Origin of the sequence: Streptomyces sp. NBC_01257, assembly GCF_035917255.1 — a bacterium.
Lineage (GTDB): Bacteria > Actinomycetota > Actinomycetes > Streptomycetales > Streptomycetaceae > Streptomyces.
The window spans coordinates 2052189-2109288 of the sequence record NZ_CP108472.1; the positions used below are offsets into that span (position 1 = coordinate 2052189).

Genomic DNA, 57100 nt, shown 5'->3' on the forward strand with positions numbered 1-57100 from the left:
TTGGCCACCTCGGGGTGGGGCAGAACGAGGAAGCGGTCCTCGGCCATCGCGTCGAAGAGGGCGTCGGCCACGGCCTCGGGCTCGATCGCGCCGGGGGCGAGGACGAGCTTCCCGGCCGATCCGGCGCCGGTGAGCATGTCCGTACGCACGCCCTGCGGGCAGATCGCGTGGACCTTGATGCCGCGGTGGCGGTAGGTGAGGGAGAGCCATTCGGCGAAGGCGACCGCGCCGTGCTTGGTGACGCTGTAGGGCGCCGCGCCGATCATCGTGAGGAGTCCGGCGGCGGAGGCCGTGGAGACGAACCTGCCGCTGCCGCGCTCCAGCCAGTCCGGGAGGAGCGCCCTGGCCGCACGGACGTGGGCCATCACGTTGACGTCCCAGGCGGCTGCCCAGACGTCCTCGTCGGCGAAGGCGTCACCGGGCGAGGCGAGGCCGGCGTTGGCGCAGTAGACGTCCACGGTGCCGTCCAGCGCGTCGCGGGCGGCGTCGACGATCTGTGAGGCGTCCCCGGCGACCGCGGTGCCGCCGATCTCCTCGGCGAGCGCCTTGATCCGGCTCTCGTCGAGGTCGTTGACCACGACCCGCGCGCCCTCGGCGGCGAATCTGCGGGCCAGCGCGGCGCCGATGCCGCCTCCGGCCCCCGTGACCACTACGCCAGCGCCCTGCACCGTACTCATCGTCCCGCCTCTCTCAGCCGACTGCACCGGCAGACTAACCGGTCGGTATGTCGCCGGGGAAGGGGTCGGGCCGTCTCATCCGCCACTCCGGGCACAGCCGCCCCGTCCAGCTCGTTCCCTGCGGCCCGTACCCGCGCTAGCGTGCGTGACCATGACAGACGTCGCGATCATGGAGGTAGCCGAATGAGCCTGTCCAGGCGTGGATTGCTGGCCGCCGGCGGTGCGGTCGGAGCCCTCGCGGCGACCGCCGCATCGGCAGGACCCGCGGCCGCCCTCCCCTCGCACGGCAAGGGGCACGGCGGCGGACACGGCCGGGTCCGCACCGGCTTCGACCGGCTGGCGGCGGACGGTTACGCCCTGCTGAAGGGGCAGCGGGTCGGTGTGGTCACGAACCCGACCGGGATCACGTCCGGCGTGGAGCACATCGTCGATGTGATGCACCCCGACGGCCGGGTGAACCTGACCGCCGTCTTCGGCCCCGAGCACGGCTTCCGCGGCACCGCGCAGGCGGGCGGCTCCGAGGGGCGCTACGACGACCCGGCGACCGGACTGCCGGTCTACGACACGTACCTCAAGAACGGGCAGGCCCTCGCCGACGTGTTCACGGCGTCCGGCGTGGACACGGTCGTCTTCGACATCCAGGACGCGGGCGCCCGTTTCTACACGTACATCTGGACGCTGTACGACTGCATGGAGGCGGCGGCCCTCGCGGGGAAGAGGTTCGTGGTGCTGGACCGGCCGAACCCGGTGACCGGGCGGGCCGCGCTCGGCCCGGTGCTCGATCCCGCGTTCGGCACCTTCGTGGGGCGCCGGGAGATCTCGCAGGCGCACGGCATGACCGTCACCGAACTGGCACTGCTGTTCAACGGGGAGTTCCTCGCGGACCGTCCGGCCGACCTGGAGATTGTGAAGATGTCGGGGTGGTCGCGCTCGGACTTCTTCGACGCGACCGGGCTGCCGTGGGTGCCGCCGAGCCCCAACATGCCGACGCCGGACACCGCGCTCGTCTACTCGGGCACCTGCCTCTTCGAGGGCACCAACCTCTCCGAGGGGCGCGGCACCACCCGCCCGTTCGAACTGCTCGGCGCCGAGGGGATCGACCACACCTGGGCGGCCGCGGCGAACGCGCTCGGCCTGCCCGGAGTGGCGTTCCGCGAGGCGTACTTCGCGCCGACGTTCTCCAAGTTCCAGGGCAAGACGGTGGGCGGCGTCCAGCTGCACGTCCAGGACCGCGAGGTCTTCGACCCGGTCCGCACCGGGATCGCGCTGCTGGTGACGGCGAAGCAGACCTGGAGCGGGTTCGCCTGGCGCTCCGACAACTGGATCGACAAGCTCACCGGCAACACCCGGGTCCGCACGATGATCGACGCGGGGGCGGACACCGATGAGGTGGTGGGGGCGTGGGCGGATGACCTCGCCGCGTTCCGGGCGGTGCGGAAGCGGTACCTGCAGTACCGGTGAGCCCGTGTCGCCGGGCGGGCCGTCGTGTGCGGGCCCGCCCGGCGAACCGGTTCCGTCCTCGGTCGCCGGACGGGCCTGATGTGCCCGGCGCGCCGGTTCAGCGGTGTGCCGGGAACTCCACCACCTGCTGGTAGGTCGGGCGGTTCTGCCAGTGGATCGCCTTCTGCGCGATCCCGCCGAGCGCCCGGTGGATGATCGAGTCGGTGCACCACTGCTCGCCGGCCTTGCAGTTGTCGTCGGCCGGGTACACCTCCGCCGCCGGGACCGCCGCCGCCTGCTTCAGCGAGGACAGCAGCGCCGCGCGGCAGCTGCTCAGATCGCCGTTGCCGCAGTAGGACCTGGCCAGCGGGCCCTTGACCTGCTGTCCGAGCACCTGGCGCAGGTCCTTGTCGGCGAAGCCCCACCAGCCGTACTGGAACGCCGAACCGCTGTGCGCGCCGCTCGGCCCGTGGCTGGCGGCCGGGGACTCGTCGGTGGCGAGGTTCGCGGTCAGCGCCCCGTACAGATCGTCACCGAGCCCGGGCTTGAACTCGGCCTCGACCAGCTTCGGCCACCACGCGTCCATGATCCGTACCGCGTCGGCGTGGGTGTACGTGTGCGAGCCGGGGCTGCTCTCCTTGCGCTGGGCACCGGCCGCCCGCCAGGAGTCCAGTTGCTGGACCACCGCGTTGAGTTCCGGGTCGGTGACCGGCTGGGAGCGGATCACCTTCAGCAGCTCGGGCAGCAGTTGCTCACCGCGCAGATCGGTGAGCGCGGCGTCCGCCATCGCGCGGGTGAGGGAGGCGCGGGTGACGCCGCCCTCCTCGACCAGCTTCGCGACCCGGTCGTCGAGCAGATCGGCCCGGTGCACGGCACTGAGGCCGAAGCCGGCGGAGGCGTACCCCTCGGCCTGCTTGTTGTTCCAGGAGACGTAGTAGTCCTGGCCGCTGGAGTGCGGGTGCTCGGCGAAGGGGGTGTGCTCCGCGGTGTTGGCCGCCGGGTCGTAGCCCTTCCACTCGTACGCCTTCTCTGCCTTGACCGGCAGCGCCGGGTCGACGCCCGGGGCGCGCACCGGGTTCATGCCGCTGTTGTAGTAGGCGGCGGTGCGGGAGTCGGCGTAGAACCAGTTGAAGGCGTAGTCGATGTTGCTCGCCGCCTGCTGGAAGGAGGCGGCGTCGGTGACGTACGACGGGTCGTTGAGCATCTGGAAGCCGATGATCGAGTCGGCCTCGTGGCGGTAGGTGGTGCGCAGCGAGGTGTACGCGACCGGCTTGCCGCCCACCGTGGCGCGGTGGGTGACGATGCCGTAGCCGGTGCGCCACACCTGCATCCGGTAGGAGCCCTTGGCCGTGGAGTCGGCGACGGTCGGCTTCCAGGAGTTGGACTTCTCCAGCTTCTCCATGGCGGTGCAGTCGCCGCGGTAGAGGTAGTGCGTGGAGTCCTTGGTGGGGGCGGAGCCGTCGGGCTCGCACAGGTCGACGGCGTAGGTGTCGGTGATGTCCTGGCCCGCCGATGTGGCGCTCCAGGCGTAGTCCTGGCCGCGGCCCATCTGGATGTACATGCCGACGCCGGCGAAGGAGACGCCGCGGGCGCTGATGCCGGGGCCCTGGAGCTCCTGGAGCATCATCAGCTGGGGGGCGAAGTAGCCGGTCTGCGGGCCGAAGACCGCGATCGGGTTTCCGCTCGCGGTGTTCTTGCCGGAGACCAGCAGGGCATTGGACATGCCGCGCTTCTGGGCGCCGGAGCCCGAACCGGGCAGCGAGCCCTCGGGGATGACTCCGTCGTCGTAGATGCCCTGGGCCTTCTTGAGCGCGGCCGGGGCCTTGACGGGGGCCTTGGCGTCCGTGCCCGCGGAGCCGGTGCGGTCGTGGATCAGCGGCTCGGCGGTGACGGAGCCGGGGTCGGGAAGAGCCGTTCCGACGGCGTTGCCGGGCTTGTTCGCGTACGGGAACGAGGTGCCGTCGTGGACGGTCAGCACGGCCTCGGGGTCGTTGCGCTGCCGGAACGACTCCCAGACCTTCGTGCCCTCGGCGACCCCGTACTTCTGCTGGGCGGAGAGCAGGGACAGCGCCGCCTGCACCTCGCCGCCGCCACCGCCGCCGAACTGGCCGCCGACGACCGAGGCGATCGAGATCAGGTCGGTCAGCTGGAACGGCTGGATCTCGCCGATGTTGGTGATCGCGTCGATCTTGCCGGTGAGGACGTACTCGCCGGGGAAGTAACGGCCCTTCTTCGACTTCTCGCGGTAGGAGTTGATGCCGTCGACGTACGCCTGCGCGTCGGCCATGGCCTGTTCGCCGCGGGGGCCCTCATGGGTCCTGATGTACTCGACCTGCGCCTGCAGGTCGGCCTCGGTGTACGGGGCCTGCGGCCAGAACTGCTGCTCCAGGCCCTGGTTGGCCAGTGCGCCGCCGGCGAACGAGGTCAGTTCCCCGCGGCCGATGTGGCGGAAGAGGTCCATCAGCCAGAGCCGGTCCTGCCCGGCCGCGAATCCGGCGCCGAACTCGGTCCCGTAGCGGGTGGTGCCCTTGATGTGCGGGACGCCGGAGACCTTGTCACGGGTGATGGTGACGTCGTCGCGCGGCGAGGTGACGGACTCGACCTGGTCCTTCGCGACGCCGAAGGAGGCGTCGTTGAAGAAGTCGGTCAGCTTCTGGTCGGTGAGGCCGGTGTGCCCGGCCACGAGTCCGTCGTAGCGGTCGAGCTGGTCGTCGCTGTGCGCGGGGTGGGTGCCGAACGCCTTGTTGCCGAGGATCTCGACGAGCGTGGCGTTGCCGTTCTCACCGGGCGGCAGGATGTCGTCGCACTGCCCCTGGCAGTAGTCGACGACGGGTACGGGGTCCGCCTCGCTGGCGCCCGCATGAGGTGCGGAGGCCAGCAGGGACGTGCCGAGGGCGAGAACGGCCGCTACGGTGGCGGCTCTTGTCCTGCCGGTGCGTACGGACATGCGGGTGCGTGGGGGCATGCGTGCTCCTCGAAGAGGCCGATGCGCCGGACGTTACCGACGGTATGACCCGCCGGTAAGGTGAACATCGGTCACCTTTTCCGAATCGACACATCCCGTCACATGACGAGCCGTCATCTCACTGAGTGGACGGAACCACCCTTGGATGGAGCCGATCGGGGCAGTCGTACGTCCACTCACTGACGCCGAAGTGCGGGCGACGGAGTACGAGCGACGGAGGTGGCGGCGCAATGGCCGGTTTCCGGAGTCTTGCGAGACAGGTCCGCGATCCGCGGAGCGATCTGGCGCTGCGGCGGTACTCGCTGCGCAAATGCCTGGAGCGCTTCGCACCGTACGGCCACCGGGCGACCTGGGATCACCTGTGTGCCCGGCACGGGATAGGGCCCGAGGACCGGGCACCCGACCCGGCGCGGCTGATGCGCGCGCTGGAGGAACTGGAGACGGCGCGGGCGGTCTGGCTCGGGTACGAGGCCGGGTTCGCCGAGCGCCGCAGGCGCGAGAAGCACGACGGGCTGCGCCGTCCCGGCGCGTTCGACGACTGGCACCGGTGCACCTGGGGCGGGAACGGGGTCGCGCGGTGCGAGGACCCGGCGGTCCACCCGGCGGCACCGCTCGCGGACGTCCTGCTCCGGCTGATCTCGGCGCTGGAGTCGGAACCGGGCACCGGCTGCCCGGTGTGCGCACAGGCCCGCATCGTCTGGCGGCAGGACCTGGACAGCGAGCCGTGGTCCGGTCCGGTGTGCACCGGGTGCGGCATCGTGGTGCCGCAGCCCGTCCTCACCCCCGATGCCCTGGAGAAGGCCCGGCGCACCCGGTTCGGCGACCTGGCGACGATCGCGTAGGACGTCCCTCCCCGATCAGGGCCGGGCGGGCCTGCCCTCCGGCATCAGACGCGAACCGCTGATCCGGTCACCGGAGATGTCGTCCGGGTTGGAGAGCACGCATGTCTCCAGCGACAGGCAGCCGCAGCCGATGCAGTCGGTCAGGTGGTCGCGCAGCCGCGCCAGCTGCCGGATCCGCTCGTCCAGCTCGGAGCGCCAGGTCTCGGAGAGCCGGGCCCAGTCGTCGCGGTTCGGCGTGCGCTCCTCCGGGAGTTCGGCCAGGGCGTCGCGGATGGTGGCCAGCGGGATGCCGACCCGCTGCGCGGCACGGACGAAGGCGACCCGGCGCAGCGCGTCCCTGCTGTAGCGGCGCTGGTTGCCGCTGGTGCGACGGCTGCTGATCAGGCCCTTGGTCTCGTAGAAGTGCAGGGCCGACACCGCGGCGCCGCTGCGCGCGGAGAGCTGGCCGACCGTGAGCTCATGGAGTGTCTGTGGAATCTGGGGCACTCATCGAACCCTACGTGCCGCGTTCCCGGCCGGTCCGTCGTTGACAGGAACGCACCCGCCAACCATGCTGAGCAAGCGCTTAGACAGGCGATGGATGACGGTCGAGAGCGGGAAGGCAGGGACCAGGGACATGGCAGAGCCGAGGATCTTCACGTCCGCGCAGGAGCTGCGTGACGGCGTGGGCGAGCAGCTGGGGCACAGCGACTGGCTGGAGGTGGAGCAGAAGCGGATCGACCTGTTCGCCGAGGCCACCGGGGACCACCAGTGGATCCACGTGGACCCGGAGCGCGCCGCGGCCGGGCCGTTCGGCACGACGATCGCGCACGGCTACCTCACGCTGTCCCTGCTGCCGGCCCTCGTACCGCAGGTCATGCAGGTCGAGGGCGCGAAGATGGGCATCAACTACGGGACCAACAAGGTCCGTTTCCCCTCCCCCGTGCCGGTGGGCTCCAGGCTGCGGGCGACCGCCGCCCTGAAGAGCGTCGAGGAGGCGGGCGGCGGCGTGCAGGTCACCGCGGTCGTCACCATCGAGCGCGAGGGCGGCGACAAGCCGGCGTGCGTCGCGGAGTCGGTGTCGCGGTACTACTTCTGAGCCGCTCGGCGGTGTGGGGCCGGTCCCGGCGGGACCGGCCCCACACCGCCGCGACGGTCAGTGCTTGGCCGCGACCATCCGCAGCACGAGGCCGGCGTACAGCTCGCCCACCTCGTCCGGCGTCCGGCTGCCCTGGGCGTTGAACCACCGCGCCACGTCGATGCAGAGCGAGAGCACCGCGAGCGTGGTGCCCGGCACGTCGGGGACGTCGAACTCGCCGGCCGCCACGCCCTCGCCGATGATCCGGCGCACCACCGCGTCGCTCCTGCGGCGCAGTTCGACGATCTCGGTGCGGTGCTCCTCGCCGAGCGCGTCCAGTTCGTACTGGACCACGCGCGCGGTGGTGTGGCGCTGGGCGTGCCAGCGGACGAAGGAGCGGACCGCGGCGGCGAGCCGCTCGGCGGCCGTGCCCTCGCGGCCGGCCGCCGCCTCCAGGAGCGTCAGGGCCCGGTCGTGACCGATCCTGCTGATCCGGTGGAGCAGCTCTTCCTTCGTCTTGTAGTGGATGTAGAGCGCCGCGGGGCTCATTCCGGCACGGCCGGCGATGTCCCGGGTGGTCGTCGCGTGGTACCCGCGCTCGGCGAAGGCGTCGACGGCCGCGACGAGAAGCCGCCGGGCGGCCTCGGGGGTCACTTCCTCCCACGGCGTCTCGCCGTCGGTCTCCTCCGCCGTGCTCATCGTCGGTCGCCCCTCTCAGTCACCAGGACGCACACCATACCCCGATCCTGAGCAAGCGCTTAGGGCCTTGCGCCGGGCGGGATCGTCAGAGCTTCTGGAAGGGGTCGTGCTCCGCGAGGATCTTCTCCAGCCTGGCCTGGTCGACCCGGCTGATGATCTGGCCCGCCTCCTGCCTGTCCCTGATCACCTTGGCCAGGGTGAAGGCGGAGGTGACGAGGTAGAGCACGCCGATGGCGAGGAAGCCGCGGACCCAGGCGTCGGCGTCCAGGAAGTAGATCCCGAGCGCCACCGCCCCCATCGCGATCCCGAAGGACGCCACGGCCTGTCCGTAGAAGGCGGCGGTGCTCTGCTGCTTGACCGATGTCGTCTCACTCATGACGCACAGCATCCGGCGATGTGGCACACACCACATCCGCGTTCGTACTCAGACAGGTACTCAGACGCCCGTTCGACGCGCGAGGCGCGGACGGGGTCAGAACGCCGATACGCCCGTCAGCGCGCGGCCGATGATCAGCTTCTGGATCTGGCTGGTGCCCTCGTAGAGCGTCATCACCCGGGCGTCGCGCAGCAGCTTGCCGACCGGGTACTCGTCGATGTAGCCGTAGCCGCCGAAGACCTGGAGCGCGTTGTTCGCGGCGCGGACGGCGGCCTCGGAGGCGAAGAGCTTCGCCTGGGAGGCGGCGGTGGCGAAGGCCTCGCCCCGGTCGATCAGGTCGGCCACCCGCCAGGTCAGCAGTCTGGCCGCGTCGACGTCCACGGCGATGTCGCTGATCAGCTCCTGGACGAGCTGGTAGCTCGCGATGGACTTGCCGAACTGCTCGCGCTCGGCGGCGTAGCCCACGGCCGCGTCCAGGGCGGCCTGGGCGATGCCGACGCAGCCGGCGGCGACCGACATGCGCCCCTTCGCCAGCGCGGACATCGCGATGGAGAAGCCCTTGCCCTCGGGTCCCATGAGGGCCGCGGCGGGGACGCGGACGTCCTCCAGCACCAGTTCGGCGGTCGCCTGGCCGCGCAGGCCGAGCTTGCCGTGGATGGTGCGGCGGGTGAGGCCGGGGGTGTCGGCGGGCACCAGGAAGGCCGAGACGCCCTTGTGGCCGGGGGTGTCGTTGGTGCGGGCGAACAGGAGCACCACATCGGCCCAGGTGCCGTTGGTGATGAACATCTTGCTGCCGTTGATGACGTAGTCGTCGCCGTCCCGCACGGCCCTCGTCGTCAGGCTGCCCGCGTCGGACCCCGTGCCGGGCTCGGTGAGACCGAAACAGCCGACCGCGTCCCCGGCGGTCAGCCGCGGCAACCACTGCCGCTTCTGGTCCTCGTCGCCCCAGGCGGCGATGGTCTTGGCGACCAGGCCCAGGGAGACCGAGACGATGCCCCGGACCGAGGAGTCGCCGCGGCCGAGCTCCTCGGTCACCAGGCAGTACGCGAGGTGGTCACCGCCCGAGCCGCCGTACTCCTCGGGGACGGTCAGCCCGAGGAAGCCGAGCGAGCCGAGCTTCTTCACGATCGACTTGTCGACGTTCTCGGCCCGGTCCCACTCGACGACGTACGGGGCGACGTCGCGGGCGACGAAGTCCTTGGCGAGCTGCCGGACGGCTTCCTGCTCCTCGCTGAGCTCCAGATTCATCCTTCGACTCTCCACTTTAATTAGCACTGCTAGTTTTACCGGGGCAGGCCCTACTATGTGCCGCATGGCCCGCCCGCGCAAGCCCCTCCTCAGCAGAGACCGCATCGTCGAGACGGCGAGCGCCCTCGTGGACGCCGAGGGGCTCGACGCCGTCTCGACCCGCCGCCTGGCGGCCGAGCTGGGGGTCAGCGGGCCGTCGCTCTACAACCACTTCCGCAACAAGGACGAGATCCTGGACGCGGTCGCCGACGCCGTCTCCGCACAGGTCGACCTGTCGATGTTCGACGAGTCGGACAGCCGTGACTGGCGGGCCGCCCTGCACGACTGGGCGCTCTCCTACCGTGCGGCCCTCGCCGCGCATCCGCACATCGTCCCGGTGCTCGCCCAGGGCCCGGGACGCCGCCCGGCCGGTCTGCGGGTCGCCGACGCGGTGTTCGGCGCCATGGTCCGCGCGGGCTGGCCGCCCGCCCAGGCCACGTACATCGGCGCCCTGATGCGCTACTTCATCACCGGCTCGGCCCTCGGCTCGTTCGCCCGGGGCTTCGTGGACGACGAGACGGCGTACGACCCGGCCGACTACCCGCACCTGGGCCAGGCCCACCTGCTCGCGGAGCGCCGCCAGAAGGTCGACGAGGGTGCCTTCGAGACCGGGCTGCGGGCGCTGGTCGACGGACTCGCCCTGCAGTACGCACCACCGGCGCACGAGGTGCGGTAGCTCCCGCGGCAACTATTCGGTGGGCACCGAACGGTCCTGGCCCTACGGTCGGCACCATGACGCCCCTCTCCTCCCCCGCCGCCCCTGCCGCACCCCGAGACCGGCGGGCCGCGGCGGCCGCCTGCACGACCGTGGTGCTGTGGGCCTCCGCCTTCGTCTCCATCCGCAGCGCGGGCGACGCCTACTCTCCCGGCGCGCTGGCCCTCGGCCGGCTGCTCGCCGGTTCCCTGGCGCTCGGCGCCCTGCTGCTCGTCCGGCGCGAGGGACTGCCGTCACGGGCCGCCTGGCCGGGCATCCTGTGGTCCGGGCTGCTGTGGTTCGGCCTGTACATGGTGGTGCTCAACTGGGGCGAGCAGGAGGTGGACGCGGGCACCGCCGCGATGGTGGTGAACATCGGGCCGCTGCTGATCGCCCTGCTCGGCGCCCGGCTGCTGGGCGAGGGGCTGCCGCGCCGGCTGCTGCTGGGCATGGCGGTGTCCTTCGCGGGCGCCGCGGTGGTCGGGCTCTCCATGTCCGGGCACGGGGGTTCCTCGGTGCTGGGCGTGCTGCTCTGCCTGCTGGCGGCGGTGGCGTACGCGGGCGGGGTGGTCGGCCAGAAGCCGGCGCTGCGGCACGGCTCGGCGCTCCAGATCACCACGTTCGGCTGCCTCGTCGGCACGGTGGCGTGTCTGCCGTTCGCCGGTGCGCTGGTGTCCGAGGCCGCCGACGCACCCCTGTCCGCGACTCTGAACATGGTCTATCTGGGCATCTTCCCGACCGCACTGGCCTTCACCACCTGGGCCTACGCGCTCGCCCGCACCACGGCCGGCCGGATGGGCGCCACCACCTACGCGGTTCCCGCGCTCGTGGTGCTGATGTCGTGGCTGCTGCTGGACGAGGTGCCCGCGCTGCTCACCGTGGGCGGCGGGCTGCTCTGTCTGGCCGGGGTGGCGGTCTCCCGGACGCGTCCGCAGACTGGTGCGACGCGGAAGAATCCGGCCCCGCCGGTGGAAGGACCCCGTCATGACGCGGAACACCGAGCAGCAGAACGGCCGTAGGAAGGCGACGGCGAAGCCCGCGAAGGGCGAGGGACCGGCGCTGGTGACACCCCGGGGCCCGGCCGGCGACGCCTGGCGCGAGGACTACCCGTACGGCGAGAAGCTCGGCCGCAAGGCGTACGAGAAGTCCAAGCGCGCGCTGCAGATCGAGCTGCTCAAGCTCCAGCACTGGGTCAAGGAGCACGACGAACGGCTGGTCATCCTCTTCGAGGGGCGCGACGCCGCGGGCAAGGGCGGCACCATCAAACGGTTCACCGAGCACCTCAACCCGCGTGGCGCGCGGGTGGTGGCGCTGGAGAAGCCGACCGAACGCGAGCGTTCCCAGTGGTACTTCCAGCGGTACGTGGCCCACCTGCCGGCCGCCGGCGAGATCGTGCTGTTCGACCGGTCCTGGTACAACCGGGCCGGTGTGGAGCGGGTGATGGGGTTCTGCTCGACCCGCGAGTACCTCGAGTTCATGCACCAGACACCGGGGTTCGAGCGGATGCTCGCCCGCGACGGCATCCACCTGGTGAAGTTCTGGTTCTCCGTCTCGCGCGACGAGCAGCGCAACCGGTTCATGACGCGGCAGACCGACCCGGTGCGGCAGTGGAAGCTCAGTCCGGTCGACCTCGCCTCGCTGGACAAGTGGGACGCGTACACCGAGGCCAAGGAGCTGATGCTGTTCCACACCGACACCGCGGACGCGCCGTGGACCGTGGTGAAGAGCAACGACAAGAAGCGGGCCCGGCTGGAGGCGATCCGGCACGTCCTGCACCGCTTCGACTACCCGGACAAGGACGCGGCGGTGGCCGGGGAGCCGGACCCACTGATCGTGGGTCCGGCGTCCCGGCTCTTCGAACGGGGCGAGATGGCGGCCCGGCTGCTCACCACCGGCGGTCCGGAGACCTTCCCCGGGGGTTAGAAGACGACCAGGGCCCGGCCGCCCTTGCCCGCGATCATGTTGTCGAAGGCCGCCGGGATGCCGTCCAGCGCGATCCGTTCGGTGACCATCATGGAGAGGTCGAAGCGGCCGGCCCTGATGTGGTCGGCCAGCACCGGCAGATCGCGGGCCGGGTCGCTGTTGCCGTACACGCAGCCCGTCAGCGACCTGCCCCAGTGGAAGATCTCCAGCGCGTTGAACGTCACCTGCTGGTCCTTGCCGCCGATGCCGACGACCGTGGTGCGGCCGCCGCGGCGGGTGGACTCCCAGGCGGTACGGATGGTGGCGGCCCGGCCGACGCACTCGACCGCCACGTCCGCACCCTGGCCGCCGGTCAGCGCGCGGATCTCGCGGGGCGTGGTGGCGGTGGCGGTCACGTAGTCCGTGGCGCCCGCCCGGCGGGCCAGTTCCTCCTTCTCCGGGGAGACGTCCACCGCGATGATCTTCGACGCACCGGCGATCCGGGCGGCCTGGAGCACGGCGAGACCGACGCCGCCGATGCCGAGGACGACGACGGACTCGCCCGCCTCGACCCGGGCGCTGTGGTGGATGGCGCCGTACCCGGTCAGGACCGCGCAGCCGAGCAGCGCCGCGTCGGTGAGCGGGATGCCGTCCGGGGCGGGCAGGACGCAGTTCGCGGCGACCACGGTCTCCTGGGCGAAGGCGGCGACGTTGAGCCCGGGGTGGAGCTGGGTGCCGTCGGCGGTGCGGGCGTGCAGGTTCGCCGCACCGGCCAGGGCGTTGGCGCAGAGCCAGACCTCGCCGATGCCGCAGTGGTGGCAGTTCCCGCAGGACGGCGCCCAGTTGAGGACGACGGCGTCGCCCGGGGCGACCTCGCTGACGCCCTCGCCCACCGAGACGACGGTGCCCGCGCCCTCGTGGCCGAGGACGGCGGGGACGGGTACCCGCATCGTGCCGTTGGACAGCGAGAGGTCGGAGTGGCAGACCCCGGCGGCGGCGAGGCGGACCCGCACCTGGCCGGGGCCGGGTTCCGGGAGGGTGATGTCGGTGATCTCCAGCGGAGCTCCGACGGCGGACAGTACGGCGGCGCGGACCACGGACTGGCTCCTTGACGGGGGAAGCGGATGACGGGCGGTGGATTCGGTGAACCGGCTCAGAACTGGAGGGACTTGGTCTGGAGGTACTCGGCGAGGCCGTGCGCACCGAGCTCGCGGCCGACGCCGGACTGCTTGTAGCCGCCGAAGGGAGCGAGCGGGTTGAAACGGCCGCCGTTGATGTCGACCTGGCCGGTGTCCATCCGGCGGGCGAAGGCCACGGCCTCGGACTCGTCGGCCGCCCAGACGGCACCCGCCAGCCCGTACACGGTGCCGTTGGCGATGCGCAGCGCGTCCGCCTCGTCCTCGTACTTCAGGATCGAGACGACCGGGCCGAAGATCTCCTCCTGGGCGATGGTCATCTCCGGGGTGACGTCGGCGAACACGGTGGGGCTGACGTAGTAGCCCGTGGGCAGCGGGGCGTCGGGGCCGCCGGCCACGAGGCGGGCGCCCTCGGCGACGCCCTTCTCGATGTAACCGCGCACCCGGGCCTGCTGCTTGGCGTTGACGAGCGGACCGACCCGCTCGCCGGGTACGTACTTGGCCACGGCGGCGGCGGCGAGTGCGACGGCCTCCTCGTACCGCTCGGCGTCCACCAGCATCCGGGTCCAGGCGCTGCACGTCTGGCCGGAGTTGGACATCACGTTGGCGATGCCGACGTTGACCGCCTTCGCCAGATCGGCCGAGGGCAGGATGACGTTGGCCGACTTGCCGCCGAGTTCCAGCGCGACGCGCTTGACGGCGCCGCCCGCCGTGGCGCCGATCCGCCTGCCGACGGCGGTGGAGCCGGTGAAGGAGACGAGATCGACGTCCTCGTGCTCGGCGAGGGCCTGTCCGGCGACCGGGCCGAGGCCGGTGACCAGGTTGAAGACACCGGCGGGCAGCCCGGCCTCCTCGGTGGCCTCGGCGAAGAGCTGCGCGGTGAGCGGGGTGTCCTCGGCGGGCTTGAGGACGACGGTGCAGCCGGCGGCCAGCGCGGGGGCGACCTTGGCGACGACCTGGTGCAGCGGGTAGTTCCACGGGGTGATCGCGCCGACCACGCCGACGGGCTCCAGGAACACGGTGGAGTTGCCGTGCCGCTCCTCGAAGGCGTACGTCGCGGCCAGTTCGGCGTACGAACCGGCGACCAGGACCGGGACGCCCGCGTGCACCATCTGCGACAGCGGCAGCGGCGAGCCCAGTTCGGCGGTGACCGTCTCGGCGATCTCGTCCTTGCGGGCGGCCAGCACATCGCGCAGGGCGCCGATGAGGGCGGCCCGCTCGGCGGGCGGGGTCGCGGCCCAGCCGGGGAAGGCGGCGCGCGCGGCGCGGACCGCGGCGTCGACGTCCTCGGCCGTACCGGCCGGGACGTGGGCGATGACCTGCTCGTCGGCCGGATTGACCACCGCGATGGTGTCCGCTCCGGCGGCGGGCCGCCACGCGCCGCCGATGTACATACCGTCGTGAGCCTTCATGGCTGTTCCTCCCGGGCGCGGTGACGGACGGAGTCGTCCGCGCCCCAAACTAGCGCTGTTAGTTTTCAGGCGCCAGAGACGCCGGTCACGCTCGGCGGGGCACGGGCCCGCCCCACCCTGCCGGGCGGCCCGGTAATGCGCCAGTAACGACGTTCCCCTAGCGTCCTGCCCCGGCCGGTCCCGCCCGCACTTCCCCCCGTGACTGCGGACAGGGGCCGGCCCCTTGACTCCCGGCCCCGCACGGACCTGGGCGAACGACGGCCGCAGACCTCCCGAGCACGGGCTCGGGGGGCCTGTGGCATGGCCGAATCCGCGCGTTACAGTGGCGCCCTGATGGGCACAGACGCGACGAACCACAGCACACACATCACTCCCCCGGTGCTGCGTCTGCACCTTTTCGGCGGGTTCCGGGTGACTCGCGACGACGGCCCCTCCCTCGCCGAGCGGTGGCCCCGGCCGAGCGCCCGTGCCCTGGTCAAGCTCCTCGCGGTCTCCCCCGGGCACAGCCTCCACCGCGAACAGGCGATGGAGATCTGCTGGCCGGACTCCGACCCGCAGGCGGCGCTCGGCAGCCTCCGGGTCGCCCTGCACGCCGCCCGCCGCGCCATCGAGCCCGAACTCGCCCCCCGCGCCTCCTCGTCCTACCTCACCGGCCAGGGCACCCTGCTGCGTCTCGATCCGCACACCGTCGTGATCGACGCGGACGAGGCGGAGGCCCTGGCCGAGCGCGCCCTGGCCGACGGCGGCACCGCACCGCTCGCCGCCGCGCTCGCCGCGTTCACCGGGGAGCTGCTGCCCGAGGACCGCTACGCCGCCTGGACCGAGGCCCGGCGCACCCATCTCGACGCGCTGCGCGACCGGGTCCGGCTCGCGCTGGCCGAGGCCCATCTCACGGACGGCGAGAACGAGTCGGCGAGCGAGGTGGCGCTGCGCGCCCTGGCCGCCGCGCCGGCCGAGGAGCGGGCCCACCGGGTCGTCATCGAGGCCTGTCTGCGCCAGGGGCTGCGCCGGCAGGCGGTGCGCCAGTACCACCTGTGCCGGGAGGCGCTCGACGCCGAACTCGGCGTACGGCCGGGGCCCGCGACCGAGCGGCTGCACCTGCTGGCGCTGGACGCCACCACGACCGTGCTGCCCGCCTCCGCGTCCCCGGTGCTGCCCGCCGCGATCCGCACCCCGGCGGGCCCCCCGCTGCGCGGCCGCGACGGGGCGCTGCGGTCGCTGCTGGCCGCGGACGGCCCGCCGGTGCGGCTGGTCGGCGGTGAGGCGGGGGTGGGCAAGACCCGGCTGACGACCGAGGTGGCCCGGGCGGCCGCCGCGTCCGGGACGACCGTCCTGTGGGGCGCGGGACACGACGCGGAGGGCCACACCCCGTACGGCGTCTTCGTGGAGGCGCTGGACGCGTGGCTGGCCGACCGGCCGCCGGTGGAGCGGGCCAGGATCGGCGGCGAGTACCCCGAACTGGCCGCCCTGCTGCCGTCCCTGGGGCAGATCGGGGCGGGCCGGGACCGCAGCCCCGAGGAGGAGCGCGACCGGTTCTTCCGGGCCACCGCCGGACTGCTCGGCGATCTCGCGGCGGGCGCGCCGGTGCTGCTGGTCCTGGACGATCTGCATGCCGCGGACGCGGGGTCGTACCAGCTGCTGAGCCATCTCGCCCGGCGGGCGGCGACCACCGGTGCGGGGTGGCGCTTCGTGGTCACCTACCGGGCGGAGGAGTTCGACGCCGACGACCCGCGCCGCACCGCCCTGGAGACCCTGGTGCACGCCCGGCTCGCGGAACCCGTCGAGCTGGGGCGGCTGGACCGGGACGAGTGCCTGGCCGTCGCCCGGGACGCGGGGGCGCTCACCGGTCTCGACCGGGTGTGGGAACTCTCCCTGGGCAACCCCCTCTTCGCCCTGGAGCTGGCCCGTACGGTCCACGAGGGCGCCGACCCGGGCGCACCGGGCGCGCCGGAGGGAGTCCGTCAGCTGGTGGCCGCGCGTCTGGCCCGGCTGGGTCCGGCGGCCCGGCGGGTGGTCGAGGCGATCTCCGTGACCGGCGGCGGCGCGGCCCTCACCGAGATCCTCGACGTGGCCGGGCAGGGCCTCCACCCGCCGCTCTCCCCGGCCGAGGCGACGGACGCCGTCGACGCGGCGGTGACGGCGTCGGTGGTCACCGAACGGCCGGTGGTGGTCGGCGGGCGCTCGCTGCCCGGCCTCGCCTTCCGGCATCCGCTGGTGCGGCTGACCTGTTACGACGGCCTGTCCACGGCCAGGCGCCGCCAGCTGCACTCGGCGTACGCGGAGGCCGTGCTGCGCCACCGTCCGGACGCCGTCGACACCCTGGCCACCCAGCTGACCCGCGCCGACGACCCGCGGGCCACCGGCTATCTGCGGCAGGCCGCCGAACGTGCCGCCGCGCTCTGCGCCAACGACACCGCGGACCGCTACTACGCCGAGCTGACGGCGCGGCTCGACGCGTCGGCCGCCGACGCCGCCCGGGCCCGCATCGACCGGGGTGCCGTACTGCGCAGGATGGCCCGCTACCGGGACGCGGCCACCGTGCTGCGCGAGGCACTGGAGGACATGGTGCGCCGGGGCGACGAGGACGGGCAGGTGCTGGCGGCGGCCCGGCTGAGCGAGATCCTGATGAAGTACCGCGGGACGGAGGAGGGCGAGGAGCTGCTGCGCACCCACCGGCCCGGCCCGCGGACCCCGGCGCTGGCCGTGGCGACGCACCATCTGGCCGCGGGAGGACTGCGGTTCGTGACCGGCCGGTACGAAGAGGCGCACACCTCGGCCCGTATCGCGCAGGAGGCCGCGGACACCGTCGGCGGCGGCGAGCGCAGGGGGCTGCTCGCCCGGGCACTGGGGATGCAGGCGACCTCGCTGGCCCTGGCCGGCCGGTTCGACCGGGCCAGGCCCGCGGCGGAGGCGGCCCTCCCGCACGCGGAGGCGTACGGGGACCAGGAACTCCTGGTGACCACGCTCTCGGTGCTGCGGGAGCACGCCCGCAGGTCCGGCCGGCTCGGCGAGGCCGTCTCCATCGGGCAGCGGGCGCTGAAGCTCGCCGAGCACACCGGCGACCCCACGGCGGTCGCGTTCGAGCGCGCCAACCTGGCCGAACTGCATCTGCTGCGCTGCGAGTTCAGCGAGGCGCGGGAACACGCGCAGGCCGCGGTCCAGGAGGGTGAGGCACAGAGCAGCTGGTGCACCCCCTACGCCCTCGCGGCGCTGGCCCGCGTCCGGATCCGGACCGGCGAGCCGGGCGCCGGCGAGCTGCTGGAGCGGGCCGGACGGGCCGCCGAGGCGCAGGCCGACCGCCAGGCACTCCACGAGGTGCGGACGGCGCAGGCCGAACTCCTGGTCCGCGAGGGCAGTCCGGCCGAGGCCCTCGCGCTGCTGGGCCGCGACCACGGTCCGGGCACCGCGCACCTGGTCGCGTGGGCGGAGCTGTACGCGGGCAGCCCGCGGGCGGCGGTCCGGATCGCCACGGAGGAGACGGCACGGGCGCAACAGGTCGGCGAGCGGCTCGCGGAGACCGAGGCGCGCACGGTGCTCGGGGCGGCGCTCGCGGCGTGCGGGCAGCGGGAGGCGGCCCGCGAGGAGTTCGGCCGGGCCGCGGCCCTGGCGGCCGAACTCCCCTATCCGGCGGGCACGCACCGCGTCGAGCAGGCCCGCGGCACGGCGGGACCGGCCGCGCGCTGAGCGACCTGCCGTAAGCCGAGCGACCCGTAGGCCGAGCGACCGGCCGCGGGCTGAGGGACCGCCCCCGGGCGGGACCGGTCCCGCGTCCTGCACGTCGACCGGTCCCGCGGTTCCTAGACGTCCAGCCCCGGAACGTCCCTCGGCAGCGGGCAGATCCGGTGCCCCTGGTGGTCGAAGACATAGAGGTGCGCCAGGTCGACCAGGAGCGGGACCTGGCCCCCGGTGCGCAGCCGCATGTCGGGGCCGGTGCGCACGACGAGGTCGCTGGAGGTGACCGCGGGGCGGTCGGGGCTGCGGAAGCCCGGCTGGAGCGCGTCGGGCTCCGGTTCGTCGAGGACGGCGACCGGCCCGCTGACATGACCGGTGGCGCGTTCCTTCAGGCGCTCCAGCACACCGACTCCGCCCTGGGCGCTGCGGCGTCTGCGCTGGGTGCCGCGGTCCGGGCGGGCCGACTCCAGGTCCGGCACCATGGCGGGCTGCGAACCGGTGTTGAGGTGGACCAGCGCCTCGTGCCCCTGGTACTCGACGTGCTCGACGATGCCGCTGAGCGCGACCTCGCCCGGGCGGGCCTGGCTGGGCGGAGCGATCCGGACCGCCTCGGAGCGCAGTCCGACGATGATCCGGCGGCCCTGCTGGATGCGCAGCAACTGGTGGTCGGGGCTGAGGGGTTCGGGCAGCGGGAGCCGCTGGCGGCCGAGGTCGATCGACATCCGCCCCTCCAGCGGCGCGTGCACGACGGCCTGGAGCAGGTTGATCCGCGGGGTGCCGATGAACGCCGCGACGAACACGTTCTCCGGCAGGGCGTACACCTCGCGCGGCGGGCTGACCTGCTGGAGCACGCCGCCGCGCATCACGGCGACCCGGTGGCCCAGCGACATCGCCTCGGCCTGGTCGTGCGTCACGTAGACCGTGGTGACGCCGAGTTCCTTGGTGAGCTGGGATATCTCGGCCCGCAGATGGTTGCGGAGCTTCGCGTCGAGGTTGGAGAGCGGCTCGTCCATCAGGAAGGCCGAGGGCTGGCGCGAGATGGCCCGGCCCATGGCGACGCGCTGGCGCTCGCCGCCGGAGAGCTGGCCGGGGAAGCGGTCCAGGACGCTCTCGATGCCGAGCATCCTGGCCGTGTTCTCGATGCGTTCGGTGTGGTCGTGGCGCGGGTTCTCCAGCTTCAGCGGGAAGCCGATGTTGGCCCGGTTGGTCATGGTCGGGTACAGCGCGAAGTTCTGGAAGACCATGGCCATGCCGCGTTCGCGGGGTGTGAGGTGGTTGGCGGGTTCACCGTCGAGGAGGATCTCGCCCTCGGTGACGTCCTCCAGGCCGGCGATCATGCGGAGCACGGTCGACTTGCCGCAGCCCGATGGGCCCAGCAGGACGACGAACTCGCCCGGGTCGATGGAGAGCGAGAGGCGGTCGACGGCACGCGAGGACCGTCCGTACGCCTTGCTGACATTGTTCAGGGTGATGGCGCGAGTCATGTGGTTCCGCCCGGGAGGATGAAGGTGGAGCGGTGGGGAGCGGCAGCAGTGGCCTGAAATTAACCCACTGCGCAGGGTGAGGGAATGACTCGCGCAAAGGTTGCGCCCCACGGGGCGTGCGACGCCGGAAGTGTCAGGTGGGATTCCGGTTCAGACCGGCTCGCGCGGGACCGTCGGCGGGCTTGGCCGGATCCGGTCCGGGTGCCGGGCGCGGGCTCCGGCCGGCTCCGCCGCGTGCGCCCAGGCCCGCCGCCGCGAGGAGCAGTACGCCCAGCATGACGAACGGCGCCGCGGTGCCCACGAATCCGGCGACGAGTCCGGCGGCCGCCGGGGCCGCGACCTGGCCGAGCCGGTTGCCGGTGAGGCGCAGGGCGAGGGCGGTGGAGCGCGCGGCGGCCGGGGCGGCCTGGACGACGGTGGTCATCGACAGGGGCTGGCCGACGCCGAGGCAGAAGCCGAGGACGGCGAGCATCAGGGCCAGCGCCCAGACGGGCACGGGCAGGGCGATGCCGGCGCAGAGGATGCCGGCCACCAGGCAGGTGGTGGCGAGGAGGGCGGCCCGGCCCAGCACCCGGAGCATCGGGGTCATCACCAGCCGGCAGGCGATGGTGGCGGCGGCGCGCAGGCTCAGCAGCAGGCCGACGGTGGCGGGCGCGATGCCGCGGTGTTCGCCGACGACGGGCAGATAGGCGGTCAGGATGTCGGTCGCGGAGAGCACGGCGAGGCTGATGAAGATTCCGGCGGGGACGCCGCGGGCGCGCAGGATCATGCCGACGGGCACCTTGGCGGCCGCGGGCTCGCGGCGGGGCGTGGGGACCGCACGGTGTTCGATGCGCCGGAGCGAGGCGAAGGAGACGGCGGCGACGGCTGCCGAGACGGTCAGGGCGAGGGCGCTGGTGCGGCCCATGGCGCCGTCGCGTTCGGAGATCAGACACCCGGCGGCGATCGGGCCGATGAGCTGGCCGAGGGAGGCGCCGATGGTGAAGTGGCCGAAGTTGCGGTCCTGTTCGGCGGGGGCGGACTGGCGGGCGACGATCGACTGGGCGCCGATCACGAAGCAGAGGTGGCCGAGCCCCATCACTCCGCTCCAGGCCGCCATCGCGGTCAGCGACTGCGCCCGGCCGCTGAGGGCGCAGCCGCCCGCGATCAGGACGACGCCCAGCGGCAGCAGCGGTGCGCAGCGGCCGTGGTCCGTCCGGCGGCCCAGGGGTACGGCGGCGAAGAGCGGGAGGAGCGCGTAGACCCCGGTGATCACACCGATGGCGCGCTCGTCCGCGCCGAGCGCGAGGGCCCGGTAGGAGACGGCGGGCCGCGCCATCGACACCGCGCCCTGCGCGAAGGCGAAGGCGATGACGAGGCGCAGCAGCCAGCTCCGGCCGGGCCCGGCGGTATCGGTCATGGCTCAGATGATCCCGAACAGGAGTCCGGCGCCGAGCACGACCAGGGAGGTGAGGGCGGCCCACTTGACGGTGAAGCGGGTGTGGTCGCCGAACTCGACCTTGGCCATGCCGACCAGGACGTAGACGGCCGGCACCAGCGGGGACGACATGTGCAGGGGCTGGCCGACCAGGGAGGCGCGGGCGATCTCCAGCGGCGAGACGCCGTGCGCGGCACCGGCCTCGGCGAGCACGGGCACGACGCCGAAGTAGAAGCCGTCGTTGGACATGAAGTAGGTGAGCGGGATGCTCAGCACGCCGGTGACGAGGGCCATGTGCGGTCCCATGCCGTCCGGGATGGCTCCGACCAGCCAGTCGGCCATGTGGTCGACCATGCCGGTGCCGGTGAGCACTCCGGTGAAGACGGCGGCGGCGAAGACCATGCCGGAGACGTTGAGGACGTTGTCGGCGTGGGCGGCGATCCTGGCCCGCTGGTCGGGCATGTGGGGGAAGTTGACCGTGAGGGCGAGGGCAGCGCCGAGGAGGAAGAGCACCGGGATCGGCATCAATTCCATGATCATCGCAGTGAGGAGGGCGATGGTGAGGGCGGCGTTGAACCAGTAGAGCCCGGGCCGCAGGGTGGCGCGGTGGGGGTCGAGCCCCTTGAATCCCTCGTCGGTACGCTCCGCGTCCTCCGTGCCCGCGCCCGTGTCGCCTGTGCCCGTGCCGCCCGCGCCCGCGCCGCCGGTGCTCCTGCCCGGCCGGTCACCGCCGCCGCCCGCGGCGACGAGGACCGTCCCGGATTCCGTGACGGGGGCGGCGCCGGTCACCAGGGCCCCGTCGAGGCTGAGAGTGCCGAGCCGCTTGCGCTCGCGCCGGCCGAGGACCACGGCGAGCAGGATCACCGCGAGCAGTCCGACGCCGAGCGCCGGGATCATGGGGACGAAGATGTCGCCCGCGTCCAGCTTCAGCGCGGTGGCGGCGCGGGCCGTGGGGCCGCCCCAGGGCAGGGTGTTCATGACGCCGTTCGCCGTGGCGGCGACCCCGGTCATCACGACCAGGCTCATCTTCAGGCGCTTGTAGAGCGGATACATCGCCGAGACGGTGATCATGAACGTGGTGGAGCCGTCGCCGTCCAGCGAGACGATCGCGGCGAGCACCGCCGTACCCACGACGATCCGCATCGGGTCGGCCTTGCAGAAGCGCAGGATGCCCCGGACGATCGGATCGAAGAGCCCGACGTCGATCATCACGCCGAAGTAGACGATCGCGAACATCAGCATGGCCGCGGTCGGCGCCAGATTGCCGACGCCGTCGATGACGTAGTCGCCGAGGTGCGCCCCCTTCCCGACGGCCACACAGAAGAGTGCGGGGATCAGGACGAGCGCCGCGATCGGCGACATCTTCTTCATCATGATCAGGACCAGGAAGGTCGCGATCATGGCAAAGCCGAGGATTGTCAGCATGTGGATACCTATCGTTCACCCTTGAACTCCCACCGGAGCCGGCGGTTCGGATGACGTTAGGGCGCCCCACACGGCGTTAACAAGACGTTGACATGCGAGCAATACGAGCAAAACCCCAGGTCACCGCAGGGGTGCCACCGTGACCGGGATTCCGTTGAGCACGGCGGTCCCGGAGAGCGGGTCGAGGCGGCTGCCGTCGAGGAGCTGGTTGACGTTGACGCCGGGCTGCGCCGCGGCGACGGACATCCGGGTGCCGGGGCGGTCGTGCCCCCAGCCGTGCGGAAGGCTCACCACGCCGGTCCGTACGCCGTCGGTGACCTCGACCGGGACCGTCAGCGCGCCGCCGTCCGCGGTGACCGTTGCGGGGGCGCCGTCGGTCAGCCCCAGGCGCCGCGCGTCGTCGGGGTGGATCTGCAGGGTGCAGACGTTGGTGCCGCCGCGGAGCGCGGCGACGTTGTGCAGCCAGCTGTTGTTGGACCGCAGGTGGCGGCGGCCGATGAGGACGAGCGCGTCGGGGTCGGCGCGTCCGTCGAGGGCGCGGCGCAGCCGCGGCAGGTCGGCGGCGATCGGCGCGGGGAACAGTTCGACGCGTCCGCTGCGGGTGGTGAGGACCTCGGGGACGCGCGGGGCGAGGGGGCCGAGGTCGATGCCGTGCGGGTGGGCCAGCAGCCGTTCCAGGCTGAGGCCTTCGGGGTCGGTGCCGAAGCCCTCGCCGTACGGGCCCAGGCGCAGCATCAGGTCGAGGCGGCGCTCCGCCCCGGTGCGGCCCGTGAGCGAGGCGGAGACGTCGGCGGGGTTGCGGCCGTGCACGGGCGAGAGCGGGTCGGCGACCGCCTTGCCGAGGGCCCGGTCGATGACCATGGTGTCCACGGCGTCCGGCTCCGCGCCGTGCATCCCGGAGACGGCGAGGACGAGCCGGGCGAGGATCTCGGCCTCGTCCATCCGGTCGGCGTCCAGGGGCACGGCGGGACGGGTGTAGCGGACCTGGTTGCGCACGGCCAGGGTGTTGAACGCGAAGTCGAAGTGGGCACTCTGCGAGGGCGGCGGCGGGGGCAGCACCACGTCCGCGTGGCGGGAGGTCTCGTTGAGGTAGGGGTCGACGCTCACCATGAAGTCGATCCCGTCGGCCAGTGCCGCGTCCAGCCGGTCGCCGTCGGGTGCGGAGAGCACGGGGTTGGCGGCCAGGACGATCAGTGCGCGGATCCGGCCCTCGCCCGGGGTCGCGATCTCCTCGGCCAGTGCGGAGATGGGCAGTTCGCCCTTGGCCTCGGGGTGTCCGGAGACCCGGCTCGCCCAGCGTCCGAGCGCGAAGCCCTTGCCGGGGGCGGCGGGCCGGGGGGCGCGGGCGGTCGCGGAGAGCGGGAAGAGGGCGCCGCCGGGGCGGTCGAGGTTCCCGGTGAGGGTGTTGAGGACGTCGACGAGCCAGCTGGCGAGGGTGCCGTGTTCGACGGTGCAGCTGCCGATCCGGCCGTACACGGCGGCGGTGGGGGCGGCCGCGAGTTCCCGGGCGAGCGTGCGGATGGTCTCGGCGTCCACGTCACAGGCCGCGGCGACGGCGTCCGGGGAGAAGTCCCGCACCGCCTCACCGACTTCGTCGATCCCCTGGACGTGGTCCGCCAGCGCGCCGGGGTCGGTGAGCTTCTCCTCGAACAGGACGTGTGTCATCGCGGCGAGCAGGAGGGCGTCGGTGCCGGGGCGGACGGCCACGTGCCGGTCGGCGAGGCGGGCGGTGCGGGTACGGCGCGGGTCGATGACGGTGAGGCTGCCGCCGCGGCGGCGCAGCGCCTTGAGCTTGCCGGGGAAGTCGGGGGCGGTGCAGAGGCTGCCGTTGGACTCGAGCGGGTTGGCACCGATGAGCAGCAGGTGGTCGGTGTGGTCGAGGTCCGGCACCGGGATGCTGTTCGGGTCGCCGAAGAGCAGTCCGCTGGAGACGTGCTTGGGCATCTGGTCCAGGGTGCTCGCGGTGAACAGGGCGCGGGTCCGCAGGGCCGCGAGCAGGGCGGACGGGTAGAGCGCGCCGGCCATGGTGTGCACGTTGGGGTTGCCGAGGACCACGCCGACGGCCTGCGGTCCGTGTTCCGCGACGAGGGCCGGCAGGGCTCCGGCGATCACGTCGAAGGCCTCGTCCCAACCGGCCTCGGTCAGGACGCCGTTCCTGCGGACGAGCGGGGTGCGCAGCCGGTCGGGGTCCTCGTCGAGTCCGCCGATGGACGCGCCCTTGGGGCAGATGAACCCCTTGCTGAACACGTCGTCCCGGTCCCCGCGGGCGCCGGTGACCCTGGTCCCCTCGATGGTGAGGCTGAGCCCGCAGGTGGCTTCGCAGAGGGGGCAGATGCGCAGGGCGGTACGGGAACTGCTGGGGTCGTGCGACATGGGCCCTCCCCGGGGCGGCGGCTGCGGTGGCGCGCGTACGTCGGCGAGCACGGCCGGCCATGTTCGGGCACGGCCGCACCGGAGCGAGCATACCGACCGGTACGCATGTGCGGGAGGCCCAGGAACGGTCAGGTTGTCCCGGGACGCCGCGCGTCTCAGTCCAGCACGCGGGCGAGGTAGGCCTGGAGCAGCACGCGGGTCTCCGCGACGATCGCCCGGTCGCCCGACGGGTCGGTGCGGAAGGCGAGTTGGAGGAGCGCGTCGGCCGCCTCCACGCAGACCAGGATGACCCGCAGCAGATCCTCGTCGGGTTCGCGGCCGAGATGGCCGGAGAGCAGTTCCGTGAGCCGCCCCGCGACCCGCTGGTTGGCGTCGTCGGCCGGGTCCTCGTCGGGTGCGGGGGCGCCGAAGTCGATGAGGGCGAAGCCCGGGACCGCGGTCTTCATCGCCAGGTACTCGTCGAGCACGGCGTCGATGGCGGGGCGCCAGTCGGCGGCCGGGATGCCGCTCAGCCGGTCGGTGATCCGTTCGGCGTAGCTGTCCAGGTTGCGGCGGGCGAGGGCGTCGGCGAGGGCGCGCTTGTTGGAGAAGAAGCGGTAGACGGAGCCGATGGGGACTCCGGCGCGCACGGCCACGGCCCGGGTCGAGAGCTGCTCGTAGCCGGTCTCGTCGAGGAGTTCGGCGCAGGCGTCGAGTATCCGGGCGAGGCGTTCGGCGCTGCGCTGCTGCACGGGGGCGCGACGGAGGTTCGTGTTCGCATGGGGCACGGGCTCCATGATGCCGTGGGCCTCCTCCGCCGGGCGTAAGCGTGGGCATGAGATCTCAGGCGATGAGCAGGGAGAGTCCGCCGATCGTGTACGCGATCATCAGGACGAGCAGCGGAAGCTGGCCGGCGACCGCGCGGCCGGGCGGGAAGAGCCGCACGGAGCGGTCGTGGGCGGCGACGACGCCGAGGACGTGGCCGAGGACGATCGCGAGGACCTGGAGGGCGGCGACTTCGCCCGGTCCCAGGGGCGGCTCGGGCGGGACGGGGTTGTCAGTGCCGAGTGCGACCATGACGGTGTGCGGTCCTTCGGTGACGAAGAGTGTGAAGTAGTGGGCGATCAGATAGCCGAGGGCGATCGGGACGAGGGAGTGCGCGAAGGCGGTGAGGGGGTGCGGCAGCCGGCCGGAGAGCAGCCGGGTGGCGCCGGCGCAGAGGGCGAAGAGACCGGCGACGAGGGCGACCGCCCCGAGGAGCCCGAGGGTGGCCGTGGTGGTGCGGCCCAGGGATGAGGTCTGGACGGTGCTGATCCAGGACGGCGCGTCGGAGAAGCCGTCGTACGCGGTGGAGCCGAGCATCACGCAGACGGTGGCGACGAGTCCGGGGAGCTGGGGGGTGGCGTCGAGTCCGTTGAACGGGGAGCGCAGGACGAGACGCCGGTCGGCGGGGCGGCGGCCGAGCGGGGAGAGCCGGGCGAGAAGGCCGGAGTAGACCTCGAAGGCGTCGGCGTGGTCGAACCAGCCTGCTCCGTGGCGGGCGGCGCCCGCGAGATGGACGACGGCGTAGAGGGCGAGGAACAGCAGCAGGGCGGTGGGCGACGCGGGGTCGGGGGCGACGAGTTCGAGCCAGGTGAAGGCGAGGAGTCCCGCCGCGGCGGGCCACAGCCCGAGGCGTGGGGGCAGGGGGCGGCCGGCGTCGGGGTCGCGCCCGAGCGCGCGGCAGCCGGCGAGATGAAGGGTGCGCAGCGGGTTGAACAGCTTCCAGACGGGCCCGCACAGCAGGGAAGCCGGTACGAGCCCGACCCAGAGGAGTACGTAGACGGCCCCGGGGGCCGGATTGCGGTCCGGGTCGGCCGGGCCGAGAAGGAGGTGGAGCACGACGAGGAGGCCCGCGGCCAGACCGAGCGCGCGGGCCGCGGTACGGGTGGCGCGGGCGTCGGCCGCGCGCTGGAGCGCGGCCGGCAGCGGGCGGCCCGCCCGGTCGCCGCGGAACCGGGAGGCGGACCAGAGCAGGCCGAGCGCGAGAAAGGAGACGAAGAGCGCCGCGAAGGCTCCGGCGAAGGCGTAGAAGGGCGAGAGGGGCAGGTCGTGCTGGGCCCCGATGCCGTGCGCGAGGACGCTCACGGCACCGGAGCCCACGGGGAGGCCGGGAGCGGCCGTCACCGTACGACGAGCTGGGTCAGGAGCAGGTCGGACTCGTGCGTCTCGACCTCGAAGAGCCCGGTGCGGTCGGCGGTGAAGGTGAGCGTGACGGTGCGCCCGGCGGGCAGCCGCGCCTCCTTGTCGTAGCCGTGGACGTGCAGGGTGTCGTCGCGGTCGCTGCGGACCTTCAGCCGCACGGTCCGCCCCTTCTTGACCTCGGTGCGTCCGGGAGCGGGGCTGACCCTGCCGTCGCGGACGCTGATCTCCACGGTGGTGCCGGGCGCGGGGGTGGTGGCGGGTGCCGAAGTGGCCGCGCCGAGCGTGACGGTGGCCTGGACCGGGGTGGAGCCGACCGCCCAGGCGGTGTGGTCGTCGGCGTAGAGGCGGGCGGTGAGCCGGGTGCCGCCCCCGGCGGTGCGCAGGAGCGATTCCGGGAGGTGGAACCAGGTGCCGTAGACGCGGGCGAGGGGGTGGCCGTCGAGGAAAAACCGGGCGTGGCCCCGTCCGAGGAGGGCCGCGCCGCCGACGCTGTCCGGGGTGAACCGGAAGTTGCGTACGGTCAGGTGGACGTTCCAGCCGTCCTCCGAGTCCGGCCGTACGGCGACGTCCACCTCCGGCGCGCCCTCGGCGTCGACCTGGCGCAGCCGGTGGCCGGAGCCGTCGGTCGCGGCGAGGATGCGGCCGTTGCTGCCGGTGGCCTGCTCGTGGCTGGTGCCGGGTTTGTGGTGGGTGGTGGCCCGCCCGCCGCAGGCACCCGCGCCGAGCACGAGGGCGGCCGCGACGAGCAGGGCGGCGACGGACCTGCGCGCCCGGACCGACGCCCAGGCGTGGCGCGGGTGGCCGGCCGGGGGGCAGCTCGGGTTCCCGTTCAGGTGACAGGTCGGCTGCCCGTTCAGATGGGAGCCGGGGTGCCGGCTCACGTTCCGGTTCACGAAGGCTCCCCTTCCCGTGCGGGGGCCGGAACCGGCTCCCCGCCGGTCCCCGCCCGCTCACCGTCCGGCTCCGCACCCGGCTCCGCCCGCTCCCCGTGGCGGGCGGCGGCCACCACGGCCCACACCACCCAGACCAGGCCGAGCAGCCCGCGTATCCAGGCCGGGCTCAGCGGGATCCACGGAATCATGAACACGCCCTTGTCCAGGGCGTCGAGCAGCGTGAGACCCCCCAGCACCACCGTGGTCCAGCCCAGCCCCGGCCGCTCCCGCCGCAGCACCAGACCGATGCCCGTCCACCAGAGCCCGGTCAGCAGCAGCGCGAGCGCGGGCACATAGCCGGCGGCGAGCCCCGTGGTCGATCCGGCCACGTCCAGCCCGAGGCCGACGAGGCCGAGGACCGTGGCTGCCGTGCCGAGCCGGCTCGTACGCAGCCTGCGCCACCAAAGCACCCCGCCGACCAGCACCAGCACCACCGCGATGCCGAGGGCCGCCTGCACCTCGATGCGCTCGATGCCGCGCGCCCCGTACCAGTCGCAGCCGGCCGGCAGCCGGCGCGCCTGCACGTTGTAGTCGGCGCAGACCAGCAGCTGGGCGAGTTTGACGGGTTCGCCCACCAGTCGGTCGGTGCTGCCCGTGACGTCGCCGCGCCCGGACCCGCACGCGGGCAGCGAGCGCGGCGTGGACGCGCCCGTGTCCGACTGCCAGCAGTTGCCTTCGCCCTGGCCGTCCCACCAGACGTCGGTGCCGTTGGGGCGTGATCTGCCTTCCTTGTCGGTGCCGAGGTGGTTGTCCGCGTACCGGTTGTGGTGCGAGGTGTCGGTCTGCTTGCCGAGCGCGTCCTCGCCGCGGATGAACGCGGGGACGGCGCTCAGGAAGAAGGCGGCGCGCTTCTGTCCGTAGACCCAGTTGTTCTCGTAGAGGTTCCAGTTGCCGCCCGCGGTGATGATGCCGGTGCCCGGCGGCATGGAGATCTGCGGGCACACCACCCCGTCCTCGTAGCCGCGCTCGACGGGCGGCTTGGCGCAGGTGCCGTCGGCGACGTACGGGTAGTAGTCGGCGTTGTTGTCGTGGATCAGGTTGCGCTCGAAGCGGGCGTGGTTCTGCGGCAGTCCGGGGTGGCCGGGGAAGGCGCTGTCCATCGAGGCGCCGCCCATGTTGTGGTCGAACTCGTTGTCGTGGACGTAGACGGAGTCGCCCGCGGTGCCGGAGTAGCCGACCATGTTGTGGTGGCTGCGGCAGCCGGTGATCTCGATGGAGTAGCGCGGGACCTCGTAGCCGTGGGCGTCGTTGATGTCGGAGGCGCTGCCCGGGTAGATGCCGGAGTCGCCGTTGCCGTACGACTCGCAGTTCTTGTACAGGCCGTGGTCGCTGGCGAAGGTCAGGAAGCCGTACTCGTCGTTCCAGCGGGTCAGGACGTCGTCGATGACGAAGCCGTCCTGGGCCAGGACGTACAGCGAGTTGAAGGTGGTGCGCTGGGCGGTGAAGTTCTTGAAGTAGACGCCGTCGGAGCCGTCCGCGCGGATCGCGTTGAGCTTCTGGTACTTGGCGTCGATGACGACGTCCGTGCGCTCGGCGCCGGTGCCCTCGATCTGGAGGTCCTTCTTGCCGAGGATCGCCACCAGGTTCTGGTTGTGCGGGCACTTGGCCTGCTGCTCGTAGCTCAGGATCTGGTAGCCGAGCTGGGAGTTGGGGGCCTTCAGCCGGGCGCACTCCCCCTTCGGCGAGGGGAGCGAGGGCTCCTCCTCGTACAGGCCCGGCAGGATCGCGATGTTCTTCCCGGGCGTGGTGACGGCGTCGACGGCCTGCTGGAGATGGCGGTAGCCGGACTCCTGACATCGGTCGAAGAGCGTCAGGTTCCGGGTCCGCAGGGCGGCCGGGAAGCCGGATATCCGGCGCTCGAAGTCGGCCCGGTCGCTCTTGCAGACCAGGAGGTCGGGCTCGCCGGCGCGGTGCACGGGGACGCTGCCGGTGCCGTCGGGCAGGGTGACCGGCCGCTCCTCGTGCGCCTGGGCGGCCGGGGCCGCGAGAAGGGCGGCGGCGAGCGCCGCCAGGACCACCAGAAGTCTTCGTGTCCACGACATGTGGCGGAGAGTAGAGCATTGTTCAGCTTTTGGAACCCCCCTGTGCCGCACGAATGCCGTTGACTCCTTCCGGTCTGATTCCTACGGTTGTCCATAGGATTTCTTCGGCACCGGGAGCACACATGAGCGGCATCGAGCAGGCGAGGAAGACGGCGGAAGGGCTTGAGCATTCCGCCGGATTCGGTAATCAACACAGCTCGGAGGCGGTCGCGGGAGCGCTGCCGCACGGCCGCAACTCACCGCAGCGGGCGCCTCTGGGGCTCTACGCCGAGCAGCTGAGCGGTTCGGCCTTCACCGAGCCGCGCGCCCACAACCGCCGCTCGTGGCTCTACCGGATCCGCCCCTCGGCGGCCCACCCGCCGTTCGTCCGCACCGGCAACGGCACCCTGCGCACCGCCCCGTTCACCGAGTCCGTCGCCGATCCCAACCGGCTGCGCTGGGACCCGCTCCCGGAGCCCGCGCCCGGCACCGACTTCCTGTCCGGCCTGTGGACACTCGGCGGCAACGGCGACGCCGCGCAGCGCAGCGGAATGGCCGTCCACCTCTACGCCGCCAACGCCGCCATGACCGACCGGGTGTTCAGCGACAGTGACGGCGAGCTCCTGATCGTCCCCGAGCACGGCGGTCTGCTGCTGCGCACCGAACTGGGCCTGCTGCGCGCCGAACCGGGCCATGTCGCCCTGATCCCGCGCGGTGTCCGCTTCCGGGTCGAGCTGCTCGACGCCACCGCCCGGGGATACGTCTGCGAGAACTACGGCCAGCCGTTCGTCCTCCCCGACCTCGGCCCGATCGGCGCCAACGGCCTGGCGAACGCCCGGGACTTCCTCGCCCCGGTCGCCGCCTACGAGGACGTGGAGCGCCCCGTCGAGGTGGTCAACAAGTACTGCGGCAACCTCTGGTCGGCGACGTACGACCACTCGCCGCTCGATGTGGTCGCCTGGCACGGCAACCACACTCCGTACGTCTACGACCTGCGCCGGTTCAATGTCATGGGCTCGGTCAGCTACGACCACCCGGACCCGTCGATCTTCACGGTGCTGACCTCGCCCACGGACACCCCCGGTCTGGCCGGGGTCGACTTCGTGGTGTTCGCACCGCGCTGGCTGGTGGGCGAGGACACCTTCCGGCCGCCGTACTTCCACCGCAACGTGATGAGCGAGTACATGGGCCTGATCGAGGGCGCGTACGACGCGAAGACGGCCGGCAAGGGGGGCTTCGTGCCCGGCGGCGGTTCCCTGCACAACATGATGTCGGCGCACGGTCCGGACCGGGAGACCTTCGAGCGGGCGAGCAGCGCGGAGCTGAAGCCGCAGAAGATCGACGACGGTCTGGCCTTCATGTTCGAGACCCGCTGGCCCGTCACCGCGACCGCGCAGGCCGCGACGGCCGGCCATCTGCAGCAGGGCTACGACGACGTGTGGCAGGGTCTGAGCCGCAGCTTCCGGCCGTAACGGGCCCCGTTCCGCAGCATCGACGAAATGCAGGTGACCCAGGTGCCGCAGCCCCCTCTGAAGCCCCCCGTGCCCCAGGGGGCCGCCTTCGCGCCCGACTCACTGGTCCTCAACCGCAAGCTGCCGCTGTGGTACCAGGTCTCGCAGTCGCTGCGGGCCTCGATACTGGGCCGCACCCCGGACGCCACCCTGCGGCTGCCGACCGAGGAGCAGCTGGCCGCGCACTACGGCGTCAGCGTCCTCACCATGCGCCAGGCGCTCAAGGAACTGGAGGCCGAGGGGCTGATCAGCCGGCACCGGCGGCGCGGCACGTTCATCGAGCCGCGCGCCCGCCGGGTCTCGCCGGTCCGGCTGCTGGGTTCGGTCGACGCGATCGTGGCCCAGCAGTCGGGCGAGCGGACCACCGTGCTCGACCACGGCCCGTCGCCGGTGCCGGGCGAGGTCGCGGAGTACTTCCCCGACTGCCCGGAGGTGGCCGGCTACCGGCGGCTGCGGTGCGACGAGGAGTCCGGCGAGCCGACCAACTGGGCGCAGAACTGGCTGCACCCCCAGGTCGCGGCCGGGCTCGACCCGGCCGACCTGGAGCGCTGGCCGATGACCAAGGTGCTGCGCGACCGCGTCGGAGTCCCCATCGCCCGGATCACCGACACGGTCGAGGCCCGGCTCGCCGACCCCGTCACCGCCGGCCTCCTCCAGGTCCCGCTGCTCAGCCCGATCCTGTACTACACGGGCGTGACCTACGACGAGAGCGGCCGGGTCGTCGATGTGGCGCAGATCCGCTACCGGGGCGACCGCTTCTCCTTCTCGGTCACGCTGGAGGCGCACTGACACCGGCCGGGGCCACGCCGTTACGATGCCGGGGAAGGCGGCGGACGTGGCGACGGGGAGGACGACACGGTGGCAGCTCCGGCAGCGGCCGGCCCCGGCGAGGGCCCGTGCGGCCCGCTCCTCGACGACCTCATGCCCTGGTCGGTACGGCCGCTCAGGACCGGGCGCCCCTGGGTGACCGCGCCGGACGCGGCGTCGCTCAGGGCCCGCTGGGAGCGGCTGGTCCGGGCCGCGGGCCCCGAGCGTGACCAGTTGTTCGGGCCGACCCGTGCGCGTACCCCGCAGACCCCGGTGGCGGCGCTGCCCGGTTTCGGCCCGTCCACGGGGACCGGCCGGTTCGCCCGGGAGCAGGGGCCGTGCCCGGAGCCGGTCCGCATCCTGCACGGGCCGTTCGACGAGCAGTGGCTGCTCCCCGACCACCGGCTGATCGACGTGGCCCGCCCCGAGCTGTGGCGGGTCGCCGACGGCCACCAGCTCTTCGTCCTCGAACACGGCCGGGTGCCGCAGGACACGGGCCCCGTCCTCTCCGTGACGGCACTGCTCCCCGACGGGCACTCCCCCGCGGGCCGGCCGGGCCGGATCCGTCCGCTGTACCGGCGCCCCGGGGGCACCGAACCCAATCTGGCCCCGGGGCTGCTCGCCCTGCTGCGGGCCCGCCACGGGGACGCGGTCACGGCCGAGTCCGTGCTGGCCTGGATCCTCGCGGCGGCCCGCCGCTCCCCGGCCGGCTGTGTGGTGCCGCTGCCCGCGGACACCGCGCGCTGGTCGGCGGGGGTGGAGCTGGGGCGGGAGCTGCTGCGGCTCCAGTTGCGCGGGGCCCGCGGCCGGCAGCGGCCCCGGCTGCCCGGCGGGCGCCGCCCGTATGTGCGGGCCGCCGTGCCGGCCGCCCCTTCGGAGCTGTCGTACGACGCCGAGGAGGAGGTGCTGAGCCTCGGCTCGGGCCGCATCTCACCGGTGCCCGCCGGGGCGTGGGACTTCCGGGTGGGCGGCGTACGGATGCTGGAGCTCTGGTTCGAGCGCCGGGCGGCGGGGTCCGGGGCGGGCGGCCTGGAGGCCGTGCGCCCCCGCGTCTGGCCGCAGGAGTGGACGTCCGAGCTGCTGGAGCTGATCGCGCTGCTCGCCCTCCTCGCCGAACTGCGGCCGCGGCAGGACGAACTGGCGGACGGTCCGGAGATCGGCATGCCCGAGCTGCGGGCGGCGGGTGTGCTGCCGGTGGCGGCACCGGCCCGGCGGCCCGCTTCCGTGCTCGACCACCAGGAGGAGGGCCCGGACGGCCAGTTCGCCCTGCTGTGACCCGGGTGGGCGGGACTTTCGGAACACGCCTACGGGCGGCCGAACCCGTCCAGCACCCGGGCGAGCGCGCGGTCGAACACGGCGTCCAGGTCGATCGGCCCCGGATCCTCGGCGAAACCGGCCGCCATCCGCGGGTACTTCCCCGTCATGATCTGGCTGATCAGATACCGGGTGCGGACGTCCTGCTCCTGCTCCTGGGACCAGGGCAGCGAGCGGCTGCGCTCCGCCGTCGCGATCTCGTTGGCGGTGTAGGTGGTGACCACGCCGTTGACCATGGCGATGAGCTCCATCTTCTCGCCGAACCGCACGTCGACCCCGTCCAGACAGCTCAGCGCGTACTCCAGGTACCGCAGCACGTTCGGGCTGAAGCCGTACACCGGTGACATCAGCCGGGGCACCCAGGTGTGCCGGTGCATCATGGCCCGGGCCTGGTGGGCGAGGGCGAGAAGATCGGCGCGCCAGTCACCGGACGGGTCCGGGTAGTCGTATCCGGCGCTGACCGCGTCGAGCATCAGCTCGTACAGGTCCTCCTTGCGGGGCACGTAGTTGTAGAGCGACATGGTGCCGCAGCCGAGCTCGGCCGCCACCTTCCGCATCGACACCGCGTCGAGCCCCTCCGCGTCCGCGATGCGCACGGCGGCCGCCGCGATGTCCGCACGGCTGAACGCGGGCTTGGGGCCCCGGCCCGCACGCTCGGGGCGCGCCCAGATCACTTCCGGTACAGCGGGTCGCCCCACCATTGATCATCACCTCGACCACCATGGTAGTTACGTACACCGTACGTAGTGCGCTATCGTTGCGACATGACAACTACGTACGCTGTACTTAGTGAAGGTCTGGAGAAGCGCTACGGCGACGTCCACGCGCTGCGCGGTCTCGACCTGGCCGTCGCCGAAGGCACCGTCTGCGGAGTCCTGGGGCCCAACGGCGCCGGCAAGACCACCGCCGTCCGCGTCCTCACCACGTTGACCGCTCCCGACGCCGGCAACGCCCGGATCGCCGGCCACGACCTGGTGCGCGAGGCCGCCGCCGTGCGGGCCGCGATCGGTGTCACGGGGCAGAGCGCCTCCGTCGACGGCGAGCTCTCCGGCCGGCAGAACCTGCGGCTGTTCGCCAAGCTGCTCAAGTACCGGGGCGACGCGGCGCGCGGCCGGGCCGACGAGCTCCTCGAACGCTTCGAGCTGACCGGCGCGGCCGACCGGCCGGCCCGCACCTACTCGGGCGGGATGCGCCGCCGCCTGGATCTCGCCGCCAGCCTGCTGGCCCGCCCGCAGGTGCTCTTCCTGGACGAGCCGACCACCGGCCTCGACCCGCACAGCCGCAACCAGATCTGGGCGGCGGTACGGGAGCTGGCGGGCCGCGGCACCACCGTCCTGCTCACCACGCAGTATCTGGACGAGGCCGACCGGCTGGCCGACGACATCGTGCTCGTCGACAGCGGCCGGGCCGCCCACACCGGCAGTCCCGCCGAGCTGAAGGCCAGGATCGGCAGTTACGCCGAGGTCGTCGTCGCGCACGCCTCGGCGCTCGTACCGGCAGCCGCCGTACTGGACCGGCTGACGGGCACCGAGCCGGTGCTCGACCACGAGCGCCGCACGGTGGGCGCGGTCGCCACGGACCCCTCGCTCACCCTCCCCCGGATCGTCCGCGAACTGGACGCGGCGGGCGCGGCGGTGATCGACGCGAGCCTGCGCCCGCCCACGCTCGACGAGGTCTTCCTCCGCCTGACCGGCCGCACCACCCCGACCGAGGAGACGGCAGCATGAGCACCGACGCACTCGTCACAGAACTGCGGACCGCGCACCCCGCGCCGGGCACGAGCACTCCGGTCGCGGACGGCCTGGCCATGCTCGGCCGCCACCTGCAGCGGATCAAGGCGGCTCCGGGCGTCCTGATCCTGACCCAGACCATGCCGATCACGATGCTGCTGTTCTTCGGGTACGTCTTCGGCAGCGCCCTGGCCGTCCCCGGCCAGGAGTACCGCGCCTTCCTGGTGCCGGGACTGCTGGCGGCGACGGCGGCGAACGGCATCATGACCGGGATGTTCCAGTCCGCGCAGGACTGTCAGCGGGGCGTGATGGACCGGCTGCGGACACTGCCGATGAGCCGGTCCGCCGTGCCGTTCGGGCAGACCGCGGCCGATGCGCTGACCACGGCCGTCGGACTGGTCCCGCTGATCCTGGTCGGACTCGCCGTGGGCTGGCGGATCGAGGGCGGCGCGGACGCCGCGGTGGGCGCGTTCGGACTGCTGCTGCTGTTCCGGTTCGCGACGTCGTGGGTCGGCTGCTGGCTGGGGCTCCTGATCCGGAACGAGGAGGCCGCCGGGCAGCTGGGCGCGGCCACGTTCATCCTGCCGCTGCTCTCCAGCGCGTACATCCCGACCGACAACCTGCCGGGCCGGCTGCGCACGCTCGCGGAGTGGAATCCGATCAGCGCCGTCGCCGCGGCCGCCCGCGACCTGTTCGGCAACGCCGCGCCGGCCGCCGACGCCGCCTGGCCGGTCGCCCATCCGGTGGCCGGGACGCTGCTCTGGTCGGCGGCGCTGCTCGCGGTCGCCGTACCCCTGTCCGTACGCCGCTACTCACGCGGCGACGCATAGCGCGGCCGGCACCGGCATCCGGCCGGGCGGTGCGGGCAGGGGCGTACGGACGCCTCAGCCGGTCAGTGCGACCGGCCGGTCCAGGGCGCCCAGCAGGGAGATGAAGCTCGACTCCAGGAACGCACCGAGCTCGACCAGGGCGTCGGGCTCCTCCAGCGGCCAGCTGGTGACCGCCTCCTCGGCGAAGGCCATCCAGGCCCGGGCGGCGACGAGCAGCCGCGGCGAATCCGGCATCCCGAGCCGCCGCTGCCCCTCCTCCACCCGCCGGGCCAGCGTGTTGCGCGTGGACTCGACGACGTCCTCCACGGCGGGATGACTGCCGCCGGCACCGCGGACCAGGACGAGATAGACCCTGCGGTGCTCCGTCACGTACGCCGCGAAACCGGCGATGAACGACCGCAGCCAGGGAACGGGCTCCAGTGAGGGGTCCGGTTCCGTGGCCGCGGCGAAGTCGTCGCACTCCTGCTGCACCACGGAGCGGTAGAAGTCGCGCTTGGAGTCGAAGTAGTGGAAGAGCAGCCCCCGGGATATCCCGGCGCGGCGCGCCACCTCGTCGGTGGAGAGCTCGTCCAGCGAGCGATCGGCGAGCATGTCCACGCCAATATCGACCAATTGCGCCCTTCGTTCGTCGGGGCTCAGGCGCGCGGCTCGCTTCTCGGGCATGCGGACAGTGTAGAAGTACTTCGGCACCGAATTACCTCGGCACCCACTCCACCAGAAAACACGCAAGCGGACACGACCCCGGCACACACCGCACGCGGACATGGCGACGCGCCACTGCCGGCTCCGGGGATGACGGAAGAGCGGGCAGCAGCGCGATGCCGGGACCGGGGTCGTCGGTTCAGCGGCGGCTGCCGAAGAGCGAGCGTCGCAGTCGCCGCAGCGGCGCGAAGAGCGAGACCCGCGCGCTCTTGCTCCGGCGGGTGTGCGCGGCATCGCGCGAGGTGAGCTCCCGCATCAGCAGCGTCGCCTCAGCGGACTCGCGCTGCGGGACGGCGGGGCCGCCCAGCACTGCGAGATGACGGTCGAGGCGCGAACTCGTCGCACTGCTCCCGCATGTAATGGCAGGCACTCGCGCCCTGCTGCGCACCGTTATCTGTTCCATGTCACTCCCCACCCGTACGAGGGCACCCGGCCCGGGCAGGTTAACCCTATCGCCCCGCGGCGACACGCGTGTATCCCGGGCGCAGGATTGAGCACACACATACGGAGGTTGACGAACTGTCTGCGAATCCGCCCGATTCCAGGGCGAGTTGGACAGTTCGTCAACCTCCGGGCAGCTCAAGGGGTATGCGCGCCGGTCAGTCGAGGGCGTTGAGAACGGGCAGATAGCCACCGGACTGGCCGGAAGCGAAGGGGTGGTACGACTCGCCGATGTTCAGCCAGTTGAGACTGTGCAGCCAGGCGCTTCCGGAGCAGATCTCGTGCCCGGTGAACTTTCCGGCGACATCACCGAAGGTGAAGCCGTGGTCGGCGGCGCGCTTGGCGGTGGCGGCGTTGAGGTAGTCGGATGCGCCGTTGATGGCGGTGCGCACCTTGTCGCTCAGACCGACGACGCAGCTGCCGCCGATCTTGTAGAAGCGCGGGTAGCCGAGGACGACGACATGGGCGGACGGGGCCTTGGCCCTGATCGCGTCGTACACCGAGTCGAGCTTGCCGGGCAGCGTGGAGTCCACGTAACCGCGGGCGGTGGCGATCCGGCCGAGGCAGGTGGCCTCCGACTGGAGGACACAGGTCGTCATGACATCGGCGAATCCCGCGTCGTTGCCGCCGATGGAGATCGAGACGAGGTCGGTCGAGGAGGTGAGCGGTCCGAGCTGGCTCGCCGTCACATCACCGGTACGGGCGCCCGAGCAGGCGGTGAAGGCGAACGAGGCGGGCGTGTTGGCGGCCGCCCAGAGCGAGGGGTAGGCGAGGGTGCTGCGCTTGCAGTCCCCGCTGGAGCCGATGTAACTGCCGGAGCCGACCCCCGAGGAGTAGGAGTCGCCCAGCGCGACGTAGTCGACGGCTTGGACGGACGATGCGGCGTTCGCGGTGGCCGCCCCGGTCAGGGCGATGACTGCGCCGAGCAGGAGCGAGGACGAGAACGCCACGAGTCTGGACATTTTCATGGAACCTCCCTGGGATCGACCGGCAGGATCTCTGCCATGTCCGTGGTAGCAGCAGCGAAGGCCATTCCGGAAGTGTCCATGCCAAGTCGATCGGATGAGCGTTTCCCGGCGGGCCGCTGAGCGCACGTCATATCGGCTCGGTGAAACCTGGGTGCGCGGGGTGCCCCCGTGCCGGATCATGGGCGGCATGTCCGCCAACCCCGAGTCCGCTCTGCCGATCCGGCTCACCGTCGACGACAGCGACTCCCCGTCCGATGTCGTCGACGCGCTGTTCCTCGGCCGCTTCGCGACGGGCGAGCAGCCGTACTCGCACAGCTCCTCCCTCGACCGGGTCCGCACCGGGGCCACCCTGCTGCCCCCGGCCGCGAAGATCCTGCGCGCCGCCCGCGACGACGACCGCAGCGCCACGCTCGCCGAGGGCGAGGGCTGGACCCTGCTCATCTCGCGGTGGAACCGCGGCGCCGACGTCACGGTCACCGCGACCACTCCCGAACTGGCCCTGAAGATCCTCGAAGCGGCCACGGACGGCGCCCAGGACGAACCGGAACCGCAGCCCGAGAACGTGACGATGGGCTTCTGGTACGTCTCACCGCGCCGCGGCCCGCACCGCACGACCCGGCAGATCGCGGCCGGCACCTGGGACGAGGTCCGGTCCAACTACACCGCGCCGGTGGCCGAGGCGATGGGCCGGCTGATGAAGGTCACCCCGGACGACATCGCGGGCCGGCTGCTCCTGCTGCACGGACCGCCCGGCACCGGCAAGACCTCCGCCCTGCGAACCCTGGCACGGTCCTGGCGGGACTGGTGCCAGGTCGACTGCGTACTGGACCCCGAGCGGCTCTTCAACGACGTCGGCTATCTGATGGACATCGCGATCGGCGAGGACGACGGCAGCGCGAAGGGCCGCTGGCGGCTGCTGCTCCTGGAGGACTGCGACGAGCTGATCCGCGGCGAGGCCAAGCACACGGCGGGCCAGGCGCTGTCCCGGCTCCTGAACCTCACGGACGGGCTGCTGGGCCAGGGCCGCAACGTCCTGGTCGGGGTGACCACCAACGAGGATCTGGAGCGGCTGCACCCGGCGGTCGTCCGGCCCGGCCGCTGCCTGGCCCGGATCGAGGTGGGACCGCTGACCCGCGAGGAGTCCGTGGCCTGGCTCGGCACCGAGGAGGGCCTCGGCCGGGACGTGGCGCGCGAGGGAACGACCCTGGCCGAGCTGTACGCACTGCGCCGCGGCACGGGCCCCGCCTCGGTCCCCAAGCAGGACTCGGGCGCGGACGCGGGCCTGTACCTCTGAGGTCCGGGGGCGGGCCCGGTGGGTCTTCTACCTCCGGGACTCCGTGGGCGGGCCCGGAGGGGTCTGTACCTCTGAGACCCGCGTCCGCGCCCGGCGGGTCTCTGCCCCCGGGACTCCGCGGGCGGGCCCGGCGGGATCCGCCCCGCCTCAGCCCGCGTAGACCGCCCGCACCGCGTCCTGCGCCAGCTCCAGTGCCCGCGCCCGGGACATGCCCAGCCGCCGGGCCTGTTCCGCGTACTCGCGGGCCGCGGACGCCGCGTTGCGTTCGGCCGCGTCGCCCGCGGCGGCGACGAACGTCCCGTTGCGCCCCCGTGTCTCGATCACGCCGTCCGCCTCCAGCGCCCGGTAGGCCTTGGCGACGGTGTTGGCGGCGAGGCCCAGCTCCTCGGCGAAGCCGCGTACGGTCGGGAGTCTGTAACCGACCGGCAGCGCGCCCGATCGGGCCAGTTCGGAGATCTGCGTGCGCAGCTGCTCGTACGGGGCGGTGCCGGAATCCGGGTCCACTGCGATCTTCAGGGTCACGGGCCGATTCTGCCCCACCGCCGGAAATTCGGGGGCGGACCGGCCGGACCTGCGGGTACGGTCCGGCCCATGACTGTCATCGTGCGCGATTTCCGGCCCGCCGACGCCGAGGACTGGGTCCGGGTGCGGCGCGCCGCCCTCCCGTTCATGGTCATGACGCCGGAGAGCGTGGTCTTCGAGCTGGAAGCCGCCCATCCAGACAAGCGCTACCGGATGCTGGTCGCGGAGGAGGACGGCGAGATCATCGGGACGGCCCAGGTGGGTCTGGCGCACGAGAGCCCCGAGCCGGGGCAGGCGTTCTGCAATCCGTACACCCATCCGGAGCGGACCGGACGGGGCGCGGGCTCGCTGCTGCTGCGCACCGCCGAGGAGTACCTGGCCCTGGCCGGCGCGACCGCCGTCTACACCTGGGTGCTGGACACCCCCGGCGACCGGGCGTTCGCCGCGAAGCACGGCTACGCGCCGAGCCGGCCCGCGTACTTCTTCCGTCTCGACCTGGCGGGCGGCACACTGCCGCCCCGCCAGGAGCTCCCGGCCGGTGTCGAACTGCGTACCGCCGCCGACTTCGCCGACGACCCGCGCCCGCTCTTCGAGGCGGACGCCGAGACCACCGCGGACGAGCCCAGCGACACGCCGGCCCAGCTCTCGGACTACGAGGAGTGGCTGGGCGAGACCTGGCGCAATCCCTGCCTCGACCACCACCTCACCTCGGTCGTCGTGGCCGACGGTCAGGTGGCCGCGTTCAGCGCGGCGCAGACCGACGGTGCGAGCCGCTACTGGTCGGGGATGACCGGCACCCGCCGTGCCTACCGCGGCCGCGGCCTCGCGAAGCTCGCGAAGAACGACTCGCTGCACCGGGCGCGCGCCGCCGGGTACACCGACGCGTTCACCGGCAACGACGCCGACAACGGTCCGATGCTGGCGGTCAACCGCTGGTTCGGCTACGAACTCTGTGCCACGGAGGTGCGCCATGTCCGCAGGCTCGGCTGACGCCGGACTGACGGTAGTCCTGGTCAAGGCGGGAAAGACCAAGATCCGGTATCCCGCCGCCCTGGTCGCCGACGACGGCACCCGGGTGACGGTGCGGGCGCCCTGGGCCGCCCCCGGCGTCCGCGACTTCGGCTTCGTACGGTTCGAGCCGGGTGACGTCTTCACCGAGTACTACTGGCGTGACGCGTGGTTCGCGGTGAAGGAGGTCCGCACGGGTGCGGGTGAGCTCAAGGGCTGGTACTGCGATGTGACCCGTCCGGCCGTGCTGCGGGACGGTGAGCTGCTCGTCGAGGACCTGGATCTCGATCTGTGGGTGCCGGCGGACCGCTCCGGCGTACTGCGGCTGGACGAGGACGAGTTCGAGGAGAGCGGCCTGGCCGGGCGCGACCCGGAGGCGGCGAAGGCCGCGGTCGCGGCACTCGACGAGCTGGAGCGGCTGGCCCGCACGGAGGAGGGGTTCGCCGGACTGCTGGGCTGAGAAGCCCGGCCGGGGCCCGTCCGGCTTGATCAGGGCCGGCCGCGACCCCGGCCAAGGTCCGCCGGACGGGCCCCGAGCCCCTCAGCCCACCACCAGTTCCACCTCGTACCCCGCCGCGTCCTCCAGATAGGCGGCGACGTGCCCGTCGCCGCCCGCATGCGGATGGCGGTCCGCGAACAGCAGCCGCCAGCCGTGGTCGGGGGCCCGGGCCACCAGGGCGTCGAGCGTGGCCCGGTCCTCGACGTGGAACGCCAGGTGGTTGAGGCCGGGGCGGCGTCGCTCGTGCGCCCCCGGTGCCAGATCGGGCGACTGCTCGACCACCACATAGCTGTCCCCCCGCCGCCAGCTGCGCCCGTGCGCCCACTGCTGGTACGGGAGATGGCCGAGCTCGCCGAGGAGCCAGCCCCAGCCGGCCGCGGCCGCCGTCAGATCGGGCACCCACAGCTCGATGTGGTGCAGCCGCCCGGTGCGGGCCCCGCCGGCCGGCAGGGACACGGCCCGGCGGACACCCCGGGGCGCGAACGCGACCGTGTCGCCGTCCTCGTGCCAGTGGATCAGGAACGGGTCCCCCGCCCGGTAGCCGTCGAGACCGGCGCGGCAGTAGGCGACCATGTCGTCCGGCAGGGCGTCCAGCGGATACCACGCCAGCTCGGAGCATTTGTCCGGTTCGCGGTTGTACGGCGGCCGGTCCGGGTCGTACGCCGCCTCGAAGAACCAGCCGGTGCGGGGGCTGCCGCCCGGCCCCCGGTGCTGCATGACCAGCGCCACCCGCAGTTCCTCCGGTTCGAGCGCGACGCCGATCTCCTCGGCCGTCTCGCGGATCATCGCCTCGCGGACGTCCTCGCCGTCCTCCACGTGCCCGGACGGGGCGTGCAGCAGCCCGTCCGCGTATCCCGTGCCGGCCCGGCGGGCGAGCAGGACGTCGGAGCCGCGGCGCAGGATCAGGTGCACGTCGACGACCTCGGTGTGCCGGCGCGGGGGTTCGGCCCGGGCCACCAGGGCGTAGCGCTCGTCGTCGACGTCCTTGCCCCACAGGTCCCGGTCGCCGGAGAGCCGCTCGTGGTGGACGCGCTCGGTGAACGGGGCGAGCAGCGCGGTGAGTTCGGCGGCGGATAGACCGACCCCGTTCCACACGCCCTCGACCAGGACCAGTCTGCCGCCGGGCCGCAGCAGGCCGAACCAGTGGCGCAGGGCGGCCGCCGGGTCGGGGAGCAGCCACACCACGTGCCGGGCGAGGATCACGTCGAACCGCTGCTTGCCGACGGGTGGCGCGGAGGCGTCCCCGGTCAGCACCTCGGTGCCCGTACCGGCCAGTTTGGCGCGCGCCTGCTCCACCATGCGCGGCGAGCGGTCCACCGCGGTGACCCGGTGGCCCTGTCCGGCGACGAGCAGCGACAGGCTGCCGGTGCCGCACCCCAGGTCGAGCACCTCGGAACGCCCGGAGGGCAGCCAGCTCTCCAGCCGCTGTGCCCAGGCGTGCCGGACCACGGGATCGAGCAGACCGTGGTCCGGCTCCTCGTCGAAGGAACCGGCGGCTGAATCCCAGTCGATCGTCGTCATGGACCGATCGTGCCAGCTGTCACTGACAGCGGCGGCCCTCTCCCCGGAAGCCCGCTCGGTCCTGGGCCGCGGGCCGCCGGTCTTAAGCGTCCGTGAGCGGCCCCTTAAGCCCGTCATAACGATCGCCACCAGGCCCTTCACGCGGGCTTTCCGGGGCCGGCCGGAGGCTAGCTTGCTGTTCCCGGGACGCCCCGCACACAGACCTGGACCGCTGAAGGAGTACCCCGCCATGCCCGCCATCACCCCCGCCCGCCGCAGGGCCGCCGCCGTCGTCGCCCTCGGTGCGACGCCGCTCGTCCTCACCGCTCTGGCCGCGGCTCCGGCCTCGGCGCACGGCTCGCTGACGGACCCGGTCAGCCGGGTCTCGGCCTGTTTCGCCGAGGGTCCCGAGCACCCGGAGTCCGCCGCGTGCGTGGCCGCGGTCGCGGCGGGCGGCACTCAGGCGCTGTACGACTGGAACGGTGTGAACATCGCCGACGCGGCGGGGAACCACCGGCAGCTGATCCCGGACGGCAAGCTGTGCAGTGCGGGCAACGACAAGTTCAAGGGGCTGGATCTGCCGCGCGCGGACTGGCCGGCCACCGATCTGAAGTCGGGGCCGCACACCTTCCGCTTCCGGGCCACCGCGCCGCACAGGGGTTCCTTCGCGCTCTACCTCACCACGGCCTCCTACGACCCGGCGAAGCCGCTGAAGTGGTCGGACCTGGAGGCGAAGCCGTTCGCCGAGGCCACCGACCCGCGGCTGGTGGACGGTTCGTACGTCTTCGACGGCACCGTTCCCGAGCGTTCGGGGCGTCAGCTGATCTACACGGTCTGGCAGCGCTCGGACTCCCCGGAGGCGTTCTACGCCTGCTCCGACGTGGTCTTCGGCGGTTCGGGCGGCGGCGCCGCGAGCGGCAGCGGATCGGTCGCCGCCGTCCCCGCACCGGCCGCGTCGGCGCCCTCCGAGCAGGAGATCACCGAGGGCGAGGGGAAGTCCTCGGTCGAGCACGGCGGCCATGGTGACGACGACGCCGGTACGGGCGCGGCCGTCACCGAGGCCACGGGTGCGACGGCCCCGGCCAACGCCCCGGAACCGGACAGCGCTTCGGACGACGTCCCCGTCGCGGGCCCGGACCGGCTCGCCGAGACGGGCGGCAGCGCCGCCACGCGTCATCTGGCCATGGGCGGCGCGGCCACGATCGCCCTGGGTGCGGTCGCGCTGCTGCTCTCGGTCCGCCGCCGGGCCGCCGCAGCGGCCCGGCGCGGACTCTGACGGGCGGTCCGGCCAGGGGCAGCCCCTAGCCGATGGCCGAGGCGCAGGTGGTCGGGGTGGCGCGCGCCGGGTCCAGGGCGTTCGCCACCTCGTGGTAGGCGATCCGGTCGATGGTGCCGATCGCCACGTGCTCGGACAGGTCGACCGGGCACAGGTCCTGGAGCAGGACGTTGCGCACGTCGGGCCCGTCCAGGAACTGGGTCCGGTACGGGGTCACGACCTCGTCGTACCTGGTCGCGATGACGGTGTAGTGCACGCCGGGCACGGTGTCGGGGACCGAGTTGAGCTTGGTCACGAAGGGCGATCCGGCGACCTGGTCGGCGAGTCCGGGGGTGCCGGCGTTGAGCAGGTCCCCGACGCCGGGGAAGTACGGCAGCAGCTTGGTCAGGCCGAGGAGCGTGGTGCCGTGGTTGTCGGGCGCGATCCCGACCAGGGCGTTCACCTTGGCCGCTCCGCCGAGGAACTTCAGGTAGTAGTTCGGCATCATGCCGCCCTGGGAGTGGCCGACCAGGTCGGCCTTGGGCGCCCCGGTGGAGGCGAGCACCTTGTCGACGAAGGCGGAGAGCTGTCCGGCCGACTTGTCGATCGGGCCGAGGCCGTTGAAGACCGGCACTCCGGGGAGCTGCCCGTAGTCGAGCGAGTAGACGCAGTAGCCCCGGTTGACCAGGTAGGGGGCGAGGACGAGCCAGTTGTCGACCGAGTTCCCGAAGGTCCCGTGGACCAGGACGACGGGCCGGGGGTGGGCGGCGGAGGGCTTGCAGGAGTAGTCGTTCCAGCCACGGGAGGTGGCCGTGGCGGCGGTGGGGGCGGCTGCAGCGGCAGTGGCCGTGGGGGTGGCGACTGCGGCGACGGCGAGGAGCAGTGCGGTGAGGGCTCTGCGCGCACGTGGGGTGCGCGGCGCACGGGTCCAGGGCAGCATCGTGTGGTCTCCTTGCGGCTCAAGGGAGTTGCGATGTCTGTGCACCCTGCGGCCCGGACCACAAGTTCTGATGACGTTCTGTGTACTCAGGCCAACTTACGCATGAGTAAGGTTACCTGGGAAGTTACGCGTCGGTAAAAACTGACGCCGCATCAACGGTAGCCGCAGAACGGCCGTCTACGCGCAGGTCAGGCCGCGAGTCGCCCCGGCATCACGGCCTGCGGCCCGAATCTCTCCCGCAGCCGGTCCGCGACCTCCTCGATCCGCCGCGCCCGTTCGTCCACCGGATCGAAGGTCAGCTGGTGCGCGGCCCGGCCGGCGTCGCCGAGCCCCTCGGCGCGCAGGGCGATCCCCCGCACCCGGGCCCGCTGCAGGGCGAACGAGTCATGGATCCGGTAGGCGAGCGCGGTGAGTTCCGCGGAGTGCGCGGTGGGCTCGGGGAGCGTACGGCTGCGGGTCAGCGTCGAGTAACCGGTCCGGTCGGCGTAGCGCACGGAGACCGCGAGCGAGCGGCACACCTGTCCCTCGCCGCGCATCCTCGCCCCCAGTTCCTCGGTGAGCGACATGAGAGCGCGCCGCTGCCGCTCCCGGTCCAGTTCGTCGCGCGGGAAGGTCCGGTCGGCGGCGAGCGAGCGGGCCGCGGCGTTCGGTACGACCGTCGTGCGGTCGATGCCGTGCGCCCGCTCCCACAGCTCGCGCCCGGTCCGCACCCCGGTGATCCGTTGCAGGGTGCCGAGCGGGGCGGCCGCGATCCGGCCGACGGAGTCGAGCCCGTATCCGCACAGGGTGCGGGCCGTCGCCGCCCCGACGCCGTCCAGCGCGGCGGCCGGCCGGTCCGCGAGGAAGGCGGCGGCCTCGCCGGCCGGCACCACGAAGGTCGTCCCGGGCGCGGCCTGCCGCAGCGCCATCCGGGCCAGCATCGGGTTCTCCGCGGCCCCGATCGCGCAGTCCACCCCGTGCAGCGCCAGTGCGCGGACCCGGATCACCGAGGCCAGCCCCTTCACGTCCCGGCCGAAGTAGCGCAGCGCGCCCCGCACATCGGCGAGCGCCCCGTCGGGCGGCGCCGCCTCGACGAGCGGGGTGAACGAACCGAGCAGGGCGAGCAGCCCCGCGTAGCCCGCACCGTCCGGGGGGCCGCCGCCGATCCGCCGGAACCGCAGACAGAGAACACCCGGCTGCTCGCTCATCCCGCGCTCCCCGGGCTCTGGTGCCACAGCTTCCTTCCGGTGGGCGCCCCTTCGCCGGGCGGCTGGAGGTCGGACCAGGGGTTCATCTCGTAGCCGGTGGGCATCCGGATCCGGCGGCCGTCGTCGGCGGCCGGGGCCTCGTCGGACGCGGCGCCCTCCTCCTTCTCCGGAGCGGGCACCTCCGCCAGCCTGGCCGCGACCGCGTCGAGCCCTCCGGTGCGCCGCAGTTCGGCCAGCTCGGCCAGGTTCCAGGCCGCCGCGCCGACCACGCTCAGGCTCCGCGGCCCGCGCCGCTGCACCACTCCGCGCACCAGCAGCAGCCAGGAGTGGAAGACGGTGTACGCGCAGGCGGCGTGGCTGTCGTCGAAGAAGGCCAGGTCGACCAGGCCCGTGCCGTCGTCCAGGGTGGTGAAGACGACCCGGCGCCCGGAGCGGACCGGCGGGGTCTGGGTGGCCGCCTTGGCGCCCGCGACCAGCACGGTGTCCCCGTGCCGTGCCTCGCGCAGCCGCTTGGCCGAGACCGCGCCGAGCTCCTTCAGGAAGGCGTGGTGATCGCTCATCAGATGGCGTGAGACGTCCATGCTCAGCACGCCCAGTTCGGCGCTGAGCCGTTCCGCCTCGTTGAGGTCGGGCAGGCCGATGGAGCCGGTGCGGTGGCCGCCGCCGAGCGGCAGCTGCGCGCCGGAGCCGCCGGAGCCCGCGCCGCGCTGGGCGCGGTGGAGTTCGGACAGGTGCAGCAGCAGATCGCGGCGGTTGGCGCCGAACGCGTCCAGCGCGCCGACCTGGGCCAGCCGTTCGGCGGCGGGTTTGCCCGGGCGGGCCCGCTGCCAGAAGTCCAGCAGCGAGGTGTAGGGCTGCCCGTCCTCGATCCGGGCGACCTCGGCCGCGCTGATCCCATGGACGTCGGAGAGCGCCAGCCGCAGCCCCCAGGACTCCCCTCCCCCTCCCTCGCCGGACACCAGTTCGATTCGATGGACGGCCGCCGACCGGTTCACGTCCAGCGGCAGCACCGGCACCCCGCGCCGCCGCGCGTCCGCGAGCAGCAGCCGCTTCGGGTACATCCCGGGGTCATGGGTGAGCAGTCCGGCGTAGAAGGCCGCCGGGTGGTGCGCCTTCAGCCAGGCCGACTGGTACGTGGGCACGGCGAAGGCGACCGCGTGCGCCTTGCAGAAGCCGTAGCTGCCGAACGCCTCGATGATCTCCCAGGCACGGGCGATCACCTCGGCGCCGTACCCGCGCGCCGCCGCGTGCTGCGCGAACCAGACCCTGATCCGGCCCTGCGACTCGGGGTCGGAGAGCCCGCGCCGGACCCGGTCGGCCTCGTCCCGGCCGCAGCCGGTCATGATGTCGACCATCTCGATGATCTGCTCGTGGAAGACCACCACGCCGTACGTGTCGCGCAGCGGCCCCTCCAGATCGGGGTGCGGATAGCGGACCGGCGCCCGGCCGTGCCGGGCCTCGATGAACGGGCGCACCATGTCGGCGGCGACCGGACCGGGCCGGAACAGCGAGATGTCGACCACCAGGTCGTGGAAATCCGCCGGCTGGAGCCTGCCGACCAGATCGCGCTGGCCGGGCGACTCGATCTGGAAACAGCCCAGCGTCTCGGCGGTCCTGATCAGCCGGTACGTCTCCGGGTCACCCGGCGGCACACCGTCCAGGTCCACCTCCTCGCCCGATGCCCGCCGCACCTCCGCGACCGCGTGCGCCATCGCCGACTGCATCCGCACCCCGAGCACGTCGAGCTTGAGCAGCCCGAGGTCCTCCACGTCCTCCTTGTCGAACTGCGCCATCGGGAAGCCCTCGCCGCTGGTGGGCATGACGGGGGTGCGGCGCAGCAGCGAGGCGTCGGAGAGGAGGACCCCGCACGGGTGCATGGCGATGCCGCGCGGCAGCGCGTCGAGCGCCTCGACCAGCTCCCACAGCCGTCCGTACTTCTCCTTCGTCCTCGCCACCTCGCGCAGCTCGGGCAGTTCCTCCATGGCCGCGAGCGCATCGCGGGCCCGGATGTGCGGGAAGGCCTTGGCGAGCCGGTCGGTCTCGGCGGGGTTCATGGAGAGGGCGGCGCCGACGTCGCGGATGGCGTGGCGCACCCGGTAGGTCTCGGGCATGGCGACGGTGGCGACCCGTTCGGCGCCGAAGCGGCCGATGATCGCGCGGTAGACGTCGAGGCGGCGGGCGGACTCGACGTCGATGTCGATGTCGGGCAGCACGAAGCGGCGCTTGGACAGGAAGCGCTCCATCAGCAGCCCGTGCTCGACCGGGTCGGCGTGGGCGATGCCGAGGAGGTGGTTGACCAGGGAGCCGGCCCCGGAACCCCGGGCGGCCACCCGGACCTTCATCTCCCGCACATCGTCGACCACCTGGGCGACCGTCAGGAAGTACGAGGCGAAGCCGTGGTGGGCGATGATGTCCAGCTCGTGGTGCATCCGGTCCCAGTAACCGGGCCTGCGGTCGTAGCCGCGCAGCACCATGCCGGCGGCGGCGCGGGAGGCCAGCACCCGCTGGGCGGTGCGGCGGCCGGCGCCGACGAGGTGCGGTTCGGGGAAGTGGACGGAGCCGAGGCCGAGGTCGTCCTCGGGGTCGACGGCGCAGGCGTCGGCGGTGTGCCGGGTCTCGGCGAGCAGCCGCGCCCCGGCACCGGGGCCGAGCCCGGCGGCGGCGGTGATCCGCTCGGCGGTCTCCGCCATCGCGGAGGCGTCCTTGAGCCAGCGCTCGCCGCTGTCGAGCGGGGCGCGGCGCGGGTCGACGGGGACGAGCCTGCGGGCGGAGTCGAGTACGTCGGCGACCGGGCCCTGCCCCGCATCCGCGTACCGGACGGCGTTGGTCAGCACGGCCCGTATCCCCTGTTCGGCGGCGAAGCCGACGGTACGGGCGGCGAGCCGCAGCGAACCGGGTCCGGTGCCGTCCCGGCCGTGGTGGACGGCTTCGAGCCGCAGGTCGTCGCCGTACACCTCCCGCCAGGGGGCGAGCAGGACGGCGGCCCGGTCGGGGCGGCCGGCGGCCAGCGCCCTGCCCACCTCGGAGTCGGGGCCGAGCAGCACGGTGAGCCCTTCGGCGGGCAGTGCGGACCGGCCGACCAGGGGCCGGCCGCCCTCGGGCACGGCGGCGTGGGCGGCGGTGACGAGCCGGCAGAGCTCGGCCCAGCCCTGTGCGCCGTCACGGGCGAGGAAGGTGACCCGGGGGGCGGATTCATCGACAAAGGCACCGCCCCGGACCGGGGTCCGCAGCCGGTACGTACGCCCGTCGCCCTCCGCCCGCCCGGCGGGGGCCACGGCGAGATCCACTCCGAAGAGCGGCCGCACCCCTTCCCGCTCACAGGCCTTGGCGAACCGGACCGTACCCGCCAGGGTGTCCCGGTCGGTCAGCGCGAGAGCGTCCATCCCCCGCTCCGCGGCGCGCTCCGCCAGCCGCTCCGGGTGCGAGGCCCCGTACCGCAGGGAGAACCCGGAAACGGTATGCAGATGCGTGAACCCGGGCACCTGCACCTCCTGAACCGATCCGTACTCACCACCCCCTCGCTCTCCACCATAGACCACGTTCGAACATTCGTGCGATACCTGAGAGGCGGGCCACCTCTCAGCCATTCGGCCCGGCCCCGACTGCGGGGACGACGGGCACCCCGGACCGTGGGGGCATGACTTTCGTCGACGAGGTGAAGAGTGCCGTCACTCCGCGAGCCGCGCTGCTCGTCATCGGCGTACTGGCGCTGCAGCTGCTGTTCATCGCGTCCTACATCGGCGCGCTCCACAACCCGAAGCCGACCGACGTCCCCTTCGGTGTCGTCGCACCCCAGCAGGTGTCCGCCCAGCTGGTCACCGAACTGAAGAACCTCCCCGGCGGCCCCCTCGACCCCCGCACCGTCACCGACGCGGCCACCGCCCGCCGGCAGATCCTGGACCGGGACATCGACGGCGCCCTCATCGTCAGCCCCCGGGGCACCACCGACACCGTGCTGGTCGCCTCCGGCGGCGGCACCGTCCTGGCCAACTCGCTGACGGAGATCATCAAGAAGGTCGATCTCACCCAGCGCCGCACGGTGCGTTCCGTGGACGTGGCCCCGGCGTCGGACCAGGACTTCGACGGACTCTCGTCCTTCTACCTGGTCGTGGGCTGGTGCGTGGGCGGCTACCTCTGCGCCTCGATCCTGGCGATCAGCGCGGGCTCCCGCCCCGCCAACCGTCAGCGCGCGGTGATCCGGACCGGCGTCATGGCGCTGTACTCGATCGCGGGCGGGATCGGCGGCGCCGTCATCATCGGCCCGATCCTCGGAGCCCTGCCCGGATCCTTCTGGGGGCTGTCGGGCCTGGGCGCGCTGACCGTCTTCGCGGTCGGCATGATCACGCTCGCCCTGCAGGCGCTCACCGGCATCGTCGGCATCGGCCTGGCGGTCCTGATCGTGGTGATCGCGGGCAACCCGAGCGCGGGCGGCGCCTTCCCGCTCCCGATGCTGCCGGACTTCTGGCGGGCGATCGGCCCCGCACTGCCACCGGGCGCCGGCACCTGGGTGGCCCGCTCGATCGCGTACTTCAAGGGCAACGCGGTGACCGGACCGCTGCTGGTGCTGTCCGCGTGGGCGGTGGTGGGCACGGTCATCACCCTGCTGATGGCGATGCGCAGGAAGCCGGAGCCGGCGGACGCCCCGCTCGCGGGGGCGGCGGGCGGCGGCTCGACAGCGGCGTAGCGGAGAAGAACGGCGCCCCAACCCCCGGCGTCGAGTTGACACAATGACTAGGCATGGCAGGTACATGACGGCATCCTGGGGTGATCCCGCGCCTCGCACGAGAGGAGCGGGACCACACGGCTCCCCTCACCCCACGGAGGTTGTCCATGCGTCGCCATGTCGCCGCGTTACTCGGCACCGTAGCCCTGTCGCTGCCGCTCGCCCTGCTGCCCGCCGCATCCGCCTCGGCCGCCCCCGCGGACAAGCCCCAGGTGCTCAGCTCCTGGACCCAGACGAGCGCCGCCAGCTACAACACCTGGAACGCCGCCCGCAACAACCAGGGCGCCTGGGCCGCCTACGGCTTCGACTGGTCGACGGACTACTGCAGCACCTCGCCCGACAACCCGTTCGGCTTCCCCTTCCAGACGGCCTGCGCCCGGCACGACTTCGGCTACCGGAACTACAAGGCCGCCGGCACGTTCTCCGCCAACAAGGCCCGCCTCGACTCCGCGCTCTACGCGGATCTCAAGCGGGTGTGCTCCGCCTACTCCGGCGCGACGCTGACCTCGTGCAACGCGACGGCCTGGACGTACTACCACGCGGTCGACATCTTCGGTGTCGCACCCGCGAAGACGGACTCCCGCAGACCGGCCCGGGCCGCCTGACCCGCACGGCCGAGTGGCCCCCGGCACAGCCGGGGGCCACTCGTCACCGCACGGAAACGGTCCAGACAGGTCAGCCGATCTCGGCCCCGAAGGCGGACAGCGCCTCCGGCACCGGCTGGAAGAAGGTCTCGCCGCCCGAGGAGCAGTCGCCGCTGCCGCCCGAGGTCAGACCGATCGCCGTGTCACCGGCGAAGAGCGAACCGCCGCTGTCTCCGGGCTCGGCGCAGACCGTCGTCTGGATCAGCCCGTTGACGATGTCGCCGTTGCCGTAGTTGACCGTGGCGTCCAGGCCCGTCACCTCGCCGTCGTGCACCTGGGTGGTGGAGCCGCTGCGCGACACCGTCATCCCCACGGTCGCCTCGCCCGCCTTGGTGATCGGCTGGGTGGAGCCGTCGTAGAGGTCGACCTCGCTGGGGTGCGCCGTGTCCGAGGTGTACTTCACCAGGCCGTAGTCGTTGTCCGGGAACGACGAACCGGCGTTCGTACCGATCTCCGCGCCGCCCTGGGAGTCCGACCAGCTGGAGATCGCCTCGGTGCAGTGACCGGCGGTCAGGAAGTACGGTTCGCCGTCCTTGACCACGTTGAAGCCGAGCGAGCAGCGCCCGCCGTTGCCCCAGATCGCGTCGCCGCCCGCGATGAACGGCTTGAACTCCCCGGCGGACCGCTTGAGCTCGGCCTTGCCGCCCAGCCCCTCGACCACCGAGCTGAGCTTCTGCCAGGCGTCGCCCCTGACCGTGCGGTCCGCGGTGACGACCACCTTGTTGCTGACCGGGTCGACGGCCCACGAGGTGCCGGGGATCGTGGCCTTGCCGGTCAGGGTCTGCCGGGCCGACTTCAGCTCGGCCAGCGAGTTCTGCACGACTCTCGCCCTGCCGCCCGCCTGCCGCACCTGCTCCGCGGCGGCCTCGTCGACCACGTTCATCACGAGGTTCTTCGACGAGGCGTCGTAGTACGCGCCCGCTGCGTCGGTGCCCAGGTCCTTGCCGAGACCGGTGGCGAGCTTTCCGGCCGCCGCCGCGTTCAGCGTCCGGGCGGTGAACTGCGGTATGTCGTCACTCGCGTTCGCACTCTGGAACGTCACTCCTGCGGCGACCAGGGCGACCACTGCCGAGCCGGCCAGCACTGCGCGCTTCCTGGACATGCGTCGATGCTTCAACTTCGACCTCCTGTGGGGCCGCGCACGGATGATGTGGGGTCGCCCGTACACGGAGGATGGGGCGCCCACTATTCCGACCGTCCAGATAGCACACAAGGCCGACTTCAGGACGCACACACGACACCACCTGTTCGGTCGTGACACGTTCACTTACCGGTGGTCGGGCCTCGTCGGTTCCTTCTGCGAACACCCCGTGCAACCGCCCGGTCGGCACTGGGTGAGGACTAGTCCTGTCCGGTATTCGCCTCTGCGGATCCGATTCCCGGCGCATCCCCGGCGCTCCGCACCCGTCCGCTCCCCCGGAGCCTCCCGGATTCTCCCCACGCGCCATCCCGGTAACGGCTCTGATGGGTCATCATCGGATGGTGCGGGGAAAGCCGGACACGCCGTGTCCGCATGGATCGCGAGGAGGCACGTAGTGCGCAGTCGGGTGCGCGCGGCCGACGGACGTCAACTGGTGGTGGAGCGGCTGGGGGATCCCCGCGGCAGACCGGTGTTCCTGTTGCACGGGATGCCCGGCAGCAGACTCGGGCCGGCACCGCGCGGCATGGTGCTGTACCAGCGAAAGACCCAGCTGATCACCTACGACCGGCCGGGATACGGCGACTCCGACCGGCTTCCGGGCCGCTGTGTCGCCGATGCCGTCCAGGACGTACGGGCGATCGCGGACCACATCGGACTCGACCGGTTCGCCGTGGTGGGGCGGTCCGGTGGCGCCTGCCACGCCCTGGCCTGTGCGGCGCTGATGCCCGAGCGGGTCACCCGTACCGCCGCCCTGGTCGGGCTGGCGCCCCGGGACGCCGAAGGGCTCGACTGGTTCGACGGGATGGCCGCCTCCAACGTGCTGGCGTACACCACGGCGACCGCCGACCCGGACGGGCTCGCGGAATCGTTCATCTCACGGTCCGCGGTGATCAGGAAGAACCCGGTCCGGCTGATCGACGATCTGCGCCGGGAGCTGACCGACTCCGACCGGATGGTGGTCAACGACGCCGGCGTCCGCACCATGCTGCTGCGCAACTACCGTGAGGGGCTGCGCACTTCCGCGTACGGCTGGATCGACGACGCACTCGCGTTCAGCCACCCGTGGGGGTTCGACCCGGCCGACATCACCGGTCCGGTGCTGCTGTGGCACGGCGAGAAGGACGTGTTCTCACCGGTCGGGCACACCCGCTGGCTGGCGAGCCGCATCCCGGGTGCCACCGTCGTGGTGGAACCGGCGGCCGCGCACTTCGACGCGCTGCACGCCCTCCCCCGCATCCTCACCTGGCTGCTGGATACGTCGGGAGGCTGAGCGGCGGGAGCGTCCGGCCCGGTGGCCGGACGCTCCCGTCCCTCACACCGCCTGCGGTTCCAGTTCGCGCTGGAACCGGCGCTCGTCCCGGGCGATCCGGGTGAGCGGATGCTCGTCACCGAGCTGCCGGGAGAGCTCGTCGACCGTCTCGGCCCTGACCTGGAGCGCCTCGTCCTTGCGCCCCATCGCGTCGAGCGTGACCGCCATGTTCGACTTCATGGCCAGGGTCTCCGGATGGTGTGCGCCCAGTACGTCCCGGAACTGCACCGCCAGGACCCGCTCGGTCTTCAGCACCAGGTCGAGATCGCCCCGCTCCGCCGTGGCGTTGGCCAGGTTCATCACGCTGAACAGCGTGTTGGGGTGCTCCCGCCCGTACACCTCACGCATCAGGGCGACCACCCGGGTGAGCACCTGCACCGCCTCCTCGGCCGCGCCGGTCCCCCAGAGGTAGACCCCCAGGTTGTTCAGCGCCGCCAGCGTGTACGGGTGCTTCTCGCCCGGCACCTTCACGTACTGGTCGACGACCTCCTGCGCGGCGTCCCGGGCCTCGGTCGACTCGCCGGCCGCGAACAGGTCGGCCGCCAGATTGAGATCACAGGCCAGCGACTCCGGGTTGGCGGAGGTGTACTTGGCCCGGTACCGGGCCCTGGTCGCCACCGTCAGCCGGCGGGCGTCCTCCAGCCGGCCGGCCCGGCGCAGCGAGACCGCCAGGCTCTTGGCCGCGCTGAGCGTGCCGGGGAAGGACCGGCCGAGCGTGCCCTTGTAGCTGTCGTACGTACGGCTGAGGATGCCGACCGAGTCCTCGTACCGTCCGACGTCCCGCAGGTCACGGGCCAGGTTCATGGCCGAGGAGAGGCTGTACGGGTGTTCCTCGCCGAGCACCTCGCGGCGCCGGTCGAAGACGTCCTGGTCGATCTCGCGGGCCCGGGCGTACTGGCCGATGGAGCGCAGGGTGAACGCCAGGTTGTTGGCCGCGGCCAGGGCCCTGGGGTGCGAGTCGTGGAAGATCTGGTTGAACCCGTCGGTGGCCTCGGTCGCCAGCTCGATCGCCCTGGTGTACTCGCCGAGCGTGCCGAGGTCCGTGGCCAGGCTGCTGGTGCTCATGTACGTGTGCGGGTGCTCCGGGCCCAGCACCTCCCGCTGGGTCGCCAGCGTGATCTCGTCGAGGTCCTTCGCCTCCACGTAACGGCCGCGCGAGCGGTAGATGTTGGACAGGTGGAAGCAGAGGTAGAGGTACTGGATGTCCCGCTCCCCCAGCGTCTCGCGCCAGATCTCGCGCAGCTCCTCGCAGAGCGTGGTGGCCGTCCTGAAGTCACCGCGCTTCCACAGGTAGCGCACCCGGTCGATCAGCAGCCTGCGGGCCTCGGGCTCCTTGCAGTTACGGGCGTCGGACGGGCCGAGGTGCGGCCATATCGTGGCGAACTGAGGCCAGTTGGCGGGGTTGTCGATCGGCTCGTCGTCATCGGGCCTGGCACCGGCCAGGATGCGGTGGACGGCGTGCCGGGCGTCCCGCTGCTCCTCCTCGGTGAGCTGGGCCCGGATGACGGCCTGCACGAGCCGGTGCACCTGGATGGAGTTGGAGACCTGGTCGACCTTGGCGAGGGCGAACCGGCCGATCTCCCGGATGACCCGGCCCAGCACCAGCTTCTCCTGGAGCGAGGCGTCGTACGGCTTCAGCGCCTCGATCATCTCCTTGCTGTACAGCAGGTTCCCCGAGATCGGCTCGGGGGCGAAGAAGGCGCAGAGCTGGAGGAGGCGCACCGCGGCGGGCGAGCGCTCCTTGAGGCGCTGGATGGAGATGTTCCAGGTAGCCGCGACGGGCTCGGGGTAGCCGGCCGGCTGGTTGAGCGCCAGGACCTCCGGTGCCTGCTGGGCCAGCTGTTCCAGATAGGTGTCGATCGGGGTGGCGGTCTCCGCGATCCAGGCCGCGGCCTGTTCGACGGCGAGCGGCAGGTCGCCCACGGCGGTGGCCACCTGGGCGGCGTCCTCGTCGCTCAGCCCCGGTGCCCGGCGCTGGAGGTGCTCGATGGACTCCTCGCGCAGGAAGACGTCGACGGGCAGCGCGTCGCCGTGCTGGGACCAGGCCTGGTTGCGGGAGGTGACCAGGATGTGGCCGGAGCCGCCCTGGGGGAAGTAGCGCCGCAGCCGCTCGGGGTCGTCGGCGTTGTCGAAGACCAGCAGCCAGCGGTCCGACGGCACGCCCCGGCGCAGCAGGTCGACGGCCTCCTGGGAGGCGGCCGCCATGTCGTCGCCGCCCTGGGCGCCGAGCCGGACGGCGAGTTCGGCGAGGCCGGCGACCACGTCGTCGGTCTGCTCGGACGATATCCACCAGACCAGGTCGTAGTCGGCCATGAACCGGTGCACGTACTCCAGGGCGACCTGCGTCTTGCCGACGCCGCCGAGTCCGTACAGGGTCTGCGGCTGCGGCAGCACGACGGCCATGCCGCCGCCGAGCTGGTCGCGCATCCGCTCCAGGACCAGGGAGCGGCCGGTGAAGCCGGGGTTGCGCGGCGGTGCGTTCCAGATCCGGGGGACGGTGCCGGGGAAGCGCGGTCCGGGCGAGACCGCGTCGGTGAGCTGGACGGGCCGGTCCAGGGCCCGTAACAGGGCGGCGGTGGCGTGCACCTCGTCGAGCCGGAACAGATCGACGGGGTTGCGGTCGATGTAGGGCGCGGAGAGCCGGACGTCACCGACCCTGAGGGGCAGCAGATGGCGCCGCCCGCCGCCCGGGTCCTCGGCGACGGCCCGGTCCCAGAGGTTCACCGCGCGCTGCGACTTCAGATAGGCGCTGGAGAGCAGCACCACGGTCCGGACCGCGTTCTCCGCGGCGACGGCGGTCG

Annotated in this window: 46 protein-coding genes (2 of these 46 only partly in view); 19 read left to right on the plus strand and 27 right to left on the minus strand. The window is 72.6% G+C overall.

Going from position 1 to position 57100, the window contains the following annotated elements:
* Window positions 1-677: the 5' portion of an SDR family oxidoreductase gene (locus OG408_RS08510; protein ID WP_266777024.1), read on the minus strand. It extends 88 nt beyond the left edge of the window; only the first 677 of its 765 coding nucleotides appear in the window; the start codon lies at window positions 675-677; the stop codon falls past the left edge of the window.
* A 183-nt stretch (window positions 678-860) separates the two neighbouring features.
* Between OG408_RS08510 and OG408_RS08515 the strand changes: the two genes are divergently transcribed.
* The gene (locus OG408_RS08515) at window positions 861-2138 is read left to right on the plus strand and encodes an exo-beta-N-acetylmuramidase NamZ family protein (RefSeq protein WP_266777025.1); all 1278 of its coding nucleotides are present in this window, start codon (window positions 861-863) and stop codon (window positions 2136-2138) included.
* Between the two features lie 97 nt (window positions 2139-2235).
* Here OG408_RS08515 and OG408_RS08520 read toward each other — a convergent pair whose 3' ends face one another.
* Window positions 2236-5082 carry a penicillin acylase family protein gene (locus OG408_RS08520; protein WP_326669182.1) on the minus strand — a complete coding sequence of 949 codons (2847 nt, stop codon included), beginning with the start codon at window positions 5080-5082 and terminating at the stop codon, window positions 2236-2238.
* A 230-nt stretch (window positions 5083-5312) separates the two neighbouring features.
* Here OG408_RS08520 and OG408_RS08525 point away from each other — a divergent pair, with 230 nt between their 5' ends.
* Window positions 5313-5924, plus strand: a complete 612-nt coding sequence (locus tag OG408_RS08525) for a hypothetical protein (protein WP_266777027.1) — start codon at window positions 5313-5315, stop codon at window positions 5922-5924.
* A gap of 15 nt (window positions 5925-5939) precedes the next feature.
* Here OG408_RS08525 and soxR read toward each other — a convergent pair whose 3' ends face one another.
* On the minus strand, window positions 5940-6410 hold the full coding sequence (gene soxR / locus OG408_RS08530; protein WP_266777028.1) for a redox-sensitive transcriptional activator SoxR: 471 nt from the start codon (window positions 6408-6410) through the stop codon (window positions 5940-5942).
* A gap of 130 nt (window positions 6411-6540) precedes the next feature.
* Here soxR and OG408_RS08535 point away from each other — a divergent pair, with 130 nt between their 5' ends.
* Entirely contained in the window at window positions 6541-7002 is a 462-nt protein-coding gene (locus tag OG408_RS08535) for a MaoC family dehydratase (RefSeq protein ID WP_266777029.1), read from the plus strand.
* Between the two features lie 57 nt (window positions 7003-7059).
* Here OG408_RS08535 and OG408_RS08540 read toward each other — a convergent pair whose 3' ends face one another.
* The 3 genes from OG408_RS08540 to OG408_RS08550 form a co-directional block, all read right to left on the minus strand.
* The gene (locus tag OG408_RS08540) at window positions 7060-7680 is read right to left on the minus strand and encodes a TetR/AcrR family transcriptional regulator (RefSeq protein WP_266777030.1); all 621 of its coding nucleotides are present in this window, start codon (window positions 7678-7680) and stop codon (window positions 7060-7062) included.
* An 85-nt stretch (window positions 7681-7765) separates the two neighbouring features.
* Window positions 7766-8056: a YiaA/YiaB family inner membrane protein gene (locus OG408_RS08545; RefSeq protein ID WP_285568289.1), complete on the minus strand. Its 291-nt coding sequence runs from the start codon at window positions 8054-8056 to the stop codon at window positions 7766-7768.
* A gap of 96 nt (window positions 8057-8152) precedes the next feature.
* Complete coding sequence (locus tag OG408_RS08550; RefSeq protein WP_285568291.1) at window positions 8153-9304, minus strand: acyl-CoA dehydrogenase family protein; 1152 nt, start codon at window positions 9302-9304, stop codon at window positions 8153-8155.
* Between the two features lie 64 nt (window positions 9305-9368).
* Here OG408_RS08550 and OG408_RS08555 point away from each other — a divergent pair, with 64 nt between their 5' ends.
* Genes OG408_RS08555 through ppk2 form a run of 3 tightly spaced genes read left to right on the plus strand, consistent with a single transcriptional unit; the run spans window position 9369 to window position 11960 of the window.
* The gene (locus OG408_RS08555) at window positions 9369-10019 is read left to right on the plus strand and encodes a TetR/AcrR family transcriptional regulator (RefSeq protein ID WP_266777033.1); all 651 of its coding nucleotides are present in this window, start codon (window positions 9369-9371) and stop codon (window positions 10017-10019) included.
* 56 nt (window positions 10020-10075) lie between these two features.
* Window positions 10076-11056 (plus strand): DMT family transporter, encoded by a 981-nt coding sequence (locus OG408_RS08560; protein WP_326669188.1) that lies wholly within the window; start codon window positions 10076-10078, stop codon window positions 11054-11056.
* Window positions 11022-11960 carry a polyphosphate kinase 2 gene (gene ppk2, locus OG408_RS08565; protein ID WP_326669190.1) on the plus strand — a complete coding sequence of 313 codons (939 nt, stop codon included), beginning with the start codon at window positions 11022-11024 and terminating at the stop codon, window positions 11958-11960. The genes OG408_RS08560 and ppk2 overlap by 35 nt, the downstream gene beginning before the upstream one ends.
* On the opposite strand, the gene OG408_RS08570 is transcribed toward ppk2, so the two are convergent.
* Both OG408_RS08570 and OG408_RS08575 read right to left on the minus strand, forming a co-directional pair.
* Window positions 11957-13036 (minus strand): Zn-dependent alcohol dehydrogenase, encoded by a 1080-nt coding sequence (locus tag OG408_RS08570; protein ID WP_285568298.1) that lies wholly within the window; start codon window positions 13034-13036, stop codon window positions 11957-11959. The genes ppk2 and OG408_RS08570 overlap by 4 nt on opposite strands.
* Window positions 13037-13092: 56 nt before the next feature.
* Window positions 13093-14487, minus strand: coding sequence for an aldehyde dehydrogenase family protein (locus OG408_RS08575; protein WP_326669193.1), 1395 nt, complete (start codon window positions 14485-14487; stop codon window positions 13093-13095).
* A 333-nt stretch (window positions 14488-14820) separates the two neighbouring features.
* Between OG408_RS08575 and OG408_RS08580 the strand changes: the two genes are divergently transcribed.
* The gene (locus OG408_RS08580; RefSeq protein ID WP_326669196.1) at window positions 14821-18171 is read left to right on the plus strand and encodes an ATP-binding protein; all 3351 of its coding nucleotides are present in this window, start codon (window positions 14821-14823) and stop codon (window positions 18169-18171) included.
* A 113-nt stretch (window positions 18172-18284) separates the two neighbouring features.
* Here OG408_RS08580 and OG408_RS08585 read toward each other — a convergent pair whose 3' ends face one another.
* The 8 genes from OG408_RS08585 to OG408_RS08620 form a co-directional block, all read right to left on the minus strand.
* Window positions 18285-19643, minus strand: coding sequence for an ABC transporter ATP-binding protein (locus OG408_RS08585; RefSeq protein ID WP_266777039.1), 1359 nt, complete (start codon window positions 19641-19643; stop codon window positions 18285-18287).
* Window positions 19644-19776: 133 nt separating this feature from the next.
* Complete coding sequence (locus tag OG408_RS08590; RefSeq protein ID WP_326669197.1) at window positions 19777-21042, minus strand: MFS transporter; 1266 nt, start codon at window positions 21040-21042, stop codon at window positions 19777-19779.
* 3 nt (window positions 21043-21045) lie between these two features.
* Window positions 21046-22485, minus strand: a complete 1440-nt coding sequence (locus tag OG408_RS08595; protein ID WP_266777041.1) for a CitMHS family transporter — start codon at window positions 22483-22485, stop codon at window positions 21046-21048.
* 120 nt (window positions 22486-22605) lie between these two features.
* Window positions 22606-24858 (minus strand): molybdopterin oxidoreductase family protein, encoded by a 2253-nt coding sequence (locus tag OG408_RS08600; protein ID WP_326669200.1) that lies wholly within the window; start codon window positions 24856-24858, stop codon window positions 22606-22608.
* Window positions 24859-25013: 155 nt separating this feature from the next.
* Entirely contained in the window at window positions 25014-25634 is a 621-nt protein-coding gene (locus OG408_RS08605) for a TetR/AcrR family transcriptional regulator (RefSeq protein ID WP_266777043.1), read from the minus strand.
* A gap of 46 nt (window positions 25635-25680) precedes the next feature.
* Window positions 25681-26964, minus strand: a complete 1284-nt coding sequence (locus OG408_RS08610) for a hypothetical protein (RefSeq protein ID WP_326669202.1) — start codon at window positions 26962-26964, stop codon at window positions 25681-25683.
* A 35-nt stretch (window positions 26965-26999) separates the two neighbouring features.
* Window positions 27000-27770 carry a hypothetical protein gene (locus tag OG408_RS08615; protein ID WP_326674497.1) on the minus strand — a complete coding sequence of 257 codons (771 nt, stop codon included), beginning with the start codon at window positions 27768-27770 and terminating at the stop codon, window positions 27000-27002.
* Between the two features lie 140 nt (window positions 27771-27910).
* Window positions 27911-29995 carry a right-handed parallel beta-helix repeat-containing protein gene (locus OG408_RS08620; protein ID WP_326669204.1) on the minus strand — a complete coding sequence of 695 codons (2085 nt, stop codon included), beginning with the start codon at window positions 29993-29995 and terminating at the stop codon, window positions 27911-27913.
* Window positions 29996-30117: 122 nt separating this feature from the next.
* Here OG408_RS08620 and hmgA point away from each other — a divergent pair, with 122 nt between their 5' ends.
* The 3 genes from hmgA (at window position 30118) to OG408_RS08635 (ending at window position 33567) form a co-directional block, all read left to right on the plus strand.
* Window positions 30118-31446: a homogentisate 1,2-dioxygenase gene (gene hmgA, locus OG408_RS08625; RefSeq protein WP_285568312.1), complete on the plus strand. Its 1329-nt coding sequence runs from the start codon at window positions 30118-30120 to the stop codon at window positions 31444-31446.
* Between the two features lie 27 nt (window positions 31447-31473).
* On the plus strand, window positions 31474-32274 hold the full coding sequence (locus OG408_RS08630; RefSeq protein ID WP_326669206.1) for a GntR family transcriptional regulator: 801 nt from the start codon (window positions 31474-31476) through the stop codon (window positions 32272-32274).
* Window positions 32275-32343: 69 nt separating this feature from the next.
* On the plus strand, window positions 32344-33567 hold the full coding sequence (locus OG408_RS08635) for a type ISP restriction/modification enzyme (protein ID WP_326669208.1): 1224 nt from the start codon (window positions 32344-32346) through the stop codon (window positions 33565-33567).
* 29 nt (window positions 33568-33596) lie between these two features.
* On the opposite strand, the gene OG408_RS08640 is transcribed toward OG408_RS08635, so the two are convergent.
* Window positions 33597-34307: a TetR/AcrR family transcriptional regulator gene (locus OG408_RS08640; protein WP_266777049.1), complete on the minus strand. Its 711-nt coding sequence runs from the start codon at window positions 34305-34307 to the stop codon at window positions 33597-33599.
* 63 nt (window positions 34308-34370) lie between these two features.
* Here OG408_RS08640 and OG408_RS08645 point away from each other — a divergent pair, with 63 nt between their 5' ends.
* Together OG408_RS08645 and OG408_RS08650 are read left to right on the plus strand one after the other, a co-directional pair.
* Complete coding sequence (locus OG408_RS08645; protein WP_266777050.1) at window positions 34371-35333, plus strand: ATP-binding cassette domain-containing protein; 963 nt, start codon at window positions 34371-34373, stop codon at window positions 35331-35333.
* A gap of 80 nt (window positions 35334-35413) precedes the next feature.
* On the plus strand, window positions 35414-36166 hold the full coding sequence (locus OG408_RS08650; protein WP_266786035.1) for an ABC transporter permease: 753 nt from the start codon (window positions 35414-35416) through the stop codon (window positions 36164-36166).
* Window positions 36167-36220: 54 nt separating this feature from the next.
* Here OG408_RS08650 and OG408_RS08655 read toward each other — a convergent pair whose 3' ends face one another.
* The 3 genes from OG408_RS08655 to OG408_RS08665 form a co-directional block, all read right to left on the minus strand.
* Entirely contained in the window at window positions 36221-36829 is a 609-nt protein-coding gene (locus OG408_RS08655; RefSeq protein WP_266777051.1) for a TetR/AcrR family transcriptional regulator, read from the minus strand.
* A 178-nt stretch (window positions 36830-37007) separates the two neighbouring features.
* Window positions 37008-37271, minus strand: a complete 264-nt coding sequence (locus tag OG408_RS08660) for a hypothetical protein (RefSeq protein ID WP_266777052.1) — start codon at window positions 37269-37271, stop codon at window positions 37008-37010.
* 196 nt (window positions 37272-37467) lie between these two features.
* Window positions 37468-38277 carry an SGNH/GDSL hydrolase family protein gene (locus OG408_RS08665; protein WP_266777053.1) on the minus strand — a complete coding sequence of 270 codons (810 nt, stop codon included), beginning with the start codon at window positions 38275-38277 and terminating at the stop codon, window positions 37468-37470.
* 187 nt (window positions 38278-38464) lie between these two features.
* Here OG408_RS08665 and OG408_RS08670 point away from each other — a divergent pair, with 187 nt between their 5' ends.
* Window positions 38465-39571 carry a DUF5925 domain-containing protein gene (locus OG408_RS08670; RefSeq protein WP_285568321.1) on the plus strand — a complete coding sequence of 369 codons (1107 nt, stop codon included), beginning with the start codon at window positions 38465-38467 and terminating at the stop codon, window positions 39569-39571.
* Window positions 39572-39718: 147 nt separating this feature from the next.
* Here the strand turns inward: OG408_RS08670 and OG408_RS08675 are convergent, their stop codons facing one another.
* Window positions 39719-40093 carry a GntR family transcriptional regulator gene (locus OG408_RS08675; RefSeq protein WP_266777055.1) on the minus strand — a complete coding sequence of 125 codons (375 nt, stop codon included), beginning with the start codon at window positions 40091-40093 and terminating at the stop codon, window positions 39719-39721.
* Between the two features lie 69 nt (window positions 40094-40162).
* On the opposite strand from OG408_RS08675, the gene OG408_RS08680 reads away from it, so the two are divergent.
* Window positions 40163-41083, plus strand: coding sequence for a GNAT family N-acetyltransferase (locus OG408_RS08680; protein WP_326669212.1), 921 nt, complete (start codon window positions 40163-40165; stop codon window positions 41081-41083).
* Window positions 41064-41561: a DUF402 domain-containing protein gene (locus OG408_RS08685; protein ID WP_326669213.1), complete on the plus strand. Its 498-nt coding sequence runs from the start codon at window positions 41064-41066 to the stop codon at window positions 41559-41561. Before OG408_RS08680 ends, OG408_RS08685 begins: the two co-directional genes overlap by 20 nt.
* An 81-nt stretch (window positions 41562-41642) precedes the next feature.
* Here OG408_RS08685 and OG408_RS08690 read toward each other — a convergent pair whose 3' ends face one another.
* Complete coding sequence (locus tag OG408_RS08690; RefSeq protein ID WP_266777058.1) at window positions 41643-43121, minus strand: trifunctional class I SAM-dependent methyltransferase/NUDIX hydrolase/VOC family protein; 1479 nt, start codon at window positions 43119-43121, stop codon at window positions 41643-41645.
* A 229-nt stretch (window positions 43122-43350) separates the two neighbouring features.
* On the opposite strand from OG408_RS08690, the gene OG408_RS08695 reads away from it, so the two are divergent.
* The gene (locus OG408_RS08695; RefSeq protein ID WP_326669217.1) at window positions 43351-44376 is read left to right on the plus strand and encodes a lytic polysaccharide monooxygenase auxiliary activity family 9 protein; all 1026 of its coding nucleotides are present in this window, start codon (window positions 43351-43353) and stop codon (window positions 44374-44376) included.
* 25 nt (window positions 44377-44401) lie between these two features.
* Here the strand turns inward: OG408_RS08695 and OG408_RS08700 are convergent, their stop codons facing one another.
* The 3 genes from OG408_RS08700 to OG408_RS08710 form a co-directional block, all read right to left on the minus strand.
* Window positions 44402-45295: an esterase/lipase family protein gene (locus OG408_RS08700; protein WP_266777060.1), complete on the minus strand. Its 894-nt coding sequence runs from the start codon at window positions 45293-45295 to the stop codon at window positions 44402-44404.
* 188 nt (window positions 45296-45483) lie between these two features.
* On the minus strand, window positions 45484-46482 hold the full coding sequence (locus OG408_RS08705; protein ID WP_326669220.1) for a DNA polymerase Y family protein: 999 nt from the start codon (window positions 46480-46482) through the stop codon (window positions 45484-45486).
* Window positions 46479-49964, minus strand: coding sequence for a DNA polymerase III subunit alpha (locus tag OG408_RS08710; protein WP_326669222.1), 3486 nt, complete (start codon window positions 49962-49964; stop codon window positions 46479-46481). Before OG408_RS08710 ends, OG408_RS08705 begins: the two co-directional genes overlap by 4 nt.
* 155 nt (window positions 49965-50119) lie before the next feature.
* Here OG408_RS08710 and OG408_RS08715 point away from each other — a divergent pair, with 155 nt between their 5' ends.
* Window positions 50120-51166 carry a DUF3533 domain-containing protein gene (locus tag OG408_RS08715; RefSeq protein WP_266777063.1) on the plus strand — a complete coding sequence of 349 codons (1047 nt, stop codon included), beginning with the start codon at window positions 50120-50122 and terminating at the stop codon, window positions 51164-51166.
* Window positions 51167-51312: 146 nt separating this feature from the next.
* Entirely contained in the window at window positions 51313-51810 is a 498-nt protein-coding gene (locus OG408_RS08720) for a phospholipase (RefSeq protein WP_266777064.1), read from the plus strand.
* A 70-nt stretch (window positions 51811-51880) separates the two neighbouring features.
* Here OG408_RS08720 and OG408_RS08725 read toward each other — a convergent pair whose 3' ends face one another.
* Window positions 51881-52966, minus strand: coding sequence for a S1 family peptidase (locus OG408_RS08725; RefSeq protein ID WP_266777065.1), 1086 nt, complete (start codon window positions 52964-52966; stop codon window positions 51881-51883).
* A gap of 418 nt (window positions 52967-53384) precedes the next feature.
* Between OG408_RS08725 and OG408_RS08730 the strand changes: the two genes are divergently transcribed.
* Complete coding sequence (locus OG408_RS08730) at window positions 53385-54260, plus strand: alpha/beta fold hydrolase (RefSeq protein ID WP_266777066.1); 876 nt, start codon at window positions 53385-53387, stop codon at window positions 54258-54260.
* 42 nt (window positions 54261-54302) lie between these two features.
* Here OG408_RS08730 and fxsT read toward each other — a convergent pair whose 3' ends face one another.
* Window positions 54303-57100: the 3' portion of an FxSxx-COOH system tetratricopeptide repeat protein gene (gene fxsT / locus OG408_RS08735; RefSeq protein ID WP_326669225.1), read on the minus strand. 1138 nt of this gene lie beyond the right edge of the window; 2798 of the gene's 3936 nt are visible here — the last part of the coding sequence; the start codon falls outside the window, past its right edge — the gene reads right to left on this strand; its stop codon occupies window positions 54303-54305.

What these genes read in the sequence shown, in the direction of transcription:
- OG408_RS08515 (WP_266777025.1), top strand. Translation starts at nt 861, where the DNA reads ATGAGCCTGTCCAGGCGTGGATTGCTGGCCGCCGGCGGTGCGGTCGGA.
- OG408_RS08520 (WP_326669182.1), bottom strand. Translation starts at nt 5,082, where the DNA reads ATGCCCCCACGCACCCGCATGTCCGTACGCACCGGCAGGACAAGAGCC.
- OG408_RS08525 (WP_266777027.1), top strand. Translation starts at nt 5,313, where the DNA reads ATGGCCGGTTTCCGGAGTCTTGCGAGACAGGTCCGCGATCCGCGGAGC.
- OG408_RS08535 (WP_266777029.1), top strand. Translation starts at nt 6,541, where the DNA reads ATGGCAGAGCCGAGGATCTTCACGTCCGCGCAGGAGCTGCGTGACGGC.
- OG408_RS08540 (WP_266777030.1), bottom strand. Translation starts at nt 7,680, where the DNA reads ATGAGCACGGCGGAGGAGACCGACGGCGAGACGCCGTGGGAGGAAGTG.
- OG408_RS08545 (WP_285568289.1), bottom strand. Translation starts at nt 8,056, where the DNA reads ATGAGTGAGACGACATCGGTCAAGCAGCAGAGCACCGCCGCCTTCTAC.
- OG408_RS08550 (WP_285568291.1), bottom strand. Translation starts at nt 9,304, where the DNA reads ATGAATCTGGAGCTCAGCGAGGAGCAGGAAGCCGTCCGGCAGCTCGCC.
- OG408_RS08555 (WP_266777033.1), top strand. Translation starts at nt 9,369, where the DNA reads ATGGCCCGCCCGCGCAAGCCCCTCCTCAGCAGAGACCGCATCGTCGAG.
- OG408_RS08560 (WP_326669188.1), top strand. Translation starts at nt 10,076, where the DNA reads ATGACGCCCCTCTCCTCCCCCGCCGCCCCTGCCGCACCCCGAGACCGG.
- ppk2 (WP_326669190.1), top strand. Translation starts at nt 11,022, where the DNA reads ATGACGCGGAACACCGAGCAGCAGAACGGCCGTAGGAAGGCGACGGCG.
- OG408_RS08575 (WP_326669193.1), bottom strand. Translation starts at nt 14,487, where the DNA reads ATGAAGGCTCACGACGGTATGTACATCGGCGGCGCGTGGCGGCCCGCC.
- OG408_RS08580 (WP_326669196.1), top strand. Translation starts at nt 14,821, where the DNA reads ATGGGCACAGACGCGACGAACCACAGCACACACATCACTCCCCCGGTG.
- OG408_RS08585 (WP_266777039.1), bottom strand. Translation starts at nt 19,643, where the DNA reads ATGACTCGCGCCATCACCCTGAACAATGTCAGCAAGGCGTACGGACGG.
- OG408_RS08590 (WP_326669197.1), bottom strand. Translation starts at nt 21,042, where the DNA reads ATGACCGATACCGCCGGGCCCGGCCGGAGCTGGCTGCTGCGCCTCGTC.
- OG408_RS08595 (WP_266777041.1), bottom strand. Translation starts at nt 22,485, where the DNA reads ATGCTGACAATCCTCGGCTTTGCCATGATCGCGACCTTCCTGGTCCTG.
- OG408_RS08600 (WP_326669200.1), bottom strand. Translation starts at nt 24,858, where the DNA reads ATGTCGCACGACCCCAGCAGTTCCCGTACCGCCCTGCGCATCTGCCCC.
- OG408_RS08605 (WP_266777043.1), bottom strand. Translation starts at nt 25,634, where the DNA reads ATGGAGCCCGTGCCCCATGCGAACACGAACCTCCGTCGCGCCCCCGTG.
- OG408_RS08620 (WP_326669204.1), bottom strand. Translation starts at nt 29,995, where the DNA reads ATGTCGTGGACACGAAGACTTCTGGTGGTCCTGGCGGCGCTCGCCGCC.
- hmgA (WP_285568312.1), top strand. Translation starts at nt 30,118, where the DNA reads ATGAGCGGCATCGAGCAGGCGAGGAAGACGGCGGAAGGGCTTGAGCAT.
- OG408_RS08630 (WP_326669206.1), top strand. Translation starts at nt 31,474, where the DNA reads ATGCAGGTGACCCAGGTGCCGCAGCCCCCTCTGAAGCCCCCCGTGCCC.
- OG408_RS08640 (WP_266777049.1), bottom strand. Translation starts at nt 34,307, where the DNA reads ATGGTGGGGCGACCCGCTGTACCGGAAGTGATCTGGGCGCGCCCCGAG.
- OG408_RS08645 (WP_266777050.1), top strand. Translation starts at nt 34,371, where the DNA reads ATGACAACTACGTACGCTGTACTTAGTGAAGGTCTGGAGAAGCGCTAC.
- OG408_RS08650 (WP_266786035.1), top strand. Translation starts at nt 35,414, where the DNA reads ATGCTCGGCCGCCACCTGCAGCGGATCAAGGCGGCTCCGGGCGTCCTG.
- OG408_RS08655 (WP_266777051.1), bottom strand. Translation starts at nt 36,829, where the DNA reads ATGCCCGAGAAGCGAGCCGCGCGCCTGAGCCCCGACGAACGAAGGGCG.
- OG408_RS08660 (WP_266777052.1), bottom strand. Translation starts at nt 37,271, where the DNA reads ATGGAACAGATAACGGTGCGCAGCAGGGCGCGAGTGCCTGCCATTACA.
- OG408_RS08665 (WP_266777053.1), bottom strand. Translation starts at nt 38,277, where the DNA reads ATGAAAATGTCCAGACTCGTGGCGTTCTCGTCCTCGCTCCTGCTCGGC.
- OG408_RS08670 (WP_285568321.1), top strand. Translation starts at nt 38,465, where the DNA reads ATGTCCGCCAACCCCGAGTCCGCTCTGCCGATCCGGCTCACCGTCGAC.
- OG408_RS08680 (WP_326669212.1), top strand. Translation starts at nt 40,163, where the DNA reads ATGACTGTCATCGTGCGCGATTTCCGGCCCGCCGACGCCGAGGACTGG.
- OG408_RS08685 (WP_326669213.1), top strand. Translation starts at nt 41,064, where the DNA reads ATGTCCGCAGGCTCGGCTGACGCCGGACTGACGGTAGTCCTGGTCAAG.
- OG408_RS08690 (WP_266777058.1), bottom strand. Translation starts at nt 43,121, where the DNA reads ATGACGACGATCGACTGGGATTCAGCCGCCGGTTCCTTCGACGAGGAG.
- OG408_RS08695 (WP_326669217.1), top strand. Translation starts at nt 43,351, where the DNA reads ATGCCCGCCATCACCCCCGCCCGCCGCAGGGCCGCCGCCGTCGTCGCC.
- OG408_RS08700 (WP_266777060.1), bottom strand. Translation starts at nt 45,295, where the DNA reads ATGCTGCCCTGGACCCGTGCGCCGCGCACCCCACGTGCGCGCAGAGCC.
- OG408_RS08705 (WP_326669220.1), bottom strand. Translation starts at nt 46,482, where the DNA reads ATGAGCGAGCAGCCGGGTGTTCTCTGTCTGCGGTTCCGGCGGATCGGC.
- OG408_RS08715 (WP_266777063.1), top strand. Translation starts at nt 50,120, where the DNA reads ATGACTTTCGTCGACGAGGTGAAGAGTGCCGTCACTCCGCGAGCCGCG.
- OG408_RS08720 (WP_266777064.1), top strand. Translation starts at nt 51,313, where the DNA reads ATGCGTCGCCATGTCGCCGCGTTACTCGGCACCGTAGCCCTGTCGCTG.